We start from the raw sequence: 56,681 nt of genomic DNA, 5'->3' as shown, positions 1-56,681 counted from the left end.
TACATGGCCCGGTCGGCATTCATCATCAGGGTGGCGGCGTCCTCTCCGTCATCGGGGTAGTTGGCGATGCCAATGGAGGCGGAGGTGGAGAGGGCCTTGTCCCTGACGGTGAATGGATGGGCCAGGGCGGCGAGGATTTTCTCCGCCACGCGCACCCCGGCTTCAGGCCCATGGAGTCGGGGCAGGATCACCGTGAATTCATCACCGCCGACTCGTGCGACGGTGTCACCGTCTCGGACGCAACTCAGTAGACGATTGGCCACCTGTCGCAGCAACTCGTCGCCGGCGTCGTGGCCCAGCGTGTCGTTCACCTCTTTGAAACCATCCAGGTCCATGAATAGCAGCGCGAAGCGTTCCTGATCGCGTTTTGCTTGATGCAGCCGATGCTCCAGCCGATCGAGCAAAAGGTGGCGGTTCACCAGCCCGGTGAGTTCGTCATAGTTGGCCTGGCGCCAAATCTGCTTTTCCAGCCTTTTGCGTTCCGTGATGTCCTCGTTGATTCCCACGAAGTGGGTGACATGTCCCGTCTCATCGGTGATCGGCGCAATCGAGGTCTCTTCCCAAAACAGTTCGCCGTTCTTGCGTCGATTGCGGAACTCGCCGTGCCAGACTTGTCCGTCGGTAATGGTGCTCCACATCGCTTCGTAGGTCTCGGCAGGGGTCTCTCCGGACTGAAGCAGGCGTGGGTTTCTACCAATGACCTCTTCAGAGGTATATCCGGTCGACGCCTGGAAGTGGGCATTCACATATTCGATGCGACCTTCCGCGTCGGTAATGATGACCGATTCCGGGCTGTGCTCAACGGCTTGTGAGAGCTTGCGAAGCTGTTGTTCGGAGGCCTTGCGGGAAGAGATGTCGGCAAACGTCACAACCGCCCCCACCACCTCGCCGTCGCGATAAATCGGGTGTGCCCTGTATTCGACCGGCAAAGACTTGCCATGCGCCGTCCAAAAGGTTCCATCCTCCACGTGGACCGCTTTGCCACGCTCATAGGCCGCCTTCAACGGGCAATCTGCTCCGCAATCCGGCGCAGAGTCGTGCCACATGCCATGCACCCGTTGGTGAACGTCGCGACCGATAATTTGTTCGGTTCGATCCAGACCCAAAAGCTGCAGGGCGATCGGATTGCAGAATGTGCAGCGGCCGCGCGTATCCACTCCGTATATACCCTCCCCGGACGATTCCAGCAGGAGGCGCAGTCGGTTTTCGGTTTGCTCGTGTTCGGCGATCTCTTCCCTTAGCTCGCGGGTTCTGACCTGCACGAGGGCTTTCTGATTTTCCTTCGCCTTCTTCAAGGAGAGCATCTGTGTCCGCAGCCGCGATAATCCCAGCACCGTAAGCAGGGAAAGCAGCAACCACACGGCCCCATGAGTCCCCGCGATTCGGTTACGCTGCGTCCGGCTCGAAGAGAGTAGCGTTCCGACAGGCATCATCACGCTGATGCCGCCGCGAATATCCCCCACCCGGTAACCTTGATGTTCATGGCACTGGAGGCACGGTTTTTCGGTAACCAACGGCGCCATGTAGCGGAACGTGGCCCCCCCTCCGGATCCTGCGAATGTGGCGGTAACACCGTGACCACGTTCCAGGGTCCTGAGTGCTTCCGCTTCCCAGGCATCCGGTTTATTGTCGGGGTTGAGCGGCTTAAGACTGGTTATGTCCATGTCTACACCGTCAACTGCTTCGGCCAGGATTTCGGCGATCTGACGGGTCATGTAGGCGGGATTGATCAGTGTCAGTGACTTGCCTGACGGGAGCTCGATATCCCGATCCGGGACTTGCAGGTGAGGATTCGGCAGCGTGGTTTCGGTGATGGGTGCATAGACGCCGCCATGCCGGGCGTTCCAGAGCCGGACAGATTCGAGCACTTCGACCATTAAATGGGCGCGGGTGGTCGCCAGGGCTTCCGTGTGACGATCGAGATCCAGCACATTCCAGGCGAACGAGGCGCCAACCACAGCTGTCCAGACAGCGATAGGGAAAGGCCAGAGTCTGCGGTCGAGGATGAGGCGTTTCATGGTCCCCGCGAAGCCGGACGGCCGAAAGGGTCGACTGGCCCATTATAACGCTACGTCCGTCGCGGTACGAATCAGTCGCTATCCAGCCACAGCGTGAGCCACACCAGTGCGCCGCTAATCCCGAGGACCCAGCTGGAAAGCGGTACCCCGGCAAGCATGGTGGGTGCATACCCGTCCAGTCCCTTGATCAGGGCGGCGCCCAGCACCAGCGTCCCGCCCACGACGGCCGCCACGGTGCGCCGATTGGCGCGGCGGATTTCGCTGCGGATCCGCTGGAGCTCTTCGGGATTGCTGTTAACCTGCAGACGTCCGTCTCGTGCCCGCTGGAGCGTATCGTGAAAGAGCATGGGCAGCTCCGGTATCTTCTCGCTCCACTGTGGTGCCGCATCCTTCAGCCGGTTGGCAAGTGCCCGGACACCGAGTTGCTCGCTCATCCAGCGCTCGAGGAAGGGCTTGGCCGTCTGCCAGAGGTCCAGGTCGGGGTAGAGCTGCCGTCCCAGTCCTTCAATATTCAGCAGCGTCTTTTGCAGCAGTACCAGCTGGGGCTGGACCTCCATATTGAAGCGGCGCGCCGTCTGAAACAGGTTCAGCAGGAGCTGTCCGAAGGAGATCTCCGAGAAGGGCCGCTCGAAAATGGGCTCGCAGACGGTGCGGATAGCCGCCTCGAACTCATCCACCCGGGTCTCCTTCGGCACCCAGCCGGACTCCACGTGCAGCTGGGCCACGCGATGGTAATCGCGACGGAAGAAGGCGATGAAATTCTCCGCCAGATAGCGCTTGTCTTCGTTCGACAGCGTGCCGACGATGCCGAAATCGACAGCAATATACTGACCGTCGGGGGTGACGAAGATATTCCCGGGATGCATGTCGGCGTGGAAAAAATTGTGGCGGAATACCTGAGTGAAGAAGATCTCCACCCCCCGTTCCGACAACGCCTTGAAGTCGATTTGGGCCGCGCGAAGCTTCTCCATGTGACCGATGGGGATGCCGTAGATTCGCTCCATCACCATCACATTGCGGCGACTGTAATCCCAGTAGATCTCCGGGATATAGAGGTCCGGCGAGCCCTCGAAATTGCGACGCAATTGTGACGCGTTCGCCGCCTCGCGCATCAGATCGAGTTCATCCCAGATGTTCTTTTCGAACTCCGCCACGACGTCGACCGGCCGCAGGCGCCGACCCTCCTTCCAGTAGCGCTGGATATTGCCCGCCAGGATATACATCAATCCCAAGTCGCGGCGGATCACCGGCGCGATATCGGGCCGTAGCACCTTCACCACTACTTCCGGGCCACCCAGTAGTCGGGCGGCGTGAACCTGCGCAATGGAGGCGGAGGCAATCGGGGTCTCGTCGAATTCGGCGAAGATCTGGTCGATCGGCTTGCGGTAGGCGGCCTCGATGATGCTTCGGGCGGTCTCGCCGGGGAACGGTGGCACCCGGTCCTGAAGGCGCTCCAGCTCTCGGGCGATATCATCGGGTAGCAGGTCGCGGCGTGTGGAGAGGATCTGGCCGAACTTGACGAAAATAGGTCCCAGATCCTCGAGTGCGCGGCGAATGCGCGCACCGCGTGGTACATCGCGCTCACGCAGCAGTCGCCACCACATCAGGTGGCGAAGGAAACGAATGGGGCGGAACATGGGGATGGACAGGAGCAGTTCGTCCAGTCCGTGCTTGGCCATGATCCAGCTGATGTAGACCAGGCGGAACGCCTGTGAAGGCCGAATCACGGGCTTCCCTCGTAATGTTCAGGCTTGGTGGTCGGCATGTCGGGCTCGGTCGGAAACGCTTCGGCTTTGTACCGTAAAGCCTGCTCTAACGCAAAGAAAGTCCGAAGCCGGGACACCTCGTGCAACAGTACACTAGGGTGACTCGCCCTGAATACGCCGAATGCGGGCCTCCAGCCGATCAACATCGGTGCGAATCGTATCCACCTGATCCATGAAATGATCCACCTCGCGGCGTCCCGGCACCATTTGCAGTTCCTCCTGGATGTATTCGCCGGTATCCCGGGCCAGGGTATCAGAGGCCGTCCGGCGCCAGGCGGCCAGGCTTCGGAAGACGTTGCCGACCTGGTGGGCCACGATATCGCCGGTCAGCCTGGAAAGGTGCTCCTCCCAGTCGATCTCCATGGTGTCGAGGATATGCTTGAATCGCTGTCCGACTTCCACATCGCCATCGATCTGGACATCGCCGGCGAAAAGCCCCTCGGTAGTGCCCCCCGCTCCCATGCGCATCAGGGCCAGGGGAGTGCCACGTAGTGTGGTATCCGGAGTGCTATCATAATGACCCATCAGGCGCAGGCCTCCCTTGCCCGGGGCTGCAAACAGCGAAAGGCCGGTACCCTGCAACTCGATGGCAATCACTCGCCCCTCGAGCCGGGACAACCGCCGCCGGGTTTCCGGATCCAGGGCGATAACGGCGTTGACGGCCCTTTCCAGCCCGGCCAGGGCCGCCACCGGGATCATTGATGCGCTACTCATTTCGCCTCCTGTAGGACGGGGTTTGGCCCATCAAAAACAGACGGCCTGAAGGCCGACCCCCAACTGCCGTCCTGTAGGTCGAGCTTTAGCCGGTCAAAAGCCTACGCGTCAGAATTTGAACCCGCGATGCAGGGCGACAATGCCCCCAGTGAGATTGTAGTAATCCACGCGCTCAAAGCCGGCCGCCTCCATCATCGCCTTTAGACTCTCCTGGTCCGGATGCATGCGGATCGATTCGGCGAGGTAGCGGTAACTGTCTCGGTCGCCGGTGATCATGGCGCCCAGGGTTGGCAGCACCGAGAAGGAGTAGGCGTCATAGACCGGTCCCAGCCCCGGCGCCCGGGGCTTCGAGAACTCGAGTACCAGCAGTCGCCCGCCCGGCTTCAGCACACGCAGCATGGAGGCCAGCGCCTTGTCCTTGTCGGTCACGTTGCGCAGTCCGAAAGCGATGGTGATGCAGTCGAAGTGATTATCCGGGAAAGGCAGCTCTTCGGCATTTACCTGCGCGAACTCGATATTGCCGACCAGGCCTCTGTCGGTCAGTCGTTGCCGACCTACGGACAGCATCGAGGCATTGATGTCGGCGAGGACCACCTCCCCTTCGGGACCGACCAGTTCGGAGAACTTGCCCGCCAGATCGCCGGTGCCGCCGGCGAGGTCCAGTATGCGCTGGCCGCGCCTGACGCCGCTCATCTCGATGGTGTAGCGTTTCCACAGACGGTGAACACCCCCTGACATCAGGTCGTTCATCAGATCGTATTTCGCCGCTACCGAGTGGAATACGTCGGCGACCCTTCCGGCCTTCTCGTCCTTCGGTACCTGCCGGTACCCGAAATGGGTGGTGTCCTGCTCGCTCATGGCATTGATTCCGGTATCTGTTTATTAACTCTGGCAGGAGCAGTGTAGGAGCGGCGGAAGCCGCGATAATGACCCGGTTTCTTTTCGCGGCTTCCGCCGCTCCTACAGTATGAATTTGCGCCGTTTCAGGTCTTTGTCTGGCGTTTATGGCCGGCCTTTTCGAGGCGATCCAGATACTGCTGCCAGTTTTTTTCGAAGTTTACCCCCAGGTCGTAGAGCAGGTCCCAGGAGTAGATGCCGCTGTCATGGCCGTCATCGAAGTGCGGCTGAATGGCATAGGTGCCCACCTGCTCGATGCTCTCGATGTTGACGTCTTCCTTGCCGACCTGAAGGGTCTCTTGGCCCGGGCCGTGGCCACGCACCTCGGCCGACGGGGAGTAGACCCGCAGGTACTCCACTGGCAGCTCGAACCGCTTGCCGTCGGCGAAGGCGATTTCCAGTGTCCTGTTGTTCTTGTGTAGCACGATGTCGGTGGGGCTGGGCGTACTCATAGCAATTCCTCAGTTAATCCGTGAGATTCTCCAACAGGTGAAGATGGGGGAGTCGGAGTCGAGATACAAGGGTCGAGATGTGAGGAAGGGCCCCTACATCAGGACCCCGTATCTCGTGCCTTCCTGTTTCGTGTCTCTCACAAAATGTAACGGCTCAGGTCTTCATCTCCGGCGAGGTCTGCCAACTGCTCGTTCACATAGGCGGCATCCACCATCACCTTCTGCCCCGACTGGTCCGCGGCGCGGTAGGAGATATCCTCCAGCAGCCGCTCCATGACCGTGTGCAGCCGGCGGGCGCCGATGTTTTCGGTGCCTTCGTTGACCTGCCAGGCGATCTCGGCCAGCCGCCGAATGCCCTCCTCGGCAAACTCCACGCTCACGCCTTCAGTGGCCAGCAAGGCCCGGTATTGCTCGGTCAGGGAGGCATCCGGCTCCGTCAGAATGCGGACGAACTCTTCGGTTCCGAGGGCGTCGAGCTCAACCCGGATTGGCAATCGGCCCTGGAGTTCCGGTATCAGATCCGAGGGCCTGGCCAGGTGGAAGGCGCCGGAGGCGATGAACAGAATGTGGTCGGTGCGCACCATTCCGTGTTTGGTAGAGATGGTCGAGCCCTCCACCAGCGGCAGCAGGTCGCGCTGTACGCCCTCGCGGGAGACGTCGGGCCCCTTGCTCTGCTCCGAACGGCCTGTGATCTTGTCCATTTCGTCGAGGAAGACGATGCCGTGCTGCTCTACCGCGTAGAGTGCACGGGACTTGATCTCCTCTTCGTTCACCAGCTTGGCGGCCTCCTCGCTGGTCAGCTGCTTGAAGGCATCCTTGATCCGCATGCGGCGGGATTTGGTGCGCTGTCCGCCCATGTTCTGGAACAGGTTCTGGAGTTGGCTGCTCATCTCCTCCATGCCGGGGGGGGCCATGATCTCCACCCCGACCGGTGTCGACTGCACTTCGATATCGATTTCCTTGTCGTCCAGATCGCCTTCGCGAAGCTTCTTGCGGAATTTCTGCCGCGTGCCGGAGTCGGCGGCCTGACCGGTATCCTCATAGCCGCGGGCCGGCGGCAGGAGGGCATCGAGGATCCGCTCCTCGGCCGCTTCCCAGGCACGGTGGTGGACCTTCTGCATCTCCTGTTCTCGCGTCATTTTGATGGCGAACTCCACCAGATCGCGGATGATCGACTCCACATCGCGCCCGACATACCCGACTTCGGTGAATTTGGTCGCTTCCACCTTGATAAACGGTGCGTTGGCCAGTTTGGCGAGCCGGCGGGCGATTTCGGTCTTCCCGACGCCGGTAGGTCCGATCATCAGGATGTTTTTGGGCGTGATCTCGCCCTGCAGCGCCTCATCGACCCGGGAGCGGCGCCAACGGTTGCGCAGGGCCACCGCGACCGCCCGCTTTGCCGCAGACTGGCCGATGATGTGCTTGTCCAGTTCCTGGACAATTTCTCGAGGTGTCATTTCGCTCATGTCGGTCCTTTAAACCACAGAGGGCACAGAGAGGAAGAGATTATTGCTGAGCCACAAAGCGTGAAGGGGAAACGATGCATCAGAACTCGCAGGTAAGCCTGGCGTGTTTACGATGAACCGATGCGAGTGGTTCTTTCAGGTCAAAACCTGCCCTTGTGCTACTCAGTGTCCTCAAGTGGTTTCTTCAAGTGTCTCGATAGTCAGATTGTGGTTGGTGTAGATGCAGATGTCAGCGGCGATATGGAGACCTTTCTCCACGATATCGCGGGCTTCGAGTTCAGTGGTGTCGAGCATGGCGCGGGCCGCCGACTGGGCGAAGGGACCGCCGGAGCCGATGGCGATCAGGCTCTCTTCGGGTTCGATGACATCGCCGTTGCCCGAGATGACCAGGGATGCGTTGTGATCCGCTACCGCCAGCAGGGCCTCCAGGCGGCGCAGGGCCCGGTCGGTGCGCCAATCCTTGGCCAGTTCGACGGCGGCCTTGGTGAGATTGCCCTGATGCTTCTCCAGCTTGCCCTCGAAGCGCTCGAAAAGTGTAAAGGCATCGGCGGTGCCGCCGGCGAAGCCTGCGATCACCTTGTCGCGGTAGAGCCGACGCACCTTGCGCGCGTTGCCCTTCATTACGGTGTTGCCCATTGAAACCTGCCCGTCGCCGCCGATCACGACCTTGCCATTTCGGCGCACGGAAAGAATAGTGGTACCGCGAAACTGTTCCAAAGCCACTCCCCTGCTCATAAACACGAGTGAATAGTCTACATTATCGCCGCTGTGTGTCCGATGATGCGTCGAGTTTATAAACGAGCCGATGCATATGCCCGGTAATCGGTTCGTTTGGCACTCAGCCAGCCTTTGGAACTCGTTCCAGGAGGGAGTTCCGAAGCGGCCTGATGGCAAATACGGCGATCAGCGTTGCGCTGAGGATGCTGAGCCATTCGGGAACAAGTTCGCCGGTTTCTGCGACCTGTGCCGTTACCGAAATGCCGGTGTACTGGACCAGGGCGTCAGTGGCCAGTCCGCAGGCGATGGCGGCGGCACTGATGCCGAACAGGTATACCGCCAGTACCGGTCCGCCCAGCTCCCGTCGCAGTAGTCCGAGGGTGGCGATATTGGTGGCCGGTCCGGCGAGCAGGAAGACCAGTACGGTTCCCGGCGAGACCCCGAGTAGCAGTAGTGAGGCGGCCAGGGGCGTGGAGGCCGTGGCGCAGATGTACATGGGCACACCAATCGCCAGCATCACCAGCATTGCCGGCACTCCACTGCCCCACTGCGCAAGGGACTGTGGCGGTAACCACGTGATCAACGCACCAGCGGCAATGATGCCGATGGCGAGCCAGAAAGCCAGGTCGTCGAGAATGTCCGTCATGGCATAGCGAAGCCCCTCCAGGCCGCACTTCCAGGCGGCTTCCGGGGAGGGCTTCGGTTTTGCTTTCCCGATCGGCAGGCTGCTGCAACAGCCGCCGTCGTCGCAGTCGGGTGCGGCCGCGGGAGGCAGCGGTTTTTCGGGCACCAGGCCGCCCAGAATACCGGTGAATACTGCGCTGAAGATGGCGGCAATCGGCCGGACGATGGCCATGAACGGGCCCATCAGGGCATAGGTCACCGCTACCGAATCGACGCCGGTCTCCGGGGTGGCGATCAGGAAGGAGAGGGTCGATCCGCGTGAGGCGCCGCTGCGCCGCAGTCCCAGGGCAGCCGGCAACACACCGCAGGAGCACAGTGGCAGGGGCGCTCCGATTACCGCCGCGCGGGCTACCGGGCCGAACCCCCGCCCTCCCAGCCAGCGGATCATCCAGGCCTCCGAAACCCAGGCCTTGATCAGTCCGGCAGCAATGAGCCCCAGCAGCAGCCAGGGGGCGGCATCCAGATAAATGGCAAGAATGTTCAGGAAAAGATCGGACATCAGTTCGTGGGTAGGTTGATTTGCTGCAGGTCAATCAACTCTGGCCGTTCTCAACCGTTTTCTCCCACAACTCCTGGTTGCGCTTTGCCAACCGGTTGATCACCTCCGACAGGCCGAACTGTTTGACCTGTGAACTGAAGCTGTTTCGATAGTTAACTACGATACTCACGCCCTCGACCTTTACGTCATAGATCAGCCACTGGCCCTCTTTCTGGTACAGGCTGAAGATGACCGGAACGCTCGGGCCTTCCGGGGGGTGGGCTTCGGCTCGCACTTGAATACGGTTGCCCCGCGCTTCACCGCCAGGCCGGAACGTGATCAGGTCCTGTCCCTTTTCGAGCAGCCGATCAATCTGATCCGGGTTGTCGAGCAGCGCCGAGGTATAGAACCGCACCAGCAGGGTCTTGAATTCCTTTGTAAAGCGTTCCCGCTGTTCGGGGGTGGCGCGCCGCCAGGCCACTCCGAGTACCAGCCGGGACATGGCCTCCTGATCCACGTAAGGTACGAGAGTATCCTCCACCAGAGTAAAGAGCCGCTCCGGCCGTTCCTGAAGGGCGTCCTTTTCGTTCTGCAGCCGGGTGACCATCTCTTCGGTCACGGCGCGAAGCATCTCCTGCGGCGTTTCCCCGGCGGTGGCAGGTAGCGCAAACACGAGCGCCAGGAGGGCGGTGACAAACAGGCGGGATGGGAAGGGAGAGTGTCGAAGCAAGGTGAAGTCCTCTTGGTAAAGTCCGTTTGTAGTACCGATACGCTTGCTGCCGGGATGATAGAATCCCGGCTCTGCAATGTTGATTGAATCCTCGACCATGAAAACTCCAGAGTTGCTCGCCCCGGCAGGTACCTTGAGAAACCTGCGCTACGCATTGGCCTACGGTGCGGATGCGGTCTATGCGGGTATTCCCCGCTACAGCCTGAGGGTTCGCAATAACGAATTCAATGTACTGGATAACGTAGCTCAGGGTATCACCGAGACCCATGCGGCCGGTCGGTTGTTCTATCTAACCGTAAATCTACTCCCCCATAACGCCAAGCTGCGCACGTTTCTGGATGATATCGCACCTGCGGTGGAAATGGGGCCGGATGCACTGATTATGGCCGATCCCGGCCTCATCATGCTGGTACGTGAGCGCTGGCCCGACTTGCCCATCCATCTGTCGGTGCAGGCCAACACCATGAACTGGGCCGCAGTGAGGTTCTGGCAGTCGGTAGGTATTGAACGGGTGATCCTCTCTCGTGAGGTATCCCTGGATGATATTGCCGAGATTCGCCAGCGCTGCCCCGAAATGGAGCTGGAGGTGTTCGTTCATGGCGCATTATGTATCGCCTACTCGGGACGCTGTCTGCTGTCGGGGTATTTCAACCACCGGGATGCCAATCAGGGCAGTTGTACCAACGCCTGCCGGTGGGAGTATTCGGTCCACTCTGCCGTCGAAAATGTCAGCGGTGAGCCGGTTCCGCCCCGTCCCCCCGAAGCCGAATCGCTCCATTTTATCGAGGAGGGGGAGCGCCCCGGCGAACTGATGCCGATCGAGGAGGATGAGCACGGCACCTATATTCTCAACTCCAGGGACCTGCGGGCCGTGCAGCACGTGCAGCGTTTGACCGAGATTGGCGTCGAAAGCCTCAAGATCGAGGGGCGTACCAAGTCGCACTATTATGTGGCCCGTACCACGCAGGTCTACCGCCGTGCTATCGATGATGCCGTCGCCGGGCGAAGCTTTGAAACCGGTCTGCTCGGCGAGTTGGAGAACCTGGCCAACCGCGGCTATACGGAAGGGTTCTACAATCGCCATGCCGATGCCGAGTATCAGAACTACCGGCAGGCCAGTTCTGACTCCGTGCACCAGCGCTTCGTCGCCGAGGTGACCGAATTTGATGCCGAAACCGGCATGGCCCAACTGGATGTGAAGAACAAATTCGCGGTGGGCGACCGTCTGGAGCTCATCACCCCCGAAGGGAACGGTGACTTTCTGCTGGAGGGCATGGAGAGCCTGGGTGGCGAGCCCATGCAGGAGGTCCCGGGCGGCGGCTGGCGAGTGCGGATTCCGCTGCCCCGTTCCGCCGATCGTTTCACCCTGATCACCCGTTACGAGTCCGTGTAGGGCGCTCCAAACCACGGGGAACACGGGGCGCACGGGGAGAAAAAGATCGGAAAACCTGTTTTACCCCGTGGTCCCCGTGGTCCCCGTGGTCCCCGTGGTCCCCGTGGTTGCCGTTTGTCGTTGATTTGCTTGCGCAGCAGGGCAGGTCCGTAATGACAGCCGCGTAGGGCGGATCAGGTGCGCCAGCAATCCGGCCTACCACTCCCACACGTCGGCGATGTAATCCGCCGGTCTTCCGCCAACACGGAGATTGCTCGAACCATGGGGCACACCGGGCGCACGGGAAAAAAACGGACAACCTGTTTTACCCTCGTGGTCCCCGTGTCCCCCGTGGTTGCCATTTAATGCGGTGCCCGGTTATTCAGGGCAACTCGCACCCGGGGCGAGTACTCCGCCAAACCAGAAATCGATTCCCTTGCTCAGAAACTCATCGAAACGCATGTAGTGGGTGCCGTCACAGGAGAAGTTCAGCGCGACCATGCCATTGCACACGTTCAGCGATCCTGAACGCAGATAGACGGTCTCATCGGCAAAACGCAGGGTGCGAAACATTTCGAAGATGGGCATCACGTTCCTTTTGGGCACGATGGCCCGCGGGGTGTAGGGCCGGCGCGGGTAGGCCAGGCAGATATCGGGATCGGTGATCGCCTCGAAGCTGAGAATGCGATAGGAGTAGGGGTCGTCCGTCAGCCAGATGGTGGCACGGCTGCTGGAGAAGTGCAGCTTGCCGTGAAAGACGCCGTGTTCGAGCACCAGCTCTTTCATCAGTGGCAGCACCTCGTCCAGGTGCGCGTCCATCTTGCTCTCCACCCTCTGCTGTAAAAACATTCCGCCGCGGATTGCGGGATCGCCCTTGATCTGCTGCCAGTCGTCCGGTTCCTGGTAGAGTGCTTCGGTATCGGGCAATTCGCGCAGGTCATAGTCGGCGCCGAGAAAACCGATACGCTCCCCTTCGGCGTTGCGGATGACCTGGATAGCCGTTAGTGAGGGTCGTTTCTTGTTGCGGCTGATGTAGGCGTCGGAGAGTTTGAAGTCCGTTGTGCCGACAATGCCTTGCATATAGGGCCGATCGGAACGATCGCGCCCGAAATGGACTGGGTCGTGGCCCTCGCGGGTGATGTTGTCGGTGATCTGGCTCCCATCGCTGTTTAGCACATAGATGTGCTTGCACCAGGAGAGCTCAGGCAGGTTTTCCGTCAGAAGCAACTCCAGGGCCTTCCGATCCTCCATGCGTTCGGCACAGTGCTGCGCCAGTGCAAACATCGGCTTGCCGAGCAGGGCGGTGAGTTTTTCACGCTGGTGCTTGACGCTTTTTTGAAGAGAAGAACTCATGGGTTTCCGGGTTGGTTGGATTCGGGTTGATCGGATTCGACAGCTTCAGCTGTAACGCTTTTCAGGAGGAGCTGGCGTTCGAAGACATTCCGGTAGTCGCGAATCCGCTGCACGTAATCGACCGGCTCCCAGCCCCGCGCATAACCGTAGGGAAGATCCCGATAGTGCTCCTTTTCCGCGAGCAACGGCAGCACTTCCTTGAGATCGACCCAGCGATCGGGATTGCGCCCCAGCCGTTCGGCCAGCGTGCGCGCATCCCGAAGATGGGCGAAGCCGACATTATACGCGGCCAGCGCGAACCAGAGGCGGTCCTTTCCCTGTATCGATTCCGGCAGCCGCTTCATCATGCGGGAAAGGTATTGAGCGCCGCCCCGGATGCTCTGGACCGGATCCAGCCGGCTTTTGACCCCGACCTCTTTGGCGGTATTCAGGGTCAGCATCATCATGCCCCTCACGCCGGTCGGACTTCTGGCCCGGGGATTCCAGTGCGACTCCTGATAGGCTTGGGCCGCCAGCAGGGTCCAGGGAAGCTGGTGGTGTTCCGCGGCCTCTCTGAACATGGCTTCATAGCGTGGGAGGCGGCTCTCGATGCGTCGCATGAAGACACGCATGTCGACGTAATCGAAGATCTCCGCATAGCCGTAATAGCGCTCATACAGGCGCCCCATCAGGCCCGTCTCTTCCGCTTCCCGGAACCATTCATGCAGGTAGGCTGCAAAACTCTCTGCATTCTCGGGCAGCACCCAGGCCAGCTGCTGCTGTTCGGAGATCGGAAAGGCGACCAGTAATTCGGGGAGGTATCTCCGGTTGATGGCGACGATATTGGAATCCGCCACCGTGCAGTCGATCTCCCGTTTCCAGACCTTGTACAGTAATTGTTCGCTCCCCTGGCCGGGGTCCGCTTCCCACGCCAACTTCGGGTGCTGCTGCTGCAACGCTGTGAGTTGTTCCAGATAGCTGGTTCCGGCCGCAACCCGTAACGTCTTTTCGGTCAGTTCAAGCGGCGACTTCGGCAATGGTTCCCCCCGCCGACAGACAACTTCCTGCTGTACCGGGAAGTATCCGGGCCCGAAGCGGAATCGGCCGTTTCGGCTTTCCGTACGGGTAATCCCGGCCGCGGCCAGATGCGCTTCGCCATTCTCGACGGCGGAAAGCACCCCGTTGACGGAGTCACGGACCCTGAATTCAACTTCGACATCGAGCGACTCGGCCAGTGCCGAAGCCAGCGAGTATTCGTAACCTTCGGGTCCATCGCGACCCTCGTAATAGGTCGTAGGGGCGTTTCGGGTCACTACGATGAGTTTCCCGTCCGACCGGATCGTCTCCAGAAGGTCTGGTGGCCGTTCGCAGCCGAACAGTAGCGCGATTCCTGCCGACAAAATCAGCAGGCGCGTGAATCTCGGGGTCAGCATATGGGTGTTCCTCGACTAACCGAAAATTCTCTACAAACTAACCGGGCGGGAGTCGGAGAACAAGAAGGAATCAGTACTCGAGGTAGGCTGCTGCGTCGGTTCGGAGTGGATGAGGGGCTGCATGCAACATTGCACTAGTTCAACCGGGCCAGACGGCGTTCGACATGGGTGCGAAGCGCTACCTTCAATCCTCCCCGGGAGAGTGCATTTTGGTAGGCCTGGCGAGCCTCCTCGGTTCGCTCCGTCTGCTCCAGGGCGATTCCAAGGCCGGCCCACCAGGTGCTGTTGCGGGGGTGGGCCGTTACCAACTGGCGGTAAACCTCGGCACTTTTGGAATAGCGGCCGATTTTCTGATAAGTGGCGGCAAGGAAGGCTGCGACCCCGGTATCGGAGGACCCGGCCTCGAGACTGCGAGTCAAAACAGCCACTGCTGCTTCCGGGTGCTCTTGCTGAAGGTGGGCGCGGGCCGCCAATTGGGCCAGTTTTCCGTCGGCGGGATTGAGTACCAGTCCCCTCTCCACCACGGTCAGCAGTTCCACCCAGCGCCCTTCGGAGACCAGGATTCCGGCAAACGCTTCCCGCGCCCGGGCATGGGCCGGATACTGCTCCAGTGCCCTGGTGAGGTGATCTTCAGCCCGGTTGCGCCGACCGCGGGTGAGGAGGGTGTATGCCTCGCGGTAGAGCTGCTCCGCCTCCTGTTCGGCTGTCAGCCGGCGGACGCGTTTCTCCATCACCGGCGGACGTCCGGGGGTGTTTATCGGCTGTGGTGTCTGTGTCTTCGTTTTCGACGCCTCCGGCGCTTTCGGCTCGGCCACAGCAGGGGGAGCGCCGGCAGGGGTTTTTGTCTGTGGGGCGCCGGCGGTCGTTACCTGAGGTGGCTTTTGAAGTAACGCCCGATCCTCCGGAGCCTTCGGGGTTTTCGGTTCTGGTTCTGGCTCCGGGCTGGGGTCTGGTTCCAATTTGCCAACGGGATCGGAAACCGTCGGTCGGGTGGCCGCAACGGTTTGCTCCGCAGGCTCTGCGCCGGGATGGATGACAGTGGGGACGGCCGGAGGCTGCGCCATCTCCTGGCTCCACCACAGCCAGCCGCCGAAGCCGGCTACCGCCATGCCAAAAACGAGCGCGGCAATACCCCGGCTGGTGGAAGCCGCCTCAGTACGCAGGGCGGGCGTAACCTGCTCGGCCCGGGCGGCAGGGTTGGTGCGACGGGCTTCCACATCCTTCAATACCTGATTGATGAGGCTCACGTCGGTCCTCCTTTGCCGTCGCGCCCCGGCCGCTCTCCGCTCTGCACCGAAATTGTATCGCCCTCGGTGAGCCCGCCTGCGAACATCGCCGTCACTACGGCCGGGAGGTGGGGCCTGAGCAGCAGCAAGCTGCCCAGCATCAGGACGCCGACCAGAGGAACCCACCATCGCCAGCGGATCCCGGGAGCAGCAGTGGACTCGGTATCTGCGACGGCCATGCGCACATGCCGCGAGTTGATGGCGCTGCTGCCTTTGCCGTAGGCGGCCATCAGCGACTTGTGGGCGAGGACATTGACAAGCCGCGGGATACCACCACTGGCCTTGTGCAGAGCATCGAGGGCATTGGGCTTGAAAAGGAGGACTCCCCGGTTCCCGGCCACTGCCAGTCTGTGAGCCAGGTAGGCTGCCATCGCTTTTCGGCCCAAGGGCTGGAGCTGGTAGCTGAAGGTAATCCGCTGGCGCAACTGCCGAACCGAGGCACGGCCGAGTCGCTGGTCGAGCTCGGGCTGTCCGAACAGCACTACCTGAAGCAGCTTGTGCTTTTCCGTCTCCAGATTGGTTAGTAGCCGTAGCGCTTCGAGTGTCTCATCGGGCATCGCCTGGGCCTCGTCGACGCACAAGATCACCTGTTTGCCTTGGTGCGCCAGTTCGATCAAGCGACGGGTAATGGCCTTGGTGGTGCGGTGCTGGCCGAGATTGCGGGGCAGGTTCAGCTCCAGTTCGTCGGCCATCGCCAGGTTCAGAGCCGGTGCGGTCAGGAGGGGGTTGGGAATGTAGGTGGTGTAGAAACCCTCATCAAGGATATTCAGCAGTTTGCGGCACAGCAGCGTTTTGCCTGTACCAACCTCGCCGGTGACCTTGATGAAGCCCTCGCCGCTTTTCAGCGCAATCAGGAGGGTATCGAGTGCATCCCGGTAATGTCCGTCGGCAAAGAAATAGCTGGTGTCCGGCGTTAGTGAGAATGGCGCCTCGTGCAGGCCAAAGTATTCCAGATACATGGCTGATCCGCCTCTACTACCGGAAGTGGTCCGCGCCGGGACTCATTTCCAAATCCCTTTTGCGGCTTTGCTCCATTCCTTCCCAGGTGTTCAGGGAGTCGTTGACCTGGCGCGACCATTCGGCAGGTCCCTCCACGACGGTGGGTTTGAGCAGGATGACCAGCTCGGTTTTTTCGCGGCTCTCCGAGGCGAATCGGAACAGGCCGCCGAGCAGGGGAATATCCCCGAGCAGTGGTATTCTGTTTTCCGACGTATTAAGGCGATTCTGCATCAGGCCGCCGATCACCACGATCTGGCCGTTCTCCGCCCGAATCATGGTGTCGGATTCCCTGACCGTGCTGGCGGCCAGTGGCAACGTGAGGCTTCCGGCGCTGGTGGTGATCTGTTTGGTCTGTTCCGCCACTTGGCTGACTGTGGGATGGATGTGGAGAATCACCTGTCCCTCTGCACTGATTTGAGGGGTGACATCGAGCGATACACCGGAGAAGAAAGGGGTCAGTTCGACACTGGTATTGGTGGTGGTGGCCGTGCCGGCAATGGTGTCGGACTCCACGTCAGTGACGAAGAATTCGTCGGAACCAACCTTGATAATCGCCTTCTGGTTATTGACGGTGGAGACCCGGGGGTTCGACAGTACCTGGACATCGCCCTGGGTCTTCAGTGCATCGATGAGTGCCGTGAAGTCGTTGCCGAAGAGTCCCAGTGTCAGGTCATCGGTGACTGAAACCGACGAGTCGCCCTGGGTATTTACTGAACCGGTTAGATTGCCTCCGGGGCCGAATACCGCCAGTTCGCCATCGGAGTTGGCTACATCCATCCAGTTTATGCCGGCGCGATAGCCGTCGGAGAGCGTCACTTCGAGGATCCGTGCCTCCAGCACTACCTGCCGTTTCACGGCGACGGCAGAGGCATCGAGAAAACGTCCGACATCCCGCAGTTCATCCGGTTTGGCACGGACCAGGATCAGGCCGGCTATGGGGTTGACGCTAACACGACGTCCCTCTTCCCGACCTACGATCGATTCGACATCGGCGCGGATCCGTTCCCAGAAATTGGAGTCGGAAGCCGAACCTACCGAGCTGCCACTGCCTTGCCGGGCGCTGCGACTGTTCTGGCGTTCGTTGCGGGTATCATCGGTTCGGCCGTTGATATCAGCCACACTGGTGGAGGTGGTTTCCATCCCGGAGTAGCCGGTGCGCACCAGGTCCGGATAGTTGACGTAAAAAATACGGGACTGAACGGTGTTCGGGTACACTTGAAAGACCGAGCCACGGCGCTCGAAATCATAACCGTAGGCATCCTTCACGATCGCCATGACTTGCGGCACGGTGACGTTTTTGAGGTCGAGGTCGATTTGTCCGCTGACCTCCGGATGGACCACTATGTTATAGGGCGTGTCCTCCACAAGACCCAGGAAAAAGTCGCGAGCGGGGGCCCTGCGTACCTTCACGTCAAAATGCTGATCGAGTACCTTCTCGGACGCACCGGGGATATCGACCTGCAGCTCCGGCATGAGCGCCGAACTGAGGTCGGGAGGGGGTTCTCTATCCTTCGGTTCGGCCCCCTGGAGCCCCTCTCTGGCGGCGGCCCGGATGTCCGACATGGTCTCTCCCCTGTCGATACCGGCGCATCCTCCCAGACCGACGGTTAACGCCAGCAGGGAAAGCAGGCTCTTGCAGTGTTCCTGGTTTTTCATTCTTGGTTCCGGGTCTTCGAGATGGTTTTGACTCGCAGGTCCAGCAGCGACAGAGCGGTCAGTCTTCCATTCCTGCGCAGGGTTACCGTGGATGGGTTGATGGCCAGGACCGTGGACCCCGCGATCTGTGAGCCTTCTCTCACCCGCTGACCGTTGATGACGGCAATCCGTCGATCGCGGTGGATCATCACGGCAGTCAGTTGTAGTTGCGGGTGGCTGACTACACTGCGGGTCTGTTGCTCGTTGGGCGGACGCATCGGATCATCCAGCGCCGCGGCGCCTGCGGGCGCAACGAGAAGGGACAGGGTTACTGCAAACCAGCCTTTACGTACCAATCCAGTTCTCCTCCAGACTCAGCGTGGAGACCACCAGTCGTACCCGGGCGGTCGGATAATCGACCAGTTCAATAGAGACTTCGTCCCAGTAGAACGTCCAGGGCAGTGCCTGGAGCGCTCGAAGATAATCAACGGTCTGGAGGTAACCGCCCTCCATCTCCAGTAGCAGCCGATGGCGATAGACGCCACCGCTATCCCCATCGGCGAATTCCTGCTGTGTCGGCATTACCAGCGGTGAGCTGCCCAGGTTTTCGATGCGCAGTGGTTTCAGGTTGTCCTGCTGCACCAGCACTTCTTCCAGCATTCGGGCCATCTGCTGTGGTCCGATTAGCCCCGCCATTTCCTTGGCGATACGCCGATCAATGTTGTGAACACGCGCGCTTACGCGCGCCAGGTCGCGATTCAATTCCAGGTTCGGGTCCTTCTTGCGCTCTTCGAGGATCGCCCGGACCTGCTGATTGATCTTGTCGATTTCGCCCCTGACGGTCTCGAGCCTGGTTACCTGGGCCTCGTTTCTGGCTCCCAGGGGTGCCATCAAAAAGGAGTCCCAAGCCATGAACAGCACCACTACCACGGTGCCGAACAGCAGCACCCGTTCGCGCAGGGTCATGCTGTCGATGCGAAGTCGCAGCTGTTCAATGCGCGCCTTCAGCTCCTTCACCGGGCGGCCTCCTTTTTTTCCGGTTGGCTGCGAAGCGTGAAGTCTACCCGTCCCGCCTCCTCTTCGGAGCGGGTTATCAGCAGGCGACGAAAGGTGAACCCCGTGAGCGAACCCTCCTGTCCGAGTCGTTGCACGAATTGCGGGACCTGCTCCGGTTGATAGGTGCTGCCTGCCAGGATTATGTCGTCGCCCCCCTCGCGGAGTGAAACGTGCTGCAGCCAGAGTCTCTGCGGCCGTTGTCGGGCAAAGGCTTCCAATCGATCGGTGAATCCCTTTCGGTTCCCGAATCGGGGCGAATCGAGCGCCTTTACAACCCGCTGCTTGCCTGCCAGTTCCTTTTCCAGCTGCTGTAATCGGGTTTGCAGAGCCGGGTCCCGTTTGGGTGCGGGAAACTGGTTCGAGACCTGTTGCAGTCGTTTCAGTGCCGCGCCCCGCTGCTGCTCAAAGGCCTCTACCCGTTCATCCAGCTTGACCGTCTGCCAGAGTCCATAGCCGTAAACGGCGACCAGGCCTACGACCACCAGCAGGCCGGCCTGCAGCAGGGTCTTGGCCGAGAAGACTTTCTCTTGTCGCTTGAAAATGGGCTGGTAGAGATTGATCTGCTGCATCAGAGGGTTTTCTCCTCGCGGCGCAGCGCGGCTCCGATCGCCGGTAGACACTGCGCCTGCAGCTCATCACTAAGCGGCTGGTCAATGTCGAGCAGGGCGTTCAGGTCCATCATTCGAACCGGAATGTCCAGGTTGTCAGCCATATAGCGCACCAGGTGGGGGATCGGTTTTTCCGTCGGGGCAATAACCAGTCCACTCACCGGCGGAAGCAGAAAATGACTCTCGTAATAATCCAGCGAGCGCTGCACCTCAAGGACGATACTGTCGAACATGCGCTGGAGTGAGGTGGTGATCTTGCTCTGCTGCTCCGCACCGATTTCGCCGCCTTCGGGGATGGACTCGTCGGCGTCGTTTACCGTTTCCCGGGAAAGTCGCTCCACCCCGATGTCGAGAGTACGGGCCAGGTAGAGGTTGGATTGCCGGGTGAGGGTCAGCATCCCTCCCAAGGGGTTCAGGTACAGGGTGGCAACCCCGGTCTCGTCCTCGGGCAGGATGGAGGCCAGATTTCGCAGAGCCAACTCGGGAATATCGATGATGTCCAGGTCGAGGCCGGCACCTTCGAGCAGATCGATATGATGGCGCACGGCATGGGTCTTGGCGACTACTGCGTACATCATGCGTGCCCGCCCGTTTCGCTGGCTGGGAATATCGAACACATCGATGACGGCATCATCGATATGGAATCCGATCAGGTCTTTAATGCGCCACCGAACCGCTGCCTTCAGTTCGGTAGGATCCACCTCCGGGGCCTCGACCAGCAGCAGATTGAAATCATTCTGGCCGATAACGCTGATGGTTCTGTCCAGCTTCTGCTCTTCGGCAAGCGTCCTCAGCAAGGACGGCAGCTGTTCAGGGGAGCGGGCTGGAGTAAACTGGCACGCAACGAGACGAGGTGCTCCATCGTTGCGTTGCAGCACGCGGGCCGAGGCGATACCGGCGTCCGTGAGCGCCAGACCCGCGAGGCCACGTGAGCTTCTCCGCTTTTTCCAGGGAAGGGTCAGCATCCTCCGGGCCGGCGTGTATTTATCGTCATTCTGAATTTTGCCGATCAGTTTTGAGCGATTGAGTTCTATTCTAATTATCGATCTAGCTTACCGGATTCAGCAGTTAGATATCGAAAAAACCCGAACAAAGATACATCCCATTTTTTCAGTGGCTACAGCTCCCTTTTTGTGACCTGCGTCACAGCATTTTTGTGACCAAGCACACATAGTGTGCAGCAATTCCACCAAATATTGCCAGCCCTAACCACAGATTACTTTGGTAGGCGCGCTCGGCATCGCCGTCCCGGGCCCTGACCAGTAGAAACAATTGGTAGATGGCGACCATGGCTGCCGCCAGCCAGCCGAATTCAAACAGGGGGCCAAGATCAGCCCGCTGTCCCGCCAGAGCCGCCGCTGCCAATGCTCCCGCCTGAAGGAGTCCCACCACCAGCGGCACGCCGTCACCGACCAGATTTACCAGAGAGCGTGCGCCCAGTCTGGACTCCTGATCACGACGTGGTAGGGCATATAGCAGCAAAAAGGCGCTACTCCACATCAGCACAAACACGAACAGCAGCCAGGCGATAGCCCCGGGAGTCTGGCCGTTGGCCAGCCAGGCGATGGGTACGGCCAGGGCCGTCGCCATCGCCAGCACAAGGGAGCTCAGAAAGGTGTGTTGCCGTGCATAGGGGTAGGCGATCAATAACCCCCAGGCCAAGGGAGAAAATATCACTACATGCCGGCCCAGGTAGATGGCGCTGGCGAACGCAATGGCACACAAGACCGTGAACAGGCGTATGGCCGTCTGCATGTCGAAGGTGCCGCGTGCCACCAACGATTCGGGTGAACCGTCAAAGAAACGGGCGTCGGCCAAATCGCAAAATACCCAGGCCCCGCAGCGCATTGCCAGCGCACCGAGAAGAAAGGCGAACAGCGTATCGCCGGGTGGCACGCCCCCGGCGGCCATCCAGTTGGCGGAGAGTCCGGCGGCCACCAGGAAGCCGAGGTCCCACGGTTCGTGCAAACGGGTAATCCGGAGATAGCGTTCGAGTCGGTCCCGGTTGATCGCCAGGGCCTTCATCAGCGACTCCGCTCGCCCGGCCAGGGCGGCAGTTCACCAATGAAATATTCGCTGACCAGTAGCGGGCGTTCCGAGAGGCGGAAGATCGAGCGCCGCCCCCATACCGGAGCCTGCGTGCTCTCCACTCCGAGCAGTGCGGGGGTGACCCGGCTCACCTCAAGGCGGCCTCGCCGCACCCTCGGGTCGCGGAACAGGAGCTCGCCCAGCGGCCGGTTGCCGAGAAACGCCAGCCTACCGCCCGGACCGCCCAATGTGCGTTTGGGGATCACCGTACGCGCAAATACCCACGGCACGTCATCACAAAGCAGCAGTACCTCCCGCACCATCGCCCGGCGACGCAGGGGCAACTTCAGCGCCGCCGTTTCGCAGCTCATCGGAACGGTCCAGCCCTGACGCAGAACCCGGACCGCGAAGCGGCCGTTGCAGGCCTGTTTGAGCCATCGGGTCAGCGAGGAGTCATCGAGCAGCCACCCGATGAGGTGTGGCGGCAGCGCACTCCGTCGCAACCGGTTGGCCGCCTGCCAAACCGGCTCATTTCCTGCCTTGCCGCAACGTCTTCTCATGGAACGATTCTAACCTCAAAAAGCACAGACTAACGGCCTTGAGCGGGCACCGCCAAGCATGCAACAGTACACTAGGATAATTCGCCGGGGCTCTGAATCCCGTGTCGGAATTGGCGGAATGGACACGCTTTGAGCAAGAACCAGCTCAGACCTCGCCGTAACGTTCGCCCTGTCCCAGCCAGCGCTGGATGATGGCATCAACGGCTTTGGCATCCTGTTCCAGCAGCCGATCGGCAGCACGGGCTACCGCAGGTAGCAGCGGTTGATCCCGCTGCAGGTCGGCAATACGCAGGTTGAGCATGCCGGTCTGTCGGGTGCCCAGCACTTCACCCGGCCCCCGCAGTTCCAGGTCGCGGCGGGCGATCTCGAAGCCGTCGGCGGTCTCACGCATGGCGGCCAGCCGTTGCCGCGCCGTCTGCGACAGCGGGCCATGATACATGAGGACACAGCTGCTTTTTTTGCGCCCGCGCCCAACCCGGCCACGCAACTGGTGCAGCTGTGCGAGACCAAAGCGCTCGGCATTTTCGATGATCATGAGGCTGGCATTGGGGACATCCACCCCGACCTCAATGACGGTGGTGGCCACCAGCAGGTCGATGACCCCGGCCTTGAAGTCGGCCATGACCGACTCCTTGTCCTTTGGCTTCATGCGTCCGTGCACCAGTCCGACCCTCAGATCCGGCAGCGCCTCGCTCAACTCTTCGGCGCTCTCCTCCGCCGCCTGGCACTGCAGGGCATCCGACTCCTCCACCAGGGTACAGACCCAGTAGGCCTGGGCGCCGCTGCGGCAGGCGGCGTGCACCCGCTCGACGACTTCGTCGCGGCGGGAATCCGCCACCACTACGGTCTCCACCGGCGTGCGACCGGGGGGCAGCTCGTCGATGACCGAGACATCCAGATCCGCGTAGGCGGTCATGGCCAGGGTTCGGGGGATGGGGGTGGCAGTCATGATCAGCTGATGGGGATAGCGCTCCCCGACTTTGCCCTTTTCGCGCAGGGCGAGGCGCTGATGGACCCCGAAACGGTGCTGTTCATCGATGACCACGAGCCCCAGTTCGTCGAAATCCACCGCCTCCTGGAACAGTGCGTGGGTGCCGACCGCGACGGCAGCGGCCCCACTGGCGAGGTGTTCCATGGCGCCCCGGCGCGTCCCGACCTTCTGCTTGCCGGAGAGCCAGACCACCTCGAGTCCCAGCGGTTCGAGCCAGTTTCTAAAACTGCGGAAGTGCTGTTCGGCCAGGATTTCGGTCGGCGCCATCACCGCCGCCTGAAAGCCGGCCTCTATCGCCTTCAGCACTGCCAGCGCAGCCACCACCGTCTTGCCCGAGCCCACATCGCCCTGTACCAGGCGCTGCATCGGGTGCGGCTGGTCGAGATCGACCGCAATTTCGTTGCTTACGCGTCGCTGCGCCCCGGTCAATGCAAACGGCAAATCGCGTTCGAATTGTTCGCGCAGATGGCCGTTGCCCAACAGCGGCGGCGCACTGCTGTCGGTAACCCGGGCTCGCAGCCGGCGCAGACTCAGCCGATGGGCCAGCAGCTCCTCAAAGGCCAGCCGCTGCTGAGCAGGGTGTCGCCTCTCGCTCAGCACGTCCAGGGCGGCCTCGGGGGGTGGATGGTGCAGATACCGAAGGGCCTCGTCGAGGGGTGGCAGTTCGAACTCCTCCCGGATCGCCCGGGGCAGCAGGTCCGGTGGCCCGCCAGCCGCCATTCGTCCGAGTGCCTGATCGGTGAGCTGGCGCAAACTGAGCTGGTGAAGCCCCTCCGTGGTGGGATAGATCGGGGTGAGGTGCTCATCCACCGGCGCCGGTTCCTCGCCTTCAAGGCGACGGAATTCCGGGTGGACCATCTCCAGGGTTGCAGCGCCGCTACGCACCTGTCCGTAGCAGCGGACTCGTGCCCCGCGCTCGAGCATTTCGCGCTGTGCGGCATTGAAGTGAAACAGACGCAGGGTCATGCTGCCGGTATTGTCAGTGATGCGCGACAGCAGCATGCGCCGACGGGCAAATTTTACCTCGGTAAGCTGCACGCGCCCCTCCACCACGGCTTCGTCGCCGGGGCGCAGCGTCCCGATGGGAACTACGCGGGTACGGTCCTGATAGCGGGTGGGGAGATGGAACAGGAGGTCATATACGCGGGTGATGCCGAGCCGCTCCAGGCGCTCGGCAATGCGCGGGCCCACGCCCCGCAAGGCGTTGACCGGCAGGTCGGTGGGGTCGGCAGGCGCCCTCCGTTGCGTCGCCTTCACCACACTGCTTAGCCGTCGAGCTCCATCACCGCATCCATCTCCACTTGCGCGCCCTTGGGCAGTGCGGCCACGCCGATGGCGGCGCGCGCGGGATAGGGCTGCTGGAGATAGTTGGCCATGATTTCGTTCACCAGCGGAAAGTGCGTCAGGTCGGTCAGGAAGATGTTCAGCTTGGCCACATCGGCCAGGGAGCCGCCCGCTGCCTCGGCCACCGCCGACAGGTTATCGAACACCCGCCGGATCTGCGCCTCGGCCGCATCCCCCACCAGCTCCATGGTTTCGGGAACCAGCGGAATCTGTCCCGAAAGGTAAACGGTGCTTCCCACCTTGACTGCCTGGGAATAGGTACCGATGGCCGCCGGGGCCTTGTCGGTCTGGATGATCTCTCGTGCCATGCGTGATTTCCGTTTTGGTTGAAAATTAACCTCGTACCCGGGTGATCTTCAATACCTCCGGGACGGTTCGAAGTCGGCGGATGATTCTTGCCAGGTGGCGGCGGCCGGATACCGACAGGGTCAGAAAGATAGCGGCATGGACGCCGTCACGCTCTTCGAGGCTGACGTTGTCGATATTGGCTCCGGTCTCGGCCACGTTAGCGGCCAGGGTGGCGAGAACGCCGCGCTGGTTGGCCACCTCGATCCGGATATCCACCGGGAAGTCGCCCTCTACGTCGCTTTCCCACTCCACATCGAGCCAGCGCTCCGGCCGCTTGCGGTATTCGGAGAGGTTCTTGCAGGTCTGAGTATGGACCACGACACCGCGTCCGGCGGTCAGAAAACCGAGGATGTGGTCACCGGGAATGGGGCGGCAGCACTTGGCGAATGAGACCACGGTCCCTTCGGTTCCCTTGATCACGAGGGACGGCCCCTGATCGGCGGAGTCGTCCGGTTCCGGATGCGGGGCCAGCTGGTCGCGCATCAGGGTTCCGGTCACCAGTGGCGCCATACGGTTGCCTAGCCCGATCTCCGCCAGCAGATCCTCCAGGTTCTCCAGCTTGTACTCCGCGAGCAGTGCCCACAGGCGTTCGCTCGATATCTCCTCCAGTCGCCGTTCATGCGCACCCAGGGCTTTCTCCAGCATGCGTCGACCCAAAGCGACCGATTCGTCCCTTTTGAGGTTCTTGAGATAGTGGCGGATGGTAGCCCGCGCCTTGCCGGTGACGACGAAGTTCAGCCAGGTGGGATTGGGGCGAGCCCCCGGGGCGGTGATCACCTCCACCGACTGGCCGCTCTGCAGCTTGGTGTGTAGCGGCACCAGGCGCCGCTCCACCTTGGCGGCGACACAGCGGGTGCCCACGTCGGTGTGCACGGCATAGGCAAAGTCCACCGCGGTGGCCCCCCGAGGGAGCTCCATGATCTCCCCTTTCGGGGTGAAGACGTAGACCTCGTCCGGAAACAGGTCGACCTTGACGTTCTCCAGGAACTCCATGGAATCGCCCGCGCTCTTCTGCATCTCCAGCAGATTGGAGAGCCATTGGCGGGCCCGGGCTTGGGCGATGGAGTGGCTCTCCTCGCCGCTCTTGTAGAGCCAGTGAGCGGCAATGCCGGCACGCGCCACCTTGTCCATGTCCTCGGTGCGGATCTGCACCTCGAGCGGGAAGCCGTAGGGCGACAGCAGCGTGGTATGTAGCGACTGATAACCGTTGGCCTTGGGAATGGCAATGTAATCCTTGAACTTGCCTGGCATCGGTTTATAGAGGTTGTGTACCGCGCCGAGTACTCGATAGCAGGCATCCACACTGTCCACCACGATGCGCAAGGCGAATACGTCCATGACATCGGTAAAGGAGACGTTCTTGTTGCGCATCTTTTTATAGATGCTGTAGAGGTGTTTTTCGCGCCCGTCGATTTGACCCGGCAGGTTCTCCTGGCGAAGCCGCTCCTGAATGGCGCTCTGCACGCGCAGCACCACCTCCTTACGGTGGCCGCAGGCCTTGCGCACCGCCTCGGCGAGTACCCGATAGCGCATCGGGTGATAGGCAGCGAAGCCGAGATCCTGGAGTTCCAGCCTGATCGAATTGATGCCCAGGCGACTGGCAATGGGGGCATAGGTCTCGAGGGTTTCGCGGGCGATGCGACGGCGCTTGTCGGGGCGCATGACCCCCAGCGTGCGCATGTTGTGCAGCCGATCGGCGAGCTTGATGAGAATGACGCGGATATCCCGCACCATCGCCAGCATCATCTTGCGGAAGTTTTCCGCCTGCGCCTCGGCCTTGGATTCGAACTCGATATGGGTGAGCTTGCTGACGCCGTCGACCAGTTCGGCAACTTCCTCACCGAATTCGGTGACCAACTGCTCTTTGGCAGTGGTTGTGTCCTCGATGACGTCGTGGAGAATGGCGGCGACGATGCTGCAGGCATCCATGCGCATCTCGGCAAGGATGCGCGCCACGGCAAGCGGGTGATAGATATAGGGCTCGCCGGAGAGGCGGTGCTGGCCTTCGTGGGCCTCGGCACCAAACAGATAGGCCCGGTAAACCTCGGCAACCTGATCCGGCTCAAGATAGGACTCGAGCAGATCGCACAGGTCACTGATAAGGAAAACCGGGCCTTCTTCCAACGCCGTCATGATCGGCGCCGGGTCAGGTGGTCTCTTCGCGGGCCTCATCCTCGCTGACATTGGGTGCAGCGGCGGACAGATCTTCGGCAGTCGTCGTGTTCAGCAGCTCACGGCCCACTTTGCCTTCTGCAATCTCGCGCAGGGCCACGACGGTCGGTTTGTCGTTTTCCCAGTCCAGCAATGCCTCTTTCCCGTTGGCCAGCTGACGGGCGCGGCGCGTGGCAAGCAGCACCAGCTGAAAACGATTGTCGACGTTATCGAGGCAGTCTTCGACGGTTACTCGAGCCATCCGGAATTCTCCTGCTTGGGGCGTTCGGATATAAAGAGTCTGATCATAACCCGGATGTCCGGGAAATGACACATGGGTGATGAAGTATCCCTTGCAAAACCCCGACCGCACAGGGTTTGTACAGTTGGACTGTAGATCGATTTGTGTCGGCCTGAAGGCTGACCTGCATTGGCGAAGCCGGTGCTTTAGTGGCCCGACTCCTTCAATAGTAGTTGCAGGTTCTCGTCATGGCGGGCCTCCTGCACGGGTCGACGCAGCCGCTGGCTGGTGACGATGCAGCGCAGTTCATCGAGTGCCGTATCGAAGTCGTCGTTCACCACCAGGTAGTCGAATTCGGCGTAATGGCTCATTTCGCTGACCGCATCGCGCATGCGACGGTCGATAATCGCCTGATCATCCTGGCCGCGCCCCTTGAGACGGTGCTCCAATGCCTCCCTTGAGGGTGGAAGGATAAAGATCCCCACGGTCTCGGGCAGTCGTTGGCGGACCTGCTGCGCCCCTTGCCAGTCGATCTCCAGAATCACGTCCCGACCCGTCGCCAGGCGCTCCACCACGGTCGACTCGGCCGTCCCGTAAAAGTTGTCGAAAACCTGCGCGTGCTCCAGGAACGCGCCCTGTTCCGCCATCTTCAGGAAGGCATCGGCCGCCACGAAGTGATAGTCGACCCCATTCTCCTCGCCCGTCCGCATGGGGCGAGTGGTGTGGGAGACGGAGACCTCCAGCGCAGCGGTGGATGCCACCAGCGCCTTGACCAGGCTGGTCTTCCCCGCCCCGGAGGGCGCGGAGATGATGAACAGCGTACCGTGGGCGGCAGCATTTGCCGTCATAAATCAACTCCTTGATGTGTTCGTTGCAGTTACCTGCGCGTTACCGGATGTTGATGGCATTTCGTGTTATTTGCTCGACGTACACCGTTGATGGGGTTCGCAGGCTCACCGCATCATCTATTCGATGTTCTGCACCTGTTCGCGCATCTGTTCGATGTAGACCTTCAGGTCGACCGAGGCGCGGGTTACCATGGTATCGCTGGATTTCGAGGCGAGTGTGTTGGCTTCGCGGTTCAGTTCCTGCATCAGGAAGTCGAGTCGTCTGCCGACCGGTTTTTTCTCCTTCAGGACCCGGCGTACCTCGTCGATATGCGCATCAAGCCGATCCAGCTCTTCATCCACGTCGAGTTTGTTGGCAAAATAGACCAGTTCCTGTTCCAGTCGCCCCTCGTCCAGCTCTGCACGAGCCTCTGCCAGGCGCTGTTCCAGGCGTTCGCGAAGTCGCTGCTGGAGTTCCGGCAGGCGTGTGCGGACCTCTTTCAGCACCTCTTCGATGGCGTCGCAACGTTGTAAAATCAATGATTCGAGCCGGTCGCCCTCCCGTTCGCGGGTAGCCACCAGTTCCTTCAGGGCCTCTTCGAGCAGCGCCGTGAAGCGCTCCTGAAGCTGATCGGGGTCGGGGCGGGCAGCTTCGAGGACCCCCGGCCAGCCCAGGATTTCCATGGAACTGACCGGCGAGGCATTATAGATAAGGGCGTCCACCTCGCGGCTGAACTGGGCCAGCTGTTTGGCAAGCGCCTGATTGAGCTGGAGTTCGGCACCACCGGAGGGCGGGGTATAGCGCAGCGAAACATCCACTTTGCCACGCCCGAGCTGTTTGCCCACTTGTTCACGGATGGCCGGTTCGCGAGCGCGGAACTCCTCCGGAAGCCGCAACGCGATCTCGAGGTAACGGTGATTTACCGAGCGCAACTCCAGCGCCAGGGCGCCCCAATTACCCTGGATTTCCTGCCGTGCGAAAGCGGTCATGCTGCGCAACATATGAACTCCCTGACGTGTATGCTATACAAACGCGATTGAGCATCTTAAACCGAAACCGAGGTCGTCACGAACTTGCCTGGCGAGTTTGCCGGCCCACGTAACCCTCCAATGTCGGAAACTGCCGAAAACGTCAACCTGCCGGTCGGTACCCGTGTCGACAACTATGTCATCGACAGGATTATTGGTGGTGGCGGATTCAGCATCGTCTACCTGGGCCATGTCGTCGACAGCGGGGTCCAGGTGGTCATCAAGGAATACATGCCGCGCAAGCTCGCCAAACGTGCCCCTGACGGCAAAACGGTACGTACCGAAGACGAAGCGGCAACGGAGAAGTTTACGCATGGCCGTCGGCTGTTTTTTCAGGAGGCGAGCATTCTTGCCACCCTGAAGCACCCTACCATCGTCAACGTGATTAACTTCTTCCAGGCTAATGATACCGTCTATATGGCCACGGAATATCACAAGGGCATGGATCTGCAGGCGTATATCAAGCGGCACAACGGAAACCTCAGCGAAAAGCTGATCCGCAAGGTCTTCACCCGCCTGCTCGATGGCCTCAAGGCCATTCACGGGCGGGACCTGTTACATCTCGATATCAAGCCCGGCAACATCTATCTGCGGGCGCATGGCGAACCGCTTTTGCTGGACTTTGGTGCCGTTCATCAGCAGCAACAGAGCCGCAAGTATCAGCCGGGACAGGTGGTCACACTCGGCTACTCCCCCATCGAGCAATCCATGGCCGGGGGCTATGTCGGTCCCTGGTCGGATATCTACGCCCTGGGTGCGACGATGCGGACCTGCATTGAAGGAGTGGCGCCCCCGCCTGCCGAAAAGCGTCGCCTGAATGACACCATGCGACCGGCCGTGGAGGCCTTCAGAAAACACTATTCGCAGGGCCTCCTGGCCGCCATAGACTGGGCAACAGAGGTGGACCCGCTGCACCGGCCGCAGAGCGTCGACGAGCTGCTCGAGGCCATGAACGACCCGGGCAAAAGGGACGACAAGCAACAGAACAGCTCCATGCTGGAACGTATCGCCAATAGTCTGCCTTGGGGGAAGGGCTGAGGCCATGCAATACGAAACCGGTTGTGCCAATCGCCTCGGAAACCGTACCTCCAATCAGGACCGGCTGACTGCCATCGAAACCGATGAGGGTATCCTGCTTGTGCTTGCCGACGGAATGGGCGGCCTGGAGCAGGGGGAAATTGCGGCCCAGGCAGTCGTCGATGCTGCCCGCGAGCTCTACCTGAACTCTCCCCGGCCGGTGTCGGATACCGGCGGTCTGTTGCGGGATATCATCCATCGTTCGCACGACAGGCTAGTCGAGGACCTTTCCCCCGATCAGGAGCATTCCAGCTCTGGAACCACCGCCGTACTCTGCCTGGTTCAGAACGGAGAGGCACACTGGGCCCATGTGGGGGACAGCCGCCTGTACTTCTTTCGCGGTGGTCGCAGTATCTACCGGACCCGTGACCATTCCTATGTGGAAAGCCTCTATCGCCAGGGTCTGATCGATGACGAGGAACGCTCCAGGCATCCACGTCGCAACCAGATTACCCAGTGCATCGGTTGCACCCGTTATCGGCCGGATGTGGCATTGGCGCCCCCCGTCGCCCTGCAGGAGAAGGATGTTCTCATGCTCTGCTCGGACGGTCTCTGGGATTCGGTCAAGGAGAGCGAACTGGCCGATCTTCTCGGTTGTGCCTCCACCCTGGAAGAGTCGATGGAACTGATGGCGGATCGGGCGGAAAACAGCGCCTATCCCAACGCCGACAATATCAGCGTGGTCGCCCTGCGTTTTCTGAAGCGTCTGGGGCGACGCCGTCCGGTCCAGCTGGTGCGCGAGCGCCCCGCCCCGGAGAAGCTGGAGAGTGCGATCGACCAGATCCAGCAGATCATCCACGAATACGAAAAAGAGATGGATCGGTAGGAGCGGCGGCAGCCGCCACACCGCCCTTGGCCTTCCCGTTTCCCGGACACTTCGTGTTCGCACCCGGCTGTGGCTCCGTTTACAATAGCTTCACCAAACCACCCATCCAGGAGTACAGCACATGCGTCCAAGCGGACGAGCCCCCGACGAACTGCGCGATATTCGCTTCACCCGCAATTACACCAAGCATGCCGAGGGTTCGGTACTGGTCGAGTTTGGCGATACCAAAGTGATCTGTACGGCCAGTGTGGACGAGCGTATCCCGCGCTTTCTCAGGGGCAAGGGCTGTGGCTGGGTGACCGCAGAATACGGCATGCTGCCCCGCTCCACCGGCTCGCGCATGGGACGTGAGGCGGCTCAGGGTCGTCAGGGTGGCCGTACCATGGAGATCCAGCGCCTGATTGGGCGCTCCCTGCGGGCGGTGATGGACCGTGAAGCCCTCGGCGAGCGCACCGTCACCATCGATTGCGATGTGATCCAGGCCGACGGTGGGACCCGTACCGCCTCCATAACCGGCGGTTTCGTGGCACTCGCCGATGCCATGCAGCATCTTCTCGACAAGCGCGTCATCAAAAAGAACCCGCTGCACGGCAAGATCGCCTCCGTCTCGGTGGGTATCTATCAGGGGACGCCGGTGCTGGACCTGGATTATGCGGAGGACTCCACCGCCGAGACGGACATGAACGTGGTGATGAACGACGGCAGTGCCTTCATCGAAGTCCAGGGTACCGCCGAAGGGCACGCCTTCCGCCGCGAAGAGTTCGACGTCATGATCGACCTCGCCGAGGGCGGCATTGCCGATCTGATCCGCAAGCAGACCGAAGCACTGGAAGGTTAATACGGTTTAAACCACAGTAAAGGGCACTTCTATTAATCCAACACGGTTCTGCTCGTGGCCGTTTTGTCCGCTGGCAAGGCGCAGCGAGTGATGTGTGGTTGCTTCACATGAGCGAGCTGTAACGCAGCCCAGCGGGTAAAACGGTCCCGAGCCCGAAGGGTTGGGCCCAAAATCGCCGATCCCGGCGTAGCGGACTCCATCCCTGGAGCCCGCCCTTCGGGCCGGCCTGGGGCCGTCCAAATCCGCTCCCGGCGGATTTGTGCGCTGCTTGACAAGGGAGCCACCCTTGCCTGCGCAGCGCGCCTTGGCCTCGGCGATTTTGGACCCAACAGAATCCGCGTTGGATTAATAGAAGTGCCCTAAACACAGAGAGGTTTAATGGGTCTCTGTGTCCTCTGTGGTTTTTCGGTTAAGGAGTGAACGAATGAAGCGAGTTGTACTGGCCAGTGGCAACAGGGGCAAGGTACGGGAGATCAACGAGATCCTCGCCGGACTGGATATCGAGGTGGTGCCGCAGACGGAGTTCGGTGTGGAAGAGGTCGAGGAGACGGGACTGACGTTCGTGGAGAACGCGATCCTGAAGGCCCGCAATGCGGCCGCGCACACCGGGCTGCCTGCCATCGCCGACGATTCGGGTCTGGAGGTGGATGTCCTCAACGGCGCGCCCGGGATCTACTCCGCCCGTTATGCCGGTCCCGGTGCTACGGATCAGGCCAATCTGGAAAAGCTTCTCGAGGAGTTGAGCGGTGTTGAAGATGCCGGGCGTACTGCGCGTTTCCAATGCCTGATGGTCTACATGGATCATGAGGCGGACCCCACCCCAATCATTTGCCAGGGCAGTTGGGAGGGGCGCATCGCCCGCGAGCCGAAGGGTGAGAGTGGCTTTGGCTACGACCCGGTCTTCTATGTTCCCGATCACGATTGCACTGCCGCGCAGCTCTCCGGGGAAGAGAAAAATCGTCTCTCCCATCGTGGCCAGGCCCTGCGGGCACTGGTCGAGGCGCTGAAGGCATGAACAAAGGCGGACGGATGATAACTACAGAAGACGCGGAGGGCTGGACTAAGCCTCCAGACATCTCGGTAGTTAAAACTGTTATGCGCATTTGTAGGTCGGGTTTTAGCCCGTCGAAACCCGAACGACGGCCGGAAGGCCGACCGGCAGCCACGCGTCATGTAGGTCGGCCTTCAGTCCGACAAGTCTATGTGTCCTCTGTGGTTAACCAAAGGATTTCCGGGTCGGTGGAACGCACAGGCGTGCTCTTTGCCTAATGGAGTGTACTGCACCTTGGCCGTAACAAAACCATGCTGAATTTCACCTCCGTACCGCCGCTTTCGCTCTATATCCACTTTCCGTGGTGTGTGCGCAAGTGCCCCTATTGTGACTTCAACTCCCACGCGGTGCGGGACGGTATCCCCGAGGCGGCATTTATCGATGCACTGCTGACCGATGTCGACGGCGAACTGCCGAGCGTCTGGGGTCGGCCGCTGACCAGCATCTTCATCGGTGGCGGCACGCCCAGCCTGCTGAGTCCCGAGGCACTGGATCGGCTGCTGTCGGGTCTGCGGGCCCGGTTCGGTTTCGAGCCGGACCTGGAGGTCACCCTGGAGGCCAATCCGGGCACGCTGGAGCAGGGCCGGTTTACGGAATATCGCGCGGCCGGGATCACCCGTCTCTCCATCGGCGTGCAGAGCTTTAACAACGCCCGGCTGGAGGCGATCGGCCGAATCCACACGGGTGCGGAGGCCGCACTCGCTGCCGAGGCGGCCCATCGTTCGGGGCTGGACAACTTCAATCTCGACCTGATGTACGGGCTGCCCGGACAGAGTCCGGAGGCGGCCCTCTCCGACCTGGAACAGGCGATTGCGCTGGAACCGGCCCACCTCTCCTATTACCAGCTCACTCTGGAGCCGAATACCGCGTTTTATCAGGCGCCACCGCCGCTGCCCGATGACGAATCGCTATGGGCGATGCATCGGCAGGGCCACGAGCGTCTCACCGCGGCGGGCTATGGCCCCTACGAAGTCTCGGCCTTCGCCCGCCCCGGGCGGCAGTGTATTCATAACCTCAATTACTGGATGTTCGGGGACTATCTCGGGATAGGCCCCGGCGCCCACGGCAAACGCACCGACCCGGCAGTGTGGCGCATCGTGCGCAGCCACAAGATGCGCCATCCGGAAACCTGGCTGGCGCGGGCCTCCTCCGGAGAGGTGATGGCTGAACAGCATCGGGTGGGCCGTTTCGAGCTGCCTCTGGAGTTCATGATGAATGCGCTGCGACTGTTTGATGGCTTCGAGCCGCAACTTTTCGAGCAGCGTACCGGTCTGCCCCTGTACGCTGTCGAAAAACCGCTCAGGGCTGCCGAAGAGCGGGGACTGATTCAGTGGGACATCGATCGTATCTCTCCCACGGAGCGGGGAAGAAACTACCTGAACGAGCTGCTGGAGGGATTCCTGCCCGATTGAGGTGAGCATGCAACAGTACACTAAAGCGCAATGCCCCTACTGCGGAGAACCGCTGGAACTGGTGATTGACCCATCGGTGGCCGAACAGGATTATATCGAAGACTGCGAGGTCTGCTGCCGGCCCCTGCGTGTCCTGGTGTCCGGGGCGGGTGGTCAATCCCTACGTGTCGAGGTGCGGCGCGAAGATGAGTGATGACTACCGCCCGATCGATTGTGAAGTTTACTCCGGTTATGAGCTGGCGATCATGCATCGGCAGAGGCTTCGGATGCACTGGCGCGATATCGATGGCAACTGTTGCATCGGCACCCTGCGGCCTCTCGACCTGAAAACCGAAGCGAGCAAGGAGGAGTTCCTGTTCGTGGAGGACCTCGATGGCCGGCACTTTCGCATCCGGCTGGACCGGATTGTCTCTGCCGAGGCGGTCATCCTGCAAAAGGATGTCCGGTGACCATCGCCACCTTTTTTTCGCTGTTGATCAACGTTGCGGTGGGAATCTATTTCGCCCGTTATTATCCGCGTCAGGTCGAACGGCAGTTCCGGGGCAGGCGGGTGCCACCCTTTTTCGCGGCATTGGCCGCGATCCTCAGGCCCATCGGCTATCTGTTGATTATCGCTTCGGCCGGTTATGCTGTTTACATCGGCATAACCGGCTGAGATTCCTGGGCGATTTTCCCAATGTGCATAGCACCGGACGTGGTAAGTCACGGCGTGCCTAACGCACCCTATGAGGACGGCGATACCTCACCGGGTAGGAGGCGCGCCCTCGCGGCGACTTTCGTCAGGCAGAGCGCCTGACCCACCCTACACTCAGATCCGGCCCTGGTGGACCACGTTATAGAAACCCTCGGGATTACGGCGGCCGAGCATGGCGAGATTTTCCTCGAGGGCGGAACTGGCGCCGGGGCGGGTACCGAGGTTTGCGTTCAATCGGTAGGTGCCGTTCGGCTCGAGCTTGAGTGTCCCCTCCAGTCGCAGTGGACCGCCTCCGTCTTGAATTTCGGCGTCGACGCCTCCGCCTTCACGCGGTTTCAGTACCACGCGGAGATCGCCCAGGGAGGCGTCCAGTGGGGCGATGAAAGCGGCATCAGTCCAGATGGCGGTCCCCTCGGCGGAGACCGGGCGACCCTCTTCCAGCCTCAGTTCCTGCAGGTCAAGGGTGATGTTCCCCCCCAGGCTGAGAGGAATGGGTATGAAGCCGGCAAATTCATCCGCCGGTGAATCGGCCTGAACATTTTTCAATAGCGCCCGGCCATCCGGGGTAGCACTGGCGTAGCCCTGTAGCCGGGCACCCTGCCAGTTCATGTTCCAGTCGCCGCCGATACGCCCCGTCAGCAGCGAGAGCGGATTGAGGTCCCAACGGATCTGCTGGAGTCCGAATCCGTTAACACTGAGGGCGTCCATGCGGCCGGACCAGATGCTGCCGGCCACTCCGCTAGCGGCGATCGACACACCCTGGGATTTCAGCTGCGGGACTGCGAACCCGAGCGCTTTTTGCGCCGGCAGCATCATCACGGCAAACAGCAGATAGGCGACCAATCCGAGGGCCAGATAACCGACGGTGCGTTTCATGTCCTCTCCTCCAGGACGAGTCGTGCATCGACCAGGCCCGCCGACTCTCCGGGATCCACGACCAGTGACGAGATGGAGACTCCGTGCTGCTCCATCAGCGTCCCGAGCCAGCGCATCACGTCATCGAAGGGGGCGTTTTCCAGCCAGACGCGTACCGAACGCTGGCCATCCGGCTGAATCCGCTTGAGTGCCCCGGAGAAGCCATGGCTGCGAGCGGTACGGTCGGTCGTCGCCAGCAGTGAACTGGTCTTCGTCACCGGCCGGGAAGCGCTACCGCGCAACTCCTTGATCTCCGCCGCGGCCTGGCGCATCCAGGCGAGGGTAGCGCGCTGCTCGGCCACATCTTTCTCGAGTTGTGCGATATGCGTGCGGTACGGTTCCCAGACCATTACGTAGAGGAGCAGCAGGGCGAGAGCGATCGCTCCGGCGAGCAGTGTGCGACGCTCCCTGGGTTGCAGGTTTTGCATAAACTGTTTCATGCCGTGCCCCCCCGGATGGTCAGCCGACTCTCCACCCGGTTATTCCGGGCAGTGGCACTGGCGATGTCGACCTCGAGCCCGCCGGTGGCTACGAGCTGCTCCTTGAGGGCGTCGAGGCTCTGGAGATTGCCAAGGGTCAGATCGATTTCCAGTTGCCCGTCGCGATAGCGCAGCCCCTGCAATTGCAGGCCCTCGGTCTGGTCGAGGACCGGGCCGACGGCCGCCAGCAGCCCGGTGAACGGGTCGTAGCCGCCACCGCGCTGCAGGGCTTCAAGGTGCTGCTGCATCTGCTGGCGTGGTGCGACCACCCGGCGCGCATCCGGGAAGGTATCCCGATAGAGGGCCTCTATCCGGGTCTCTAGCCGGGCGTCATCCTGGCTCAGCTGCCACCAATGCTGGATCGAGAGAACCCCCTGGATCGTCAAAATGATTGCCGCCAGGATCGCGGCGTGGCGCCACGGCCGCCAGCGGCGACCGAGCTCTTCGCGGTGCCCGTAATCCCCCTGGAGGAGGTTAACCGGATGGGTTTCGCGGACCCCGCGTGCCAGTACCGCGAGCGGATCCGTGCACTGCTCCGTGTCGAAATGGATGTCATCGACCAGCGCCGGGGTGCCGACTTCACCCTTGCGACAGTCAAACAACCGGATGCCATCGGGGCGCTCTGCGGCACCCTCGAGGGCCATGGCGAGCATCTCCTCGACAGAATCGATATCGAGACCGAGCCCTTCGTTGGTTCCGGTTCGCAGCAGGCCTTCATCAGGCCCCAGAAGCAGCGACCAGTTTCCGGGTTCAAATGGCAGTGTCACGCTCTCGGGGTGCAGCGCATGGGGCCGCAGGCCCGCATCGTGCAGTTGGCGCAGCCACTCGTCCATACGCTCCTTCGCGACGACAGCCGCATGCGCCGTACCATCGCTTTCGATGTGGCCGACGGCGAAATGCAGGGATTCGACATCGCCGGCCATGCGATCTTCCAGGGCGAAGGGCAGGGCCTGAATGACTCGTTGGCGTTTGCGGGTGGGGACCTTGGTAGAGGTGAGCAGGCAATCGGTGCCGGGTACCAGCACGATGACACGGGCGCCCTGGGCACGGCCGGCGATATCGCCCAGCGGAGATCGGCCCTGCTCGCTTCCGCCTTCGCCTTCAGCCCGCCACGCCACTGCCTCGTCCGGACGGCCAACAAGGCGGATGTAAATGGTTTCCTTCATCAAAAAGCCCCTTGTGCGCGGCGCAAGATGCGACTCGCGCCATCTTCGCCACGCCATAGTGTACTATGCATGCGCAGTCGGATTCGTCCCACCTCGACATCACCATGGATGCCAAACCAATTACTGGAGACCGCAATCTCCGTCACTTCGCGGCCGGCAACCATCTCCTGCTCGAAGAAGGCGCTTTCCGATTTGAACCCTTCATCGCCCCTCGCCTCCACCAGTGCCTCGGCATCGGCCTCGGTGAGTTCATCCGCCAGGCTCATCAGCACCGGTAGCGAAGCGGTATTGACGTTGATCGCCGTGCGTCCCGGCAGTGCCGTCACATAGGGGGCCAGCACCTGCCAAGTCTCGGCATCGACGCCGGCCACCAGGCGCAGTTCGCTGGCATCGACCATCAGCCCGTTGGCGGTGCGGTAGGCGGGGTTTTGCGCCAGATAGGTGCCGTCCTCGGCACCTGACGGGACCATGGGCTCGACGTCGGCGTCCAGCCAGTCGATGACCGGCTCGACCAGTTCCTCATCGAGAGAAAGAGCCGCCAACAGCCGCCGGAAGGTGTGCAGGTCGGGCTCACTGACGCGACCCTCCTTCACCAGGTTATTGATGTTGAAGCGGCCCTGGAGATCTTCCAGGAAGCCGCCGACCTGACCACCCTCTACCTCTATGGGTGGCAAGATCGTGGTCCAATCCTCGTTGAGGTGATCGATGTCGCTGTCTTCCTGATCCTGGCGCAGGATCTGTGTGGCCCAGTCCTCGATACCGAGTAGATAGAGATACGCCTGCTCGCCTTCCAGCAGGTTGCCGGTGCGGCGGATATCCACCTGCTGCCGGGCCACCATCGATACGGCGGCGGTGGTCGCCAGGGCGACCACCAGCAGTGCCGTTACCAGGGCGACGCCGCGCTGCTTCATACCCCGCCTCCCGGAACCATCCAGAGACGCTCCACGGCTCCCCAGTCCTCCAGTTCCAGTGAAACCGAGATCGCCAGGGGCAGGGTTGGAGTATTCTCCTCCGGTGGAGGCCAGCTATCAGACCACTCCCGATCGGCATCGAGGAAGCGGATCGTGAGCTCCCGTACTCCTCTGAGCATCGGCACCGAATAAGGTTCGCTGTCATGGGCGCGGTCGAGTACCCGCCAGGCGGATCGGTACAGGCGCTCCTCCCTGAACTCCCATCCCACCCGTTGCAGGGTGCTGCGCTGCGCGCCGGTGGGATTGGCCCAGCCGCTTCGGGTCAGCTCCAGGGCGGGGTGCCCCTCGCCCCCGCTGAGGGCGGGGCGGGTGTCTCCGAGTTCATCGCGGATCGGGCGGTCAACAGTCTGGATCACATCGCGGCCCAGAAACAGCATGGTGCGCTCCAGCTCGGCAAGCCTTTCCGCGTGCCGGGCGGTCTGCTCCCTTGCATCCAGCACCGTCCGCAGTCCGCTGAATGCCATAGCGGCGACGAGGCCGAAGATTCCCAGCGCCACCAGCAACTCCAGCAGAGTGAAGCCGCGCTGCCGCCTCATCGTTGAGGCTCCGGCAGGAATCCGATCCGTCGTACCAGTGGGTTTTCGCGCTGCTCAAGGGGAAATATGGAAACCTCGATCCGGCGAATGGCCTTGTCGGAGGTCGCGGAAATTTCGGCCTCCCAGTGCCACTCCCGGTTGCCCATTTCCGAGTCACCACGGCGTCGGCCGGTAGCGGGCCACTGCTCCTCCAGCCGCAGTTCCGAGATCCGGTTCATCGCGACCCAGTGGGCGAAGGTCTTGTCTCGCAGGTAGGCCGCGTTGTTTGCATTGTCTCCGCCGACTTTGATCAGTGTGCCGAGCGCCAGCGCCAGGACGGCAAGCGCCACCAGCACTTCAAGCAGGGTAAAGCCGGTTTGTCTTTGAGGTTTGGCCATTGAAGCTAAGAGGTGCATCCCTATTGCCGTCCCGGCGATTGGATGGTTTTTTGCCCCGAATGTTTCATAAGTTCACGACCAAAGTGCAACAGTGTGACGCCGGTTACCAATCGCATGCAGGAGGGGGAAGCATGCGGGTTCCTGATTTCGGGAGCAAGTTCGGGCCATAATAACGGAAATGCCCTTGACCTCACACAAACCGGGGTGGTTCGGCTGGCTGCTGCCCGCCGTACCGCTGCTGCTCTTTCTGCTTCCGCAACTGACCGGCAGTGATCTCTGGCTTTACCGGCGCGAAGCAGTACTGGAAGGCGAGTGGTGGCGGCTGCTGAGTGCCCATTTCGCCCATTTGGGTTGGCCACACCTGCTGTTGAACAGTGTGGGAGTGGTGATCGCCTGGCGTCTCTTCGAACCCTGGTGGCGGCCCGCAATCTGGTTCACGGCCCTGCTGTGGTGCTCTTTCGCCACCGGATTGGCCCTGCTTTGGCTCAGTCCGGACCTGGCCTGGTATGGCGGCTTTTCCGGGGTTCTGCACGGGCTGTTTGTGTTTGGCGCCGCTATGGCGCTGATTGAGGATCACGACGGACTGGCCGGCTTTGTGCTGCTGCTGTTGGCGGCCAAGGTGCTCTGGGAGCAGTGGTTCGGAGGCGCCGACGCCCTCACTGCCCAGTTGATCGGGGCCGCCGTGGTCGTGGATGCACACTTCTATGGAGCCCTGGCCGGACTCCTGCCTGTGCCTTTCATGCACCGGCGAGCTACATGAATCACTGCAAGACACCGGGAATGCTGAACAATCCCACACCAACTACTCCGTTTTTTGTGCCAACGGCTCTTCAATTGCCGACACGGGCCGTGGTTCGGGATCGCTTGGCAGCCTGACCGAGATGGCCAGGGTGGCGATCATTATCAGGGCACCGAGCCCGGCCATCATGATCACGGGGTCCAAGTCGAAGATGAGCAGACCGGTGTAAACGGCCGTCGCCACCAGCATTGCCAGATTCTCGAAAAAGTTCTGGATTGCCACGGCACCGCCGGCACCCACGGTGTGGTGGCCGATCTCCTGTAGCGCGGCGTTGACTGGCACCACGAAGATACCGCCCATGACGCCGCAGAAGACCAGGGCCGCCTTGGCCAGCATCGGGTCTGATGTCACCGCCAGTGCCATTGCGCCGGCACCCATCAGATAGCCTGCGAAGCGGGCGCGGCGAACAAAATCCAGGGGAATCAACTTGTGGGCCAGCAGTGAGCCTGCGGCGATACCCAGGGCGATGTAGACCGCCAGGTTGGCGATGTCGCCGGTGGCCGTCATCATAAGAACCGCCGGGGCCCAAACCGTGAGCATTACCCGTAGCACCACCGAGGCGCCCCAAAAAACCGAAGCGCCCAGCATTGCGAATCGGGCGCGGCTACCGTGCATGAACTGACGCAGGGTGCGGCCGAAGTGGGCTACGGCCGAACCGGTGACCTCCCGGTGTGGGGCAATGCGCGGAATAAAGCGGGTGGCTATCAGTGAGGCGATATAGCAGCAGGTCACCATCCCAAGGGCCGCCGGGATGCTGATGTCCGCGAGGTGCCCTCCGATCACGGCGCCAAGGATAATCGCGACAATGGTCGAGCCTTCGACCCACCCGTTTGCCTTGACCAGATGGTCGTGATGGACCAGTTCGGGGAGGATGCCGTATTTGCCGGGGCTATAGATAGCTGCCCCGATACCGACCACGGCATAGCTGAGCAGTGGTTCGATGCCGGCCAGCATCATCAGAGCGCCGATCGCCTTCAGCACGTTACCCACCATCAGCACCTCAGCCTTTGGCCGCTTGTCCGCCAGGCGCCCCACCCAGGGGGCGAGCAGTACGAAGGCGACCAGGAATGAGGCTTGCAGTGCGGGTTTGTACCACTCGCCCACCTCCGCGGCCTGAATCACCGTGGCGATTGCAATGAAGAGAATCGCGTTATCGGCGAATGCGGTCAGGAACTGCGCGATGAGCAGTGAAAAAACGGCGCGGGTCATGACAAAACCTCCACCGTGGCGGGGCTCTCGGCCAGGGCGGCTTCGGCCGCGGCCTTGATGGCCGGATAGTCCAGTTTGCCGGTACCCAGCAGCGGAAGGTGCTTTATCGGCAGCACCTTTTTCGGCACCGTGATTTCGGCGATGCCCTGGGACCTGGCGTGGCGCTGCAACGGAGCGCGTTCCGCTTCCGGGTGTTCCGTGAGCAGCACCAGCTGTTCACCTTTCAGTGGATCAGGCAGGGCGACCACTGCGTGCGCTGCATCGGGCCAGACCGTAGCGACCATCTCCTCGGTGGCCGTAAGCGAAACCATTTCACCGCCCACCTTGGCAAAACGTTTGGCGCGTCCAAGGATGGTGACGAATCCTTCCTCATCGATGCTGACGATGTCGCCGGTGTCGTACCAGCCCGCACCAACCGCCCCGGCGGGGGGCACCAGCTTTCCGGGAGCTTCGTGGAGCAGGTAACCCAGCATGATGTTTGGCCCGGCGACATACAGTCGCCCGCCCTCTTCGACTCCGGGTACCGGTTCCAGTCGGTAGTCGACGCCGGGTAGGAAACGACCGACGCTCCCGGGGCGGTTCTCCATGGGGGTGTTGGCCGCCAGTACCGGGCTGGTCTCGGTGGCGCCGTAACCCTCGAAGATGCGTACGCCAAATTTTTCCGACCAGACCCGCCGCGTCTCCTTGGCCAGTTTCTCGGCGCCTGCGAAGACATAGCGCACGGAATAGAAGTCGTAGGGGTGAGCAAAGCGCGCATAGCCGGCCAGGAAGGTATTGGTACCGAACATCACCGTGGCATTCACGTCGTAGGCGATCTCCGGAACGATTCGGTAGTGCAGCGGCGATGGATAGAAGAAGATCTTCATTCCTGAAAACAGTGGCAACAGCGTGCCTGCGGTCAGCCCGAAGGAGTGGAACAGCGGCAGGGCGTTGAGGATGATGTCCTGGGCGCTGAAGTCCACTCGAGCGGCCAACTGGTCACGGTTGGCGAGCAGATTGGCGTGGGAGAGGACAACGCCCTTGGGTGTCCCCTCGGAACCGGAGGTGAAGAGGATTACGGCGGGGGCGTTCGGATCCCGTGAAGTATGCCGCCGGTGAAGCACGTCGGCAAAGAAGGCCCCGACCCATCCGGACAGCTTCTCAAAGGCAGAGATTTGCGCGGCAAAATCTTCCAGATAGACGATCTGTGCATGCTCACCCAGCATGGCTGCGACTTCGCCGAGCCGGGCCGCTTCGATAAAGCGCCGCGAGGTCACCACGGTACGTATACGGGCAGTCTCGCAGGCCGCGATCATTCCCTTGGCACCTGCGGTGTAGTTGAGCATGGCAGGAACGCGGCCGTAAGCCTGAAGTCCCATGAACGTGACCACGGTGGTGTTGCTGCTCGGCAGCAGCAGGCCTATGTGTTCGCCGGGCTCGCTATCGGCTTTCAGGCGTCGGCCGAGAGTCAGGGCGCCGGCAATCAGGCGGTGGTAGCTGAGCGGCCGGCGCTGGATGTCTTCCACGATGTGGTGGCGACCACCGTGGACACGGCGGGCATCCAGCAGTGACTGAAACAGGGTACGGTCGTGGTCCGAAGTCGCAAAAACCATCTCGGTCATGATGTCGGACAGAGCCTTCCCGGCAGCCTTGCGGCGATCGCGTCCGCGTACCGTTTGGGGTGGATCGATACGGCGAGGTTCGAGAATCGTGAGGGTCACCTTCGGGAACCAGCGCAGCCGCACACGCCCCTTGAGGCGTGAAAACGGCGTGAACTGCGCGCCTTCGATGCGCACCGGAACAACCGGGGCATCCGCCCTGTCGGCCACCATGCCGGGGCCGGTGTAGACCTTCATGAGCGAGCCGGTCACGGTGATGCGCCCCTCGGGGAAGATGACGGCACGCCGGTCGCCTTTGAGATAGCGCACCAGTGATTTCACCGAGAGTGGATTGGTCGGGTCCATCGGGAAAATGCGGGTCAGGGCAAAAAAGGGCTTGAACCAGCGGTTGTTGGCGATATGCGTGTTCACCCCAAAGGTGAGCTCACCCGGCAGGAATGCGGTCAATAACACCGCATCCAGGAACGAGGTGTGATTGGCGATGATCAGGGCCCGTGGACCGGCCCGCTCCAGGTTCTCCAGGCCACGGACCTCCACTTTGTAAAGGGTGGTGAGGACAACTCGCAACAGTTTCTTGAACCATTCCATATCTGTTCTCCTTCAGTATTTCCGGCCGCCAGGCGTTCACCTGCCGATCTTTTCTCTTCGTCTCGATGGTCTAGCAGCCTGTCGGACTTAGGATGCTCCTACTCGACAACATGCTCCTGCGTTGTCTAATGCCTACATCCCTGTAGGCATGCGCCGGTGGGAGAGCGGCCCAAATTTCCCCGATTTCTCGTTGCGTAGAGCAACTCGGCTTTGGCTCCTGCGTCGCACTAACGACTGCGTCCATGTAGTCGTATGCGCCTCGAAATCGTGAAAATTTGGTCTCACTCTCCCACCTTGCTCGCTACGGGCACCTAAGTCCGACAGGCTGCTAGCTTTTCCGCGCGCTGAAACCGGCGAGGAAATTGTCAAGCAGCATTTCCGCCATCTCCTCGACACTCTGGCCGCCGGCGAGATCCAGCCGCTGGCGGATTTTCAGAATGCAGATGCCGTGTACCGACGCCCACAAAACGCGGGCAGCCTGGCGGATGGTCGTTTCGTTGTGGTGGTCGGCGAGTGGCGACAAGGCACGTTCGACCAGGCCGAAAACACGTGTGAGGCGGTCGGTATACCAGGCCGGTAGTTGATCGGCATCCGCCACGACGTCTTCAAAAAGGACATTCCAGAGCGGGGTGTTGGCGGTGGCAAAATCGATGTAAGCGTGTGCCAGGGTGACCAGTCGTTCGCGCGGCGTTCCCTGTTCGGACTGCCGGGCCTCCAGATAGGCGTAGAGGTGGTCCAGGATTCTCGCGTTAAGGTGCAGTATCAGTTCATCGAGGTTCTTGAACACCAGATAGAGGGTGCCGGGTGTATAGCCGATTGCCGTGGCGATCTTGCGTGCCGAGAGGCCCGTCAATCCCTGTTTGGACACCAGCTCCTCGGCTGCATTGAGCGTCATTTCACGGATCTCTTCCCGGCTGTGGTCGCTGCGTCGTGCCATTTCGTTCCTCGGCAGTTAGTTATTGAACGTTGTATAGTTTCATGCTACAAAGAAATTGAACACTGTTCAAGAACTTTTTGGATGCAGTGTTCCGGGGGCCTTGTCCCCTTTTCTCAACCTGAAATTGAACATTGTTCAATATAGGAGCGATAGGATGAAAACCGGAAATTCGATATTGGCCCAGGGGCTATTTGCCCTCCTGATGATGCTGGCCGCCGGACTGGCCCAGGCCGCTGGTCTTCTCACTGCCGTCGATGGTTCGCTACCGTCTCTGGAGGTTCGCGACCATCGGGTGACGGTCACCATCGAGGAGGGTTACGCCATCACCGAGGTGGAGCAGATCTTTGCAAATCCTCACGATCGGGATCTGGAGGCGATCTACTCCTTTCCCGTTCCCGACCGCGCCTCTGTGGCAGAGTTTACGATGTGGATTGATGGCCAGCCCGTGGTGGGAGAAGTCCTGGAAAAGGAGCAAGCGCGCCGCGCCTACGAGGAGGAAAAGGCGGCAGGACGCGAGGCGGGTCTGACCGAGAAAGACGCCTACAGGACCTTCGAGGTGAGCGTCTCGCCGGTGCGGGCGAAACAGCAGACGCGCATCCGTCTGGTCTACTTTCAGCCCGCCATGGTCGACACCGGCGTCGGGCGCTATGTCTACCCGCTGGAAGAGGGCGGCGTCGATGAAGAGAAGCTGGCCTTCTGGACCGCTAACAGTAATGTGAGTCATCACTTCAGCTTCGATCTGAAGCTGCGCTCCGGCTATCCGGTCGATGCCGTTCGCTTGCCCAACCATCCGGGGGCACAGGTCACCCGTAACGGTTCCGGTGAATGGACAGTGCATCTGGAAAGGGGCGCGGGACAGATCGCCGCAGAGAAGGAAGGAAACGCCAAGGCCTTTGATCCCGACACAGGGAACGGTGCGGTCTTTTCCCTGGACCAGGATCTGGTGGTCTACTGGCGACATCAGCCCGGACTGCCCGGTTCCGTTGATCTGGTGGCGTTCAAGCCGGAGGCAGACAAACGCGGAACCTTCATGCTCACCGTTACTCCGGGGGGTGATCTGGGTCCGATCAGCCAAGGCACCGACTGGACCTTCGTACTCGACGTCTCCGGCTCGATGCAGGGGAAATTCGCCACCCTGGCGGACGGGGTCAGCCAGGCCATCGGCAAAATGCGCCCGACGGATCGCTTCCGCCTCATCCTTTTCAATGACCGCGCCCGAGAGCTGACGCCGGGGTTCGTCAACGCGACTCCCGAAGCGGTGAGACTCTGGGTCGACGAAATGGACAAGGTGCAGCCCGGCAGCGGTACCAATCTCTACGCCGGTATCGCCGAGGCGCTGGCCGACATGGATGCCGACCGAACCCACGCCATAGTCCTGGTGACCGACGGGGTCGCCAATGTGGGACATACCGCCCAGCGTGACTTTATCGATTTGCTCACCAAAAAGGACGTCCGGCTGTTCACCTTCATCATGGGCAACAGCGCCAACCGTCCGCTGTTGGAGGCCCTTACCAAACACTCCGGAGGATTCGCCATCAATGTCTCCAATTCGGACGACATTGTCGGTCACGTGCTCAACGCTGTTTCAAAGGTGACGCACAAGGCCCTGCACGGGGTGGAGGTGAGTATCAAGGGCGTAAAGACGGCGGACCTCGCTCCCACGGAGATCGGCAGCCTCTATCGGGGCCAGCAGCTGGTGCTGTTCGGCCACTACTTCGGCGATGGTGAAGCCGAGGTGACGCTCAAGGGTCGCATCTCGGGCCGGGAGACGGTTTATTCGACCCGTTTCGACTTTCCCGCGGTTGCCAGGGCCAATCCCGAGATCGAGCGGCTGTGGGCCTACGCCGCAATCGACGAGATGCAGCAGCGTATGGCGGACTTCGGTGCACAGGCGGACCTCGAACAGGCGATCGTCGACCTGGGTATCGAGTTCGGGCTGGTGACCGATTACACATCCATGGTGGTGATGCGCAATGAGCAGTTCGAGCAGCGAGGTATTGAGCACAAAAATCGTGATCGACGCCATCTGGAACGTGCGGCGGCAGAGCAGCGCGGGCAGGCACCAGTGCCTTCCCGCCGTGTCGATCAGGAGCAGCCGATGTTCAGCGGCAGCCGGCCTGGTCTCGGTGGTGGCGGTGGTTCATTCGACCTATGGATGTTGCTGTTGACTCCGGTCCTGCTTGCCGCTCGTCTGCGGCGGAGGTAAATCGCGCCGACGCTTTGGAGGCGGGAGCCTGCTCCCGCCTCTGTTTCGATGCGGAATGCTCCGGATGGAAGAGGGATTAGGAGCCTGTCCGAGAATAGACTGACCTGCTGCGGCCAAGCCTGATTGGCCAGATTTCCCGCTCATTCTCGTTAAATAGAACCACTTGGCTTTGGCTCCTGCGTCGCTCTAACGACTGCGTCCATGCAGTCGTATTCGCCTCAAATGACCGAAAAATTTGACTCAATCAGTCTTGCCCTCGTGACGGTCGCTATTCTCGGACAGGCTCCTAGTCGATCTTTTCGAAGACCAGGTCCCAGACCCCGTGGCCGAGCCGCTCGCCGCGGCGCTCGAATTTGGTCTTCGGTCGATAGTCGGGGCAGGGAACGAAATCACTGCTGGGGGAGGTGTTGGTGAAGCCCTCGGCGGCACTCATCACCTCCAGCATCTGCTCGGCGTAGTTCTCCCAATCGGTGGCCATATGGAAGAAGCCGCCCGGCTCCAGTTTGCGTCGGACCAGCTGGACGAAGGCCGGCTGGAGGATGCGGCGTTTGTGGTGGCGTTTTTTGTGCCAGGGATCCGGAAAGAACAGCAGCAGGCCGTGCAGCGAAGTGTCCGGGATCTGCCGCTCCAGGATCTCCACGGCATCCTCGCTCATCACCCGCACGTTTGCGATGTGCTCCGTCTCCAGCTGCTGCAGCAGCCGTCCGACCCCCGGCCGGTGGACCTCGATGCCCAGATAATCGTTTTCGGGATGGGAGGCGGCCATGGCCGCCAGACTTTCGCCGTTACCGAAACCAATCTCGACGATGCGCGGCGCGCGGTGCCCGAATACGGCGTCGAAATCAATCGGTGACCCGTCGGCTTCGATGCCGTACTGCGGCCAGAGCGTGTCGAAGGCACGCTGCTGCCCGGGCGTGAAACGTCCCTCGCGGCGCACGAACGAACGGATACGGCGGTGGTGTGGTTCTTTTTCGGTCACGGCGGGATCTTTTAACCACAGAGCACACCGAGCACACGGAGGTCACAGAGACGTTTTTTAATCCTCTGTGTTCTCGGTGTGCTCGGTGGCTAAGCTTTTAGCCCTTAGAAAAAGGTGCCTTCCAGCGGACTGGAGGCGCTGGCGTAGCGCTTGCGCGGCACGCGCCCGGCCCGGTAGGCCTCGCGTCCGGCCTCGATCGCCTTTTTCATGGCCGAAGCCATCAGCACCGGATCTTTCGCTGCCGCGATGGCGGTGTTCATCAGTACGCCGTCACAACCCATCTCCATCGCGATGGCGGCATCGGAGGCGGTGCCCACACCGGCATCCACCAGGATGGGAACATTGGCGTTTTCGACGATCTCGATGATGTTGTAGCGGTTCTGGATGCCCAGTCCGGAGCCGATGGGGGCCGCCAGCGGCATGACCGCTACGCAGCCCATCTCTTCCAGACGTTTGGCGATGATCGGGTCATCGGAGGTGTAGACCATCACCTGGAAGCCGTCCTTGATCAGGGTTTCGGCTGCCTCGAGCGTGGCGGTCACGTCGGGATAGAGGGTCTTTTCATCCCCCAGCACTTCCAGCTTGACCAGGTTGTGCCCGTCCAGCAGCTCCCGCGCCAGTTTGCAGGTGCGTACCGCATCTTCCGCGGTGTAACAGCCGGCGGTATTGGGGAGGATGGTGTACCGGTCGGGCGGCAGCACCTCGAGAAGATTGGGCTCGTTCGGATTCTGGCCGATGTTGCTGCGGCGAATCGCGATGGTGACGATCTCCGCACCGGCCGCCTCGGTGGCCGCTCGGGTCTCTTCCAGATCCTTGTATTTGCCGGTACCCGTCAGCAAGCGGGACTGGTATTCGGTGCCGGCGATCACCAGCGGATCGTTCTGCATGTTGGGCATGGGGCTGCTTCCTGAATGCGGTGGGCGTGTGCCCGGAAAAGGCTGATTATAACGCGAGTCCTATCCGCCGCCGATGGCGTGGACCAATTCGACCCGATCTCCGTCGTCGAAGACGTGACGCTCATAGTCGCTTCGGGGAACGATTTCGCGATTGACCTCCATCGCGATCCGCCGCCCGGACAGGCCGAGCTCCTCCACCAACCGGGCAGCCGTGTAGCCTTCGGTGACCCGGCGGGATTCGCCGTTTACGATGATTTCCATGGCGGCAAAGCCTAGCGGCAGGCAGATCCGCCGTCAAACCCCTTTCGCAGGGCGACGGTAAAACCCGGAAACGAGGTACCCGCAGAGAGTCCGAACGGTGACTAACCCAGGTTATTCACCGCAAAGACGCAAAGGACGCAAAGCTTTGAACAAGGCATCTTGGCATTATCGCCGCGGTTCTGCCGCTTCCGTTGTTTTGGTTATGTATGCCGATAAGCAATTTGAACTCTTTGCGCTCTTGGCGTCTTTGCGGTGAATTCGTGAATTTTCAGGGCTAAATGCCCGGCCTGTCTCTCTTCTTGGAAGGCCCGGATCGAAGTGCTATTATCGGCGGGCCGATGGTCCGGCCAAGGCGGGTGTAGTTCAATGGTAGAACGGGAGCTTCCCAAGCTCTTAATGTGGGTTCGATTCCCATCACCCGCTCCATCCCTAATGCAGGTAAGAGGTGCGAGATACGAAGCCCCGAGGGCAGCTCGTCCCCCCTCTTTCCCCAGTCTCACCGAATCAATGCCCGGTAACATGCTCCATTCGGCCTACACCGCCGCATCAAAGTGTGCTCCTACCCCGGAGGCAACCGGTATACCTGCTGCATAATCTCCGTTGTGCGTTTACTATCTTTAGGAGCCTGTCCAAGAACAGTGAACGTTACTGCAAGACTGATTGGGAAAATGAGCGGGAACTCTGGACAAATCGGCTTGGCCGCATGACTTCAAGGATGGAGGAGTTAGAGCGAAGCAGGATGCCCGAGCCGAAGATCTTCTATTCTTGGACAGGCTCCTAGATGCCCTTAGAAGGACCCAAACTATATGCGACGCGTACTCAAATGGCTGGCCATTCTCGCCGGCGCACTTGTCCTGCTGCTGATCATCGCAATCATCGTTGTGCCTCTCTATTTCGACCCGAATGACTATCGGGATCAGATCGGCGATGTGGTCGAGCAGCAGACCGGGCGCGAACTGACCATCGGCGGCGATATCGAATTGTCGCTGTTCCCCTGGATTGGCGTCAAAATCCACGAGGTGAGTCTTGGCAATGCGGAGGGTTTCGGCCCCGATCCCTTCGCCACCGTTGAAAATGCCGAGGTCCGGGTCAAGCTGCTGCCGCTGCTCCGGCAGCAGGTGGAGATGGATACGGCCGTTCTGGACGGACTGCGGCTCAGCCTGGCCCGTGATGCGCAGGGCCGGACCAACTGGGATGACCTGATCGCCGAGGCCGCGGAACAGCCTGAAGAGGAACCCGCCGATCAGCGCGAGGGGCAGCCGCTGGCCGGACTCGCCATCGGCGGCCTTGCCGTGAGTGACGCTCGGGTTGTCTGGGACGATGCGATGACCGGTCGCCAGGTGGAGGTGGCCCCCTTCGATCTGGAGAGCGGCGCCATCGAGCTGGGTGAGCCCTTTCCCCTGGAGTTCCGTTTCACGGTTAAATCCAACCAGCCGCAGCTGAGCGGGGAGGTGGCATTCGAGTCACAACTGATGCTCAACCCCGATACCGGCCTGTATAGCGCGGACGATGCCCGGCTGGAAACCGACCTGCAAAGCCCGCTATTTCCGAACGACCGCTTGCAGGCCACGCTCGCCAGCACGCTGTCGGCCAATTTCAATGAACAGACTGCCCGGCTCGATAGCTTGCGCCTGAGCGCCTACGGTGCGGAGTTGAATGGTGAGGCAGAGGCATCGCGCATCCTCGAGCTGCCGGATGCCCGCGGCACCATCCGTGTCGCCACGGAGGATGCGGAGGCATTGGCGACGCTGCTGGCCGGTTTCGGGCTGGAGGCGAAGCCGGCGGCGCTGAAGGACGCCTCTATGGAGGGGCAGTTTGAAACCTCGCTCTCCGATGGCACGGCAAATCTCGATGCGCTGTCGATCAATGTCCTCGGGTTGTCGGCAAAACTGCAGGCCACGGCGAGCAACCTCCTCGATGAGCCCGGTGCGTCCGGCCAGCTGGAGATCGAGCCGTTCGTACCCTCCGAAGTGGTCGAGGGACTCGGCATCGAATTGCCGCAACCCTCCGACCCGAGCGTACTCAGCAAGGCCACGCTGACCACCCGCTTCGAGGCTGGTGCGGAGCGCATCTCGCTGGCCGATCTCAAGGCCCAGCTGGACGACACCAACCTCACCGGCTCGGCCTCTTTCGGTCAGCCAGCCGCGCCCGTGATTCGCTTCGACTTGCTTGTCGATGCCATTGATGTCGACCGCTATCTTCCCCCTCCCGAGGAGGAGGAAAGCCGTCAGCCGGCCACCCCGGGCGGTGCCGCTGCGGCCGGCGCCGCTCAGCTGCCGGTGGAGACCCTGCGTTCGATGGACATCGACGGCACGGTCCGGGTCGGCCAGCTTCAGGCCGCCAATCTTCGCTCCGACGACATTCGAGTGACCATGCGGGCCGAAAAAGGCCTGTTCCGCGCCCACCCCGCGAGCGCCAGGCTCTATGGCGGTACCTACCAGGGCAACGTGGTCTTCGACGTCCGCGAAGAGGTGCCGCGCCTCGGTATGGATGAGCGCCTGGATGGCGTCCAGGCGGGCCCGCTGCTGGAAGATATGATGGGTGAGGCCCATGTGACCGGCACTGCCTCGGTCAGCGCCAAGCTGAGTGCGCGCGGGCTGGAGCAGGAGAGTGTCCGTCGCACCCTCAACGGCAACGCCGCCTTCGAGTTCCGGGACGGTACGGTCAAGGGCATCAACATCGCCCATCTGATCCGCACGGCGCTGGCCAAATACCAGGGCAGACCGGCACCGGAAGAGGAGGCGCAGGAGACCGACTTCGCCCTGCTGCAGGGCACCTTCAACATCAAGGACGGACTGGTTAGCAATCAGGACCTGAACGCAAAATCGCCCCTGCTGCGGATCGATGGTCAGGGGACGGCGAATCTGGTCTCCGAAGAGCTCGATTACCGCGTACGTACCGCCATCGTCGGTTCGCTTGAGGGGCAGAAGGGGAAGGAACTCGAGGAGTTGAAAGGCGTGACCATACCGCTTCGGATCACCGGTACCTTCCAGGACCCGAAATTCCGCGTGGATGTGGAATCGGTATTGAAAGAACGGGTTGAAAAGGAGGTGGAAGAGCGGGTCGAAGAGGAGAAGGGCAAGCTGCGCGAGGAGCTCGAAGAGAAGCTCAAGGGTCGCCTGGAAGGGCTCTTCCGCTAGGAGCCTGTCAGATGGATTCGTTTGCGCGGCGACTGCTCGCCTGGTTTGACCAGTATGGACGAACGGACCTGCCCTGGCAGCGGGAGCGAACGCCCTACCGGGTCTGGGTGTCGGAGATCATGCTCCAGCAGACCCAGGTCGCAACGGTGATCCCCTACTTCGAGCGGTTTACCGAACGGTTCCCGACCCTGGCACAACTCGCCGAGGCCGAGCCGGACGAGGTGCTCGCCCTCTGGAGCGGTCTGGGCTACTACAGCCGTGCCCGCAACCTGCACGAGGCTGCGCGGCAGGTGGCTAGGGGGTGGCAGGGGGAGCTGCCGGGGCACATCGATGACCTGATGATGCTTCCCGGCATCGGGCGCTCCACGGCTGGCGCGATCCTCGCCCAGTCCCTGGGCCAGCGCCAGCCGATTCTGGACGGCAACGCCAAACGGGTGCTGGCGAGGTATCACGCGGTCGACGGCTGGCCAGGGCGCACAGCCGTTCAGCGCCAGCTCTGGGAGTGGGCGGAAACCCACACCCCCCATAGCCGGATCGCCGACTATACACAGGCCATCATGGATCTGGGGGCGACCCTCTGCACACGCGGACGGCCGGACTGCGAAGCCTGCCCGCTTGGCTCCGATTGCCAGGCCCGGCAGGCCGGAACCCAGGCCCGCTATCCCGCACCCAAGCCGCGCAAGACCCTGCCGCTTCGCGAAACAACGATGCTGATCGCGCAGGATGCAAACGGCCGTCTGCTGCTCTGGCGGCGACCGCCGACCGGGATCTGGGGCGGTCTCTGGAGTCTCCCGGAGCACGATCCCGACGAATCCCTGTTGGATTGGTGCCGCGAATCGCTCGGGCTCGAGGCTTCCGAGCCGACCGTCGGTCCGGAGATCACCCATACGTTCAGCCACTTTCGATTGACGATCAGCACGGTGCTCTGTCGCGCCAAAACCGCAACCGAAGTGAAGGACAGGGGTGATTTCAGTTGGGACCTGCCGGAGGAGCTGTTCCAGCGCGGGCTGCCAGCGCCGGTTCGCCGCCTCCTGGAGGCAGTGACTGAACCTGTTGACTCGTGACTTCCAATTTTGCGGTACGGGGCAGTGCAACTCCCCGATATCGATTACGCTATGATTAGATGCTTGTGCAAAGATTTGTACCCGCTTTATTCGATGTATGGCGTAACTGTTCGCCCGGTTGATTATGCGCGGCACAGGAGATTCGTCGTGCCCGCGCCGGCGAACCGTCACCCCCGCGCAGGCGGGCCGTCATCCCCGCGCAGGCGGGGATCCAGTTTGAGCCATGCCGCTGCTCTCTGGATCCCCGCCTCCGCAGAAATGACGGGGGAGTCAGCAGTTACTGTATGGCCGCTAATTGGACGAAAATCCGTATCGCCGTGGAATCCAGCGTTCAGGTCTGGTATAAAACCCTACTGTTTCAATCAACTTGGATCGGCCGACTGCCGGCCTTATCCCTATCGAAAAATGGAGTGAACGATGACTCGAATGGTGCACTGCGTAAAACTGGACAAAGAGGCTGAAGGGCTCGAGCGTCAGCCGTATCCGGGCGAACTGGGCAAACGCATCTATGAGAACGTCTCGAAAGAGGCGTGGCAGATGTGGCTTCAGCAGCAGACCATGTTGATCAACGAATACCGTCTCTCGCCGATGAATCCCAAGCACCGCGAAATGCTGGAAAAAGAGATGGAGCGCTTCTTCTTCGGCGAAGGCAGCAGCGCACCCGAAGGCTACACCGCGCCTGAAAAGTAACCGTCTTGACTTCGAGGCCGAGACCCGCTTAAATACCCGCCCTTCGGCCAGGTAGCTCAGTCGGTAGAGCAGGGGATTGAAAATCCCCGTGTCGGCGGTTCGATTCCGTCCCTGGCCACCATCTTTTTTCCTTGCTTTTCTGGGGCTTAGACCCGACTCACCCTGATGCGGCGAGCCCCTGAGCAAGGGACCTCCGGTCCCTCTCCGGCACGACTGAAATTCTCCTGGCCCTACTTCGACTAACATACCCGACGACCAGCGCCCGACGAGTTCCGGTACCGCTCTGGTGCACTCACAGCGTCCCCACACCAAACATGGCTCCTCGGGAAACTCCCTTCCTTCGTGGTCCTCTAGGTGATCAAGCCCCGTGAGGGGGCCCGCGATCGCATCATCGAACAAGCCATTTTCAAGCACGAATAAGAGTGGGGCAATGTCCTCTATCTCGCCAGATGCCCTCACCTTTTAGTTGGGCATTGCGGCTTGGGGTTGCTGACTGACCAGTGGTAAGCCGCACAGGCGGAAAACGACCAAGAGCAGTCATCCATTGACATAAAAAGAAAAACCCACAGGAACCCCCGTGCGACCAATCCTTGATTGGGAAATATTTTTGATGTAAATTCGCGTTCGGGAAATTTGGACAGGGTCACGCCATGGGGCTGCAAGCAGAAGAAACTATCGTCGACAAGCTACTGACGCACCTTCCCCACGATCTATGCCACTCCATTGATGATGGCTTGATTGTGGCCGGTGAGCGCGCATACCGTGATAGCGCACACCGACACGAAGGCCATATTTCAAGCTTCCTTGGTCAAGCGAGGCACTTTCACTCTAACGAACAATTTGCGTTCGCACTTGACATGGCTGGGATAGAGCATAACCCTGTCCGGGGAAACGACATCATAATCGGGCAGCTGGGTCCACTTCTACTGGGCCGTTTTGCCACCAGTAGCAAGACCTGGAACAATGCCAAACGAAGCAAACGCCGGCTTGATTTAGCCAGCCACAATCAGTGGGTGGAACGCCTATTTCAGCCAGACATGTTCGGCATCCCGAGTACGGGCCCAACGATGGCGGTTTTCTTCGTGTCGGTATTCAGTGGCAGTGTTCGTGTGCAACCGGAACGCCCGCTATCCGTCGAAATCTCGGTAATGAATACGATGTTGTCTGAGCGCCTGTTCAGCGAACCGCTAACATCTTTCGTTACCCGCTATGCACAACCAGCGGAACAACGGGATATTGCGCAGGTTCGCCTCAAGCAGGCTGTCATGAAAGATGGGAAGTCATCGTCATGAAACGCGGCGTAATCGGCTTCCGACCTGAGCGCCTTTCGCAGGCGCTTGATGTCCGCGGCCTCTCACAAGTGCAGCTCGCGGCAATCGCTGGCGTTTCTGCCGGCTCAATTAGCAAGTGGAGAAGTGGTCAGCAGGAACCCACGACCGACGGACTCTCCAAGCTTGCACGAGCCGTAAACGTGCAGCCAGACTGGTTTTTGCGACCGCTCATTGAATCTGATGCAAGTGCGCGCTTGTTTCGAAGCAATGCATCGGCTTTGAAGTCGGCTCGATCACTTCTTTCAGCACGCCATACGTGGGCAAAGGAACTCGCGGCCCAACTTAGCGAATTTGTCGAATATCCTAACGTCGTTTTCCCACAGCGCGATTTTCGGACCCCTCTAGAGATAACCGATGAGGAAATCGAAGTTGCCTCATCGGAGTGCAGAAAGCTTTGGAAGTTAGGCCTAGGGCCTGTTCCGGATGTCGTCCTCGCCATAGAAAATGCCGGTGGAATTGTTGTCCGTGAACTCACTGGAGTTGCACGTATCGAAGGGCTTTCGAGCTGGTGCAGCCTAAACGAGAGACCATTCGTCTATCTAAATGCCGAAAAAGCCAACGGATTTCGCAGTCGGTTCGATGCCGCGCATGAGCTGGGACATATCGTACTTCACCGAAACATTTCCCCCCCAGTCGCCCAGGCAAATCACAAGGAAATGGAGCGACAGGCGCACTACTTTGCAGGCGCCTTTTTAATGCCCGCAGAGTCTTTCTCGGCGGAAATTCCGCCCATGCCGAGCTTGGACACGCTGCTGGCACTCAAGCCACGTTGGAAAGTTTCCGTCGCAGCCATGCAAATGCGACTTGGAGCTCTGAAATTGATAGATGAACGTGAGCAGCTCAACCTTTGGAAGCGTAAGTCGGCGCGGTTCGGCGGAAAATCCGAACCACTCGATGATCAACTTGTGCCTGAGCAACCGCGACTGTTACGACGAGCGATTGGGCTCATCATCGAATCCGGTATCGTGCCCCGAGAATCGCTGCCAGAACGCTTTGGTCTATCTGCGGGAGACGTAGAGAACCTGGCCGGATTGCCAGAAGGGTACTTTGAGCCGATGAATTCGCGCGTCATTGACCTGGATGTCGTGAGGCTACGCCGCTCATCCTCTTCGGGGAATATTGGTTAAGATGTGGGTGCCCGCGGGGTCAAGCCTTGCCTTTTGACTTTGCCACAGCACGAATGACCGCTTTGGGTTGACAGCGGACCGGGCCCGAAGCCGGCCACTAGCAGCCGCTCGAGAAAGCTTTGGTGAATGGCCGGAGTCGGCCGATTCTGTTGAAAAACTGGCGAGCTTGGCGCTGGATCATGGATGTGATCTAATCGGTGCTAGAACTCATTCTGGGATCGAAGCCGATGATGGGTCAGCTGCCAGGCTCGCAAAACGAACTGTTCTACGACTTCAACATTGAGCAGTTCATCCCCGAAAACCACCTCTTGCGCCAGATAGACCGATTTCTCGATCTCAGTGATCTGCGCGG

The 56,681-nt window shown here is 61.0% G+C and carries 54 protein-coding genes and 2 tRNA genes (1 of these 56 running past the window's edge); 18 read left to right on the top strand and 38 right to left on the bottom strand.

Features of this window, described 5'->3' with window-relative positions; translation table 11 throughout:
- The 9 genes from BLP65_RS13680 to BLP65_RS13640 all read right to left on the bottom strand — a co-directional run.
- Positions 1-2,018: the 5' portion of a diguanylate cyclase domain-containing protein gene (locus tag BLP65_RS13680; RefSeq protein WP_092998343.1), read on the bottom strand. Its footprint begins 61 nt before the window's first position; the window shows 2,018 of its 2,079 coding nt (coding positions 1-2,018); it begins with the start codon at positions 2,016-2,018; its stop codon lies beyond the left edge, outside the window.
- A gap of 71 nt (positions 2,019-2,089) precedes the next feature.
- Positions 2,090-3,745: a ubiquinone biosynthesis regulatory protein kinase UbiB gene (ubiB, locus tag BLP65_RS13675; protein ID WP_092998341.1), complete on the bottom strand. Its 1,656-nt coding sequence runs from the start codon at positions 3,743-3,745 to the stop codon at positions 2,090-2,092.
- A 132-nt stretch (positions 3,746-3,877) separates the two neighbouring features.
- The gene (locus BLP65_RS13670; protein ID WP_092998339.1) at positions 3,878-4,498 is read right to left on the bottom strand and encodes a ubiquinone biosynthesis accessory factor UbiJ; all 621 of its coding nucleotides are present in this window, start codon (positions 4,496-4,498) and stop codon (positions 3,878-3,880) included.
- Between the two features lie 108 nt (positions 4,499-4,606).
- Positions 4,607-5,356, bottom strand: a complete 750-nt coding sequence (gene ubiE, locus BLP65_RS13665; RefSeq protein WP_092998337.1) for a bifunctional demethylmenaquinone methyltransferase/2-methoxy-6-polyprenyl-1,4-benzoquinol methylase UbiE — start codon at positions 5,354-5,356, stop codon at positions 4,607-4,609.
- Positions 5,357-5,481: 125 nt separating this feature from the next.
- A complete protein-coding gene (locus BLP65_RS13660; protein WP_092998335.1) occupies positions 5,482-5,847 on the bottom strand; it encodes a gamma-butyrobetaine hydroxylase family protein in 366 nt (121 codons plus the stop codon).
- A gap of 137 nt (positions 5,848-5,984) precedes the next feature.
- A complete protein-coding gene (gene hslU / locus BLP65_RS13655; protein ID WP_092998334.1) occupies positions 5,985-7,313 on the bottom strand; it encodes an ATP-dependent protease ATPase subunit HslU in 1,329 nt (442 codons plus the stop codon).
- A gap of 171 nt (positions 7,314-7,484) precedes the next feature.
- A complete protein-coding gene (gene hslV, locus BLP65_RS13650; protein ID WP_092998332.1) occupies positions 7,485-8,030 on the bottom strand; it encodes an ATP-dependent protease subunit HslV in 546 nt (181 codons plus the stop codon).
- A gap of 121 nt (positions 8,031-8,151) precedes the next feature.
- A complete protein-coding gene (locus BLP65_RS13645) occupies positions 8,152-9,216 on the bottom strand; it encodes an SO_0444 family Cu/Zn efflux transporter (RefSeq protein WP_399352153.1) in 1,065 nt (354 codons plus the stop codon).
- 31 nt (positions 9,217-9,247) lie between these two features.
- Positions 9,248-10,021 (bottom strand): MlaC/ttg2D family ABC transporter substrate-binding protein, encoded by a 774-nt coding sequence (locus BLP65_RS13640; protein ID WP_092998328.1) that lies wholly within the window; start codon positions 10,019-10,021, stop codon positions 9,248-9,250.
- Between BLP65_RS13640 and trhP the strand changes: the two genes are divergently transcribed.
- Positions 10,020-11,315 carry a prephenate-dependent tRNA uridine(34) hydroxylase TrhP gene (trhP, locus tag BLP65_RS13635; RefSeq protein ID WP_092998326.1) on the top strand — a complete coding sequence of 432 codons (1,296 nt, stop codon included), beginning with the start codon at positions 10,020-10,022 and terminating at the stop codon, positions 11,313-11,315. The genes BLP65_RS13640 and trhP overlap by 2 nt on opposite strands.
- A gap of 357 nt (positions 11,316-11,672) precedes the next feature.
- Here the strand turns inward: trhP and BLP65_RS13630 are convergent, their stop codons facing one another.
- The 17 genes from BLP65_RS13630 to BLP65_RS13550 form a co-directional block, all read right to left on the bottom strand.
- A complete protein-coding gene (locus tag BLP65_RS13630) occupies positions 11,673-12,647 on the bottom strand; it encodes a PDC sensor domain-containing protein (RefSeq protein ID WP_092998324.1) in 975 nt (324 codons plus the stop codon).
- On the bottom strand, positions 12,644-14,059 hold the full coding sequence (gene mltF, locus BLP65_RS13625) for a membrane-bound lytic murein transglycosylase MltF (protein ID WP_092998322.1): 1,416 nt from the start codon (positions 14,057-14,059) through the stop codon (positions 12,644-12,646). Before mltF ends, BLP65_RS13630 begins: the two co-directional genes overlap by 4 nt.
- 134 nt (positions 14,060-14,193) lie before the next feature.
- A complete protein-coding gene (locus BLP65_RS13620; RefSeq protein WP_175452585.1) occupies positions 14,194-15,306 on the bottom strand; it encodes a tetratricopeptide repeat protein in 1,113 nt (370 codons plus the stop codon).
- Complete coding sequence (locus tag BLP65_RS13615; RefSeq protein WP_092998320.1) at positions 15,303-16,304, bottom strand: ExeA family protein; 1,002 nt, start codon at positions 16,302-16,304, stop codon at positions 15,303-15,305. The genes BLP65_RS13620 and BLP65_RS13615 overlap by 4 nt, the downstream gene beginning before the upstream one ends.
- Before the next feature lie 16 nt (positions 16,305-16,320).
- Positions 16,321-18,000: a pilus (MSHA type) biogenesis protein MshL gene (gene mshL / locus BLP65_RS13610; protein WP_092998318.1), complete on the bottom strand. Its 1,680-nt coding sequence runs from the start codon at positions 17,998-18,000 to the stop codon at positions 16,321-16,323.
- Complete coding sequence (locus BLP65_RS13605; protein ID WP_092998316.1) at positions 17,997-18,335, bottom strand: general secretion pathway protein GspB; 339 nt, start codon at positions 18,333-18,335, stop codon at positions 17,997-17,999. The genes mshL and BLP65_RS13605 overlap by 4 nt, the downstream gene beginning before the upstream one ends.
- On the bottom strand, positions 18,325-18,996 hold the full coding sequence (locus tag BLP65_RS13600) for a hypothetical protein (protein ID WP_092998314.1): 672 nt from the start codon (positions 18,994-18,996) through the stop codon (positions 18,325-18,327). The genes BLP65_RS13605 and BLP65_RS13600 overlap by 11 nt, the downstream gene beginning before the upstream one ends.
- Entirely contained in the window at positions 18,993-19,604 is a 612-nt protein-coding gene (locus BLP65_RS13595) for a PilN domain-containing protein (RefSeq protein ID WP_092998312.1), read from the bottom strand. The genes BLP65_RS13600 and BLP65_RS13595 overlap by 4 nt, the downstream gene beginning before the upstream one ends.
- Positions 19,604-20,608 carry a pilus assembly protein PilM gene (pilM, locus tag BLP65_RS13590; protein ID WP_092998310.1) on the bottom strand — a complete coding sequence of 335 codons (1,005 nt, stop codon included), beginning with the start codon at positions 20,606-20,608 and terminating at the stop codon, positions 19,604-19,606. The genes BLP65_RS13595 and pilM overlap by 1 nt, the downstream gene beginning before the upstream one ends.
- 178 nt (positions 20,609-20,786) lie before the next feature.
- The gene (locus BLP65_RS13585; RefSeq protein WP_092998308.1) at positions 20,787-21,668 is read right to left on the bottom strand and encodes a UbiA family prenyltransferase; all 882 of its coding nucleotides are present in this window, start codon (positions 21,666-21,668) and stop codon (positions 20,787-20,789) included.
- Complete coding sequence (locus BLP65_RS13580) at positions 21,668-22,231, bottom strand: chorismate--pyruvate lyase family protein (protein WP_092998306.1); 564 nt, start codon at positions 22,229-22,231, stop codon at positions 21,668-21,670. Before BLP65_RS13580 ends, BLP65_RS13585 begins: the two co-directional genes overlap by 1 nt.
- Positions 22,232-22,376: 145 nt before the next feature.
- A complete protein-coding gene (recG, locus tag BLP65_RS13575; RefSeq protein WP_092998467.1) occupies positions 22,377-24,479 on the bottom strand; it encodes an ATP-dependent DNA helicase RecG in 2,103 nt (700 codons plus the stop codon).
- 8 nt (positions 24,480-24,487) lie between these two features.
- Positions 24,488-24,874, bottom strand: coding sequence for a RidA family protein (locus BLP65_RS13570; protein WP_092998304.1), 387 nt, complete (start codon positions 24,872-24,874; stop codon positions 24,488-24,490).
- Positions 24,875-24,899: 25 nt separating this feature from the next.
- Positions 24,900-27,086 (bottom strand): bifunctional GTP diphosphokinase/guanosine-3',5'-bis pyrophosphate 3'-pyrophosphohydrolase, encoded by a 2,187-nt coding sequence (spoT, locus tag BLP65_RS13565; protein ID WP_449649469.1) that lies wholly within the window; start codon positions 27,084-27,086, stop codon positions 24,900-24,902.
- Positions 27,061-27,327, bottom strand: a complete 267-nt coding sequence (gene rpoZ / locus BLP65_RS13560) for a DNA-directed RNA polymerase subunit omega (protein ID WP_092998300.1) — start codon at positions 27,325-27,327, stop codon at positions 27,061-27,063. Before rpoZ ends, spoT begins: the two co-directional genes overlap by 26 nt.
- Positions 27,328-27,512: 185 nt before the next feature.
- Positions 27,513-28,154 carry a guanylate kinase gene (gmk, locus tag BLP65_RS13555; protein ID WP_092998298.1) on the bottom strand — a complete coding sequence of 214 codons (642 nt, stop codon included), beginning with the start codon at positions 28,152-28,154 and terminating at the stop codon, positions 27,513-27,515.
- 117 nt (positions 28,155-28,271) lie between these two features.
- Positions 28,272-29,135 carry a YicC/YloC family endoribonuclease gene (locus BLP65_RS13550; RefSeq protein WP_092998296.1) on the bottom strand — a complete coding sequence of 288 codons (864 nt, stop codon included), beginning with the start codon at positions 29,133-29,135 and terminating at the stop codon, positions 28,272-28,274.
- A gap of 108 nt (positions 29,136-29,243) precedes the next feature.
- Between BLP65_RS13550 and BLP65_RS13545 the strand changes: the two genes are divergently transcribed.
- From BLP65_RS13545 to BLP65_RS13510, 8 genes are all read left to right on the top strand, one after another.
- The gene (locus tag BLP65_RS13545) at positions 29,244-30,200 is read left to right on the top strand and encodes a serine/threonine protein kinase (RefSeq protein ID WP_092998294.1); all 957 of its coding nucleotides are present in this window, start codon (positions 29,244-29,246) and stop codon (positions 30,198-30,200) included.
- Positions 30,201-30,204: 4 nt separating this feature from the next.
- On the top strand, positions 30,205-31,065 hold the full coding sequence (locus tag BLP65_RS13540; RefSeq protein WP_092998292.1) for a PP2C family protein-serine/threonine phosphatase: 861 nt from the start codon (positions 30,205-30,207) through the stop codon (positions 31,063-31,065).
- Between the two features lie 121 nt (positions 31,066-31,186).
- Positions 31,187-31,903, top strand: a complete 717-nt coding sequence (rph, locus tag BLP65_RS13535) for a ribonuclease PH (protein ID WP_092998290.1) — start codon at positions 31,187-31,189, stop codon at positions 31,901-31,903.
- A 424-nt stretch (positions 31,904-32,327) separates the two neighbouring features.
- The gene (locus tag BLP65_RS13530) at positions 32,328-32,918 is read left to right on the top strand and encodes an XTP/dITP diphosphatase (RefSeq protein ID WP_092998288.1); all 591 of its coding nucleotides are present in this window, start codon (positions 32,328-32,330) and stop codon (positions 32,916-32,918) included.
- Positions 32,919-33,205: 287 nt separating this feature from the next.
- A complete protein-coding gene (gene hemW, locus BLP65_RS13525; RefSeq protein ID WP_092998286.1) occupies positions 33,206-34,366 on the top strand; it encodes a radical SAM family heme chaperone HemW in 1,161 nt (386 codons plus the stop codon).
- A 7-nt stretch (positions 34,367-34,373) separates the two neighbouring features.
- Positions 34,374-34,559 (top strand): CPXCG motif-containing cysteine-rich protein, encoded by a 186-nt coding sequence (locus BLP65_RS13520; RefSeq protein ID WP_092998284.1) that lies wholly within the window; start codon positions 34,374-34,376, stop codon positions 34,557-34,559.
- Positions 34,552-34,815: a Rho-binding antiterminator gene (locus BLP65_RS13515; RefSeq protein ID WP_092998282.1), complete on the top strand. Its 264-nt coding sequence runs from the start codon at positions 34,552-34,554 to the stop codon at positions 34,813-34,815. The genes BLP65_RS13520 and BLP65_RS13515 overlap by 8 nt, the downstream gene beginning before the upstream one ends.
- Positions 34,812-35,021, top strand: coding sequence for a hypothetical protein (locus tag BLP65_RS13510; RefSeq protein WP_092998280.1), 210 nt, complete (start codon positions 34,812-34,814; stop codon positions 35,019-35,021). The genes BLP65_RS13515 and BLP65_RS13510 overlap by 4 nt, the downstream gene beginning before the upstream one ends.
- Before the next feature lie 153 nt (positions 35,022-35,174).
- Here the strand turns inward: BLP65_RS13510 and BLP65_RS13505 are convergent, their stop codons facing one another.
- From BLP65_RS13505 to gspI, 6 genes are read right to left on the bottom strand one after another with little or no spacing between them, the layout of a single operon-like run.
- Positions 35,175-35,936 (bottom strand): type II secretion system protein N, encoded by a 762-nt coding sequence (locus tag BLP65_RS13505; protein ID WP_092998278.1) that lies wholly within the window; start codon positions 35,934-35,936, stop codon positions 35,175-35,177.
- Positions 35,933-36,415: a type II secretion system protein GspM gene (gene gspM, locus BLP65_RS13500; protein WP_092998276.1), complete on the bottom strand. Its 483-nt coding sequence runs from the start codon at positions 36,413-36,415 to the stop codon at positions 35,933-35,935. Before gspM ends, BLP65_RS13505 begins: the two co-directional genes overlap by 4 nt.
- Positions 36,412-37,620: a type II secretion system protein GspL gene (gene gspL, locus BLP65_RS13495; protein WP_175452584.1), complete on the bottom strand. Its 1,209-nt coding sequence runs from the start codon at positions 37,618-37,620 to the stop codon at positions 36,412-36,414. The genes gspM and gspL overlap by 4 nt, the downstream gene beginning before the upstream one ends.
- Complete coding sequence (gene gspK / locus BLP65_RS13490) at positions 37,620-38,531, bottom strand: type II secretion system minor pseudopilin GspK (protein WP_092998272.1); 912 nt, start codon at positions 38,529-38,531, stop codon at positions 37,620-37,622. The genes gspL and gspK overlap by 1 nt, the downstream gene beginning before the upstream one ends.
- Entirely contained in the window at positions 38,528-39,127 is a 600-nt protein-coding gene (gene gspJ, locus BLP65_RS13485) for a type II secretion system minor pseudopilin GspJ (protein ID WP_092998270.1), read from the bottom strand. Before gspJ ends, gspK begins: the two co-directional genes overlap by 4 nt.
- Positions 39,124-39,504, bottom strand: a complete 381-nt coding sequence (gene gspI, locus BLP65_RS13480; RefSeq protein ID WP_245688338.1) for a type II secretion system minor pseudopilin GspI — start codon at positions 39,502-39,504, stop codon at positions 39,124-39,126. Before gspI ends, gspJ begins: the two co-directional genes overlap by 4 nt.
- Positions 39,505-39,688: 184 nt before the next feature.
- Here gspI and rrtA point away from each other — a divergent pair, with 184 nt between their 5' ends.
- Positions 39,689-40,264, top strand: a complete 576-nt coding sequence (gene rrtA / locus BLP65_RS13475) for a rhombosortase (protein ID WP_175452583.1) — start codon at positions 39,689-39,691, stop codon at positions 40,262-40,264.
- Positions 40,265-40,306: 42 nt separating this feature from the next.
- Here the strand turns inward: rrtA and lplT are convergent, their stop codons facing one another.
- From lplT to BLP65_RS13460, 3 genes are all read right to left on the bottom strand, one after another.
- Positions 40,307-41,512 (bottom strand): lysophospholipid transporter LplT, encoded by a 1,206-nt coding sequence (gene lplT / locus BLP65_RS13470; protein WP_092998264.1) that lies wholly within the window; start codon positions 41,510-41,512, stop codon positions 40,307-40,309.
- Positions 41,509-43,698, bottom strand: a complete 2,190-nt coding sequence (locus tag BLP65_RS13465; RefSeq protein ID WP_092998262.1) for an AMP-binding protein — start codon at positions 43,696-43,698, stop codon at positions 41,509-41,511. The genes lplT and BLP65_RS13465 overlap by 4 nt, the downstream gene beginning before the upstream one ends.
- A gap of 328 nt (positions 43,699-44,026) precedes the next feature.
- Positions 44,027-44,635, bottom strand: a complete 609-nt coding sequence (locus BLP65_RS13460; protein WP_092998260.1) for a TetR/AcrR family transcriptional regulator — start codon at positions 44,633-44,635, stop codon at positions 44,027-44,029.
- A gap of 154 nt (positions 44,636-44,789) precedes the next feature.
- Here BLP65_RS13460 and BLP65_RS13455 point away from each other — a divergent pair, with 154 nt between their 5' ends.
- Positions 44,790-46,841, top strand: coding sequence for a VIT and vWA domain-containing protein (locus tag BLP65_RS13455; RefSeq protein ID WP_092998258.1), 2,052 nt, complete (start codon positions 44,790-44,792; stop codon positions 46,839-46,841).
- Between the two features lie 286 nt (positions 46,842-47,127).
- Here the strand turns inward: BLP65_RS13455 and trmB are convergent, their stop codons facing one another.
- The 3 genes from trmB to thiS form a co-directional block, all read right to left on the bottom strand.
- Positions 47,128-47,820: a tRNA (guanosine(46)-N7)-methyltransferase TrmB gene (gene trmB / locus BLP65_RS13450; RefSeq protein ID WP_092998256.1), complete on the bottom strand. Its 693-nt coding sequence runs from the start codon at positions 47,818-47,820 to the stop codon at positions 47,128-47,130.
- A 104-nt stretch (positions 47,821-47,924) separates the two neighbouring features.
- Positions 47,925-48,716, bottom strand: coding sequence for a thiazole synthase (locus BLP65_RS13445; RefSeq protein ID WP_092998254.1), 792 nt, complete (start codon positions 48,714-48,716; stop codon positions 47,925-47,927).
- 60 nt (positions 48,717-48,776) lie between these two features.
- Complete coding sequence (gene thiS / locus BLP65_RS13440) at positions 48,777-48,977, bottom strand: sulfur carrier protein ThiS (RefSeq protein WP_092998252.1); 201 nt, start codon at positions 48,975-48,977, stop codon at positions 48,777-48,779.
- Between the two features lie 352 nt (positions 48,978-49,329).
- On the opposite strand from thiS, the gene BLP65_RS13435 reads away from it, so the two are divergent.
- The 7 genes from BLP65_RS13435 (at position 49,330) to BLP65_RS13405 (ending at position 56,329) form a co-directional block, all read left to right on the top strand.
- Positions 49,330-49,403 (top strand) — tRNA-Gly (locus tag BLP65_RS13435).
- A 380-nt stretch (positions 49,404-49,783) separates the two neighbouring features.
- Positions 49,784-52,117 (top strand): AsmA family protein, encoded by a 2,334-nt coding sequence (locus BLP65_RS13430; RefSeq protein ID WP_092998250.1) that lies wholly within the window; start codon positions 49,784-49,786, stop codon positions 52,115-52,117.
- 11 nt (positions 52,118-52,128) lie between these two features.
- A complete protein-coding gene (gene mutY, locus BLP65_RS13425; protein ID WP_092998248.1) occupies positions 52,129-53,181 on the top strand; it encodes an A/G-specific adenine glycosylase in 1,053 nt (350 codons plus the stop codon).
- A 417-nt stretch (positions 53,182-53,598) separates the two neighbouring features.
- On the top strand, positions 53,599-53,871 hold the full coding sequence (locus tag BLP65_RS13420) for an oxidative damage protection protein (protein WP_092998246.1): 273 nt from the start codon (positions 53,599-53,601) through the stop codon (positions 53,869-53,871).
- A 45-nt stretch (positions 53,872-53,916) separates the two neighbouring features.
- Positions 53,917-53,992 (top strand) — tRNA-Phe (locus tag BLP65_RS13415).
- A gap of 529 nt (positions 53,993-54,521) precedes the next feature.
- Positions 54,522-55,163, top strand: coding sequence for a hypothetical protein (locus BLP65_RS13410; RefSeq protein ID WP_092998244.1), 642 nt, complete (start codon positions 54,522-54,524; stop codon positions 55,161-55,163).
- Positions 55,160-56,329 carry a helix-turn-helix domain-containing protein gene (locus tag BLP65_RS13405; protein WP_092998242.1) on the top strand — a complete coding sequence of 390 codons (1,170 nt, stop codon included), beginning with the start codon at positions 55,160-55,162 and terminating at the stop codon, positions 56,327-56,329. The genes BLP65_RS13410 and BLP65_RS13405 overlap by 4 nt, the downstream gene beginning before the upstream one ends.
- The last annotated feature ends 352 nt before the right edge of the window (positions 56,330-56,681 follow it).

Source organism: Thiohalomonas denitrificans, from assembly GCF_900102855.1.
Taxonomy (GTDB): Bacteria; Pseudomonadota; Gammaproteobacteria; order Thiohalomonadales; family Thiohalomonadaceae; genus Thiohalomonas; species Thiohalomonas denitrificans.
This window is presented reverse-complemented; position numbering and strand designations above follow the sequence as displayed.

Excerpts from the sequence above, each read along its gene's own strand:
- BLP65_RS13670 (WP_092998339.1), bottom strand. The coding sequence starts at position 4,498 with ATGAGTAGCGCATCAATGATCCCGGTGGCGGCCCTGGCCGGGCTGGAA.
- ubiE (WP_092998337.1), bottom strand. The coding sequence starts at position 5,356 with ATGAGCGAGCAGGACACCACCCATTTCGGGTACCGGCAGGTACCGAAG.
- BLP65_RS13660 (WP_092998335.1), bottom strand. The coding sequence starts at position 5,847 with ATGAGTACGCCCAGCCCCACCGACATCGTGCTACACAAGAACAACAGG.
- hslU (WP_092998334.1), bottom strand. The coding sequence starts at position 7,313 with ATGAGCGAAATGACACCTCGAGAAATTGTCCAGGAACTGGACAAGCAC.
- trhP (WP_092998326.1), top strand. The coding sequence starts at position 10,020 with ATGAAAACTCCAGAGTTGCTCGCCCCGGCAGGTACCTTGAGAAACCTG.
- BLP65_RS13640 (WP_092998328.1), bottom strand. The coding sequence starts at position 10,021 with ATGGTCGAGGATTCAATCAACATTGCAGAGCCGGGATTCTATCATCCC.
- BLP65_RS13630 (WP_092998324.1), bottom strand. The coding sequence starts at position 12,647 with ATGAGTTCTTCTCTTCAAAAAAGCGTCAAGCACCAGCGTGAAAAACTC.
- mltF (WP_092998322.1), bottom strand. The coding sequence starts at position 14,059 with ATGCTGACCCCGAGATTCACGCGCCTGCTGATTTTGTCGGCAGGAATC.
- BLP65_RS13615 (WP_092998320.1), bottom strand. The coding sequence starts at position 16,304 with ATGTATCTGGAATACTTTGGCCTGCACGAGGCGCCATTCTCACTAACG.
- mshL (WP_092998318.1), bottom strand. The coding sequence starts at position 18,000 with ATGAAAAACCAGGAACACTGCAAGAGCCTGCTTTCCCTGCTGGCGTTA.
- BLP65_RS13595 (WP_092998312.1), bottom strand. The coding sequence starts at position 19,604 with ATGCAGCAGATCAATCTCTACCAGCCCATTTTCAAGCGACAAGAGAAA.
- pilM (WP_092998310.1), bottom strand. The coding sequence starts at position 20,608 with ATGCTGACCCTTCCCTGGAAAAAGCGGAGAAGCTCACGTGGCCTCGCG.
- BLP65_RS13585 (WP_092998308.1), bottom strand. The coding sequence starts at position 21,668 with ATGAAGGCCCTGGCGATCAACCGGGACCGACTCGAACGCTATCTCCGG.
- BLP65_RS13580 (WP_092998306.1), bottom strand. The coding sequence starts at position 22,231 with ATGAGAAGACGTTGCGGCAAGGCAGGAAATGAGCCGGTTTGGCAGGCG.
- BLP65_RS13570 (WP_092998304.1), bottom strand. The coding sequence starts at position 24,874 with ATGGCACGAGAGATCATCCAGACCGACAAGGCCCCGGCGGCCATCGGT.
- spoT (WP_449649469.1), bottom strand. The coding sequence starts at position 27,086 with ATGAGGCCCGCGAAGAGACCACCTGACCCGGCGCCGATCATGACGGCG.
- rpoZ (WP_092998300.1), bottom strand. The coding sequence starts at position 27,327 with ATGGCTCGAGTAACCGTCGAAGACTGCCTCGATAACGTCGACAATCGT.
- gmk (WP_092998298.1), bottom strand. The coding sequence starts at position 28,154 with ATGACGGCAAATGCTGCCGCCCACGGTACGCTGTTCATCATCTCCGCG.
- BLP65_RS13550 (WP_092998296.1), bottom strand. The coding sequence starts at position 29,135 with ATGTTGCGCAGCATGACCGCTTTCGCACGGCAGGAAATCCAGGGTAAT.
- BLP65_RS13545 (WP_092998294.1), top strand. The coding sequence starts at position 29,244 with ATGTCGGAAACTGCCGAAAACGTCAACCTGCCGGTCGGTACCCGTGTC.
- BLP65_RS13540 (WP_092998292.1), top strand. The coding sequence starts at position 30,205 with ATGCAATACGAAACCGGTTGTGCCAATCGCCTCGGAAACCGTACCTCC.
- rph (WP_092998290.1), top strand. The coding sequence starts at position 31,187 with ATGCGTCCAAGCGGACGAGCCCCCGACGAACTGCGCGATATTCGCTTC.
- BLP65_RS13530 (WP_092998288.1), top strand. The coding sequence starts at position 32,328 with ATGAAGCGAGTTGTACTGGCCAGTGGCAACAGGGGCAAGGTACGGGAG.
- hemW (WP_092998286.1), top strand. The coding sequence starts at position 33,206 with ATGCTGAATTTCACCTCCGTACCGCCGCTTTCGCTCTATATCCACTTT.
- BLP65_RS13520 (WP_092998284.1), top strand. The coding sequence starts at position 34,374 with ATGCAACAGTACACTAAAGCGCAATGCCCCTACTGCGGAGAACCGCTG.
- BLP65_RS13515 (WP_092998282.1), top strand. The coding sequence starts at position 34,552 with ATGAGTGATGACTACCGCCCGATCGATTGTGAAGTTTACTCCGGTTAT.
- BLP65_RS13505 (WP_092998278.1), bottom strand. The coding sequence starts at position 35,936 with ATGAAACGCACCGTCGGTTATCTGGCCCTCGGATTGGTCGCCTATCTG.
- gspM (WP_092998276.1), bottom strand. The coding sequence starts at position 36,415 with ATGAAACAGTTTATGCAAAACCTGCAACCCAGGGAGCGTCGCACACTG.
- gspL (WP_175452584.1), bottom strand. The coding sequence starts at position 37,620 with ATGAAGGAAACCATTTACATCCGCCTTGTTGGCCGTCCGGACGAGGCA.
- gspK (WP_092998272.1), bottom strand. The coding sequence starts at position 38,531 with ATGAAGCAGCGCGGCGTCGCCCTGGTAACGGCACTGCTGGTGGTCGCC.
- gspJ (WP_092998270.1), bottom strand. The coding sequence starts at position 39,127 with ATGAGGCGGCAGCGCGGCTTCACTCTGCTGGAGTTGCTGGTGGCGCTG.
- gspI (WP_245688338.1), bottom strand. The coding sequence starts at position 39,504 with ATGGCCAAACCTCAAAGACAAACCGGCTTTACCCTGCTTGAAGTGCTG.
- lplT (WP_092998264.1), bottom strand. The coding sequence starts at position 41,512 with ATGACCCGCGCCGTTTTTTCACTGCTCATCGCGCAGTTCCTGACCGCA.
- BLP65_RS13465 (WP_092998262.1), bottom strand. The coding sequence starts at position 43,698 with ATGGAATGGTTCAAGAAACTGTTGCGAGTTGTCCTCACCACCCTTTAC.
- BLP65_RS13460 (WP_092998260.1), bottom strand. The coding sequence starts at position 44,635 with ATGGCACGACGCAGCGACCACAGCCGGGAAGAGATCCGTGAAATGACG.
- BLP65_RS13455 (WP_092998258.1), top strand. The coding sequence starts at position 44,790 with ATGAAAACCGGAAATTCGATATTGGCCCAGGGGCTATTTGCCCTCCTG.
- BLP65_RS13445 (WP_092998254.1), bottom strand. The coding sequence starts at position 48,716 with ATGCCCAACATGCAGAACGATCCGCTGGTGATCGCCGGCACCGAATAC.
- thiS (WP_092998252.1), bottom strand. The coding sequence starts at position 48,977 with ATGGAAATCATCGTAAACGGCGAATCCCGCCGGGTCACCGAAGGCTAC.
- BLP65_RS13430 (WP_092998250.1), top strand. The coding sequence starts at position 49,784 with ATGCGACGCGTACTCAAATGGCTGGCCATTCTCGCCGGCGCACTTGTC.
- mutY (WP_092998248.1), top strand. The coding sequence starts at position 52,129 with ATGGATTCGTTTGCGCGGCGACTGCTCGCCTGGTTTGACCAGTATGGA.
- BLP65_RS13420 (WP_092998246.1), top strand. The coding sequence starts at position 53,599 with ATGACTCGAATGGTGCACTGCGTAAAACTGGACAAAGAGGCTGAAGGG.
- BLP65_RS13410 (WP_092998244.1), top strand. The coding sequence starts at position 54,522 with ATGGGGCTGCAAGCAGAAGAAACTATCGTCGACAAGCTACTGACGCAC.
- BLP65_RS13405 (WP_092998242.1), top strand. The coding sequence starts at position 55,160 with ATGAAACGCGGCGTAATCGGCTTCCGACCTGAGCGCCTTTCGCAGGCG.